This window comes from uncultured Succiniclasticum sp. (assembly GCF_902793885.1).
Classification (GTDB): Bacteria; Bacillota; Negativicutes; order Acidaminococcales; family Acidaminococcaceae; genus Succiniclasticum.
The window spans coordinates 1-57671 of record NZ_CADBFF010000021.1; the positions used below are offsets into that span (position 1 = coordinate 1).

The window sequence follows — 57671 nt, forward strand, 5'->3', positions numbered from 1 at the left end:
TTGCGGTAGGAGACTGAACCAATCCACAGCATCCTCTACAGTGTAGCATATGACCTTGGAGAGGGTCACTAAAAACTACTACTCTATAATACAAGGAGAGTTCCCTATGAAAAAAATTCTTTTACTTGTACTGACAATGGTTTTTGCGTTTACCTGCGCCCTGTCGGCGTCCGCCAACCCCTATGGCGGCGTGCCCATCGCCCACACGTTCCCTGCGGGCATGACGCCGGCCGAAACCCTGGAGTATTTCCACCATAAAATTACCGACGGCGAGCCGGGGCTGGCCTGGGACATACTTACCGAAGATTATAAGAACGCGTTCCGAAGCTATGGTAATTTTACAGAAGGTTACCGGACAACCCTCTCCAGCCGGCCCAGCAATATCCGTCAATTGCAGCGGGATGCCGATACCATGGAAGTATTCTACCTGCTGAAGGCGGAAGACCGCGAAAACGACAGGCAGATCGTTGTACAGACCTTTGAATGCTCTGCCGTTATGAAACGGGTGTACGGTTCCTGGAAGATCGACAGCGGAACCGGAAAACGGTTAAGCCGCGTTGTACTGAATTCCCGTGAAACGGCCCGGGCCGTCCTGATGGATTACCATGAATGTATCACCAACAAAGAATTTCGACGGGCCTGGAGTTTTTTAGGTGATGGCTACAAAAAATCCTTTGGCAGTTTTTCCGCATTCTGTAACGGATTCACCACAACGGTAAGCAGCGTGATCAGCGATACGGTGAACGTGGCCGACGGTCCTGATATGCTCTCCATCCAATACACGCTGACGGCAAAAGACGCAACGCCGGAATCCAATGTTGTCCAGATTTTTAAAGGTACGGCGAATCTGGAAGTCGTGCCGGGCCGCGGCTGGATCATCTTCTCTGCCGAAAACAAACTGGAAAGCCGTTATTTCCCGCCTAAGTGGTGATCCGGCGGCGCCATCATCCGTTCCGGATCGTGCTTCGCCAAATACCCAAAGTACAGGAAGAAACCGAGGCACACCAGCATGAACCCGGCGCTGGTAGCCTGGGCGCTGGTAAATCCGAAGAGCCAGGGTTCCGCGTAATCGCCCCGCAGAAATTCCAGACAGAAACGTTCCAGCGAATACAGGAAACCGTAGAGACATAACGCCTGCCCTTTGGCATGGGGAAACGCGCGGAACACCAGCAGCAGCGCAAACACTACCACATCAAGCTGGCCCTCCCACACTTCCGCAGGCCATAAAGGCTGGGTTCCGTACGTGGCACGGGCCAGGGTCCCCTCGGGGTAAATAATACCAAAGTCGTCGCCGGTAGGCGCGCCGAAGGCATCCCCGTTCAGCAGATTGGCCATACGGCCTACCGCCTGTCCCAAGATCATGGCCGGACAGACGATATCCGCCAGCGCCAGCCAGTCGATCTTATGCAGCTTGCAATACACAATACCGGTAAGCAAACCGCCAAGCATGCCCCCCTGGACCGCCATCCCCCCCTGCCACACAAAGGGAATCTCCAGCAGGTGATTCTGGTAATAACTCCAGTCAAAGAAAAAAACATCCCAGAGGCGGGCGCCGATCAGCCCGGCAAAGCCGCCGTAAATGCCGATATCCAGCACGTGCTCGTGCCAGCGGCCGTCCTGCCGCGCCAGAAAATACGCCGTGCCGGTGGCCAGAAAAATTGCAAGGGTGAGCATTAGCCCGTACATGCGTATGGGGAAATCGCCTATATGAAATAAATACTGGTGCATCGTGTTATCTCCGTTCTATAGGTTACTATGCATAAGATTTGAATTAAGGAGAAGCTGATTCATTCCTCTCCGTAACCCATTCCTATTATATCATTCCGCCGGATCATTTTACAGTGAATTATAAAGGAAACACTGATTCATTCGTCTGTACGCTGACCGGTGCTTTTGTAACTGACTGCGTCAATGTCCCGCAACGCAGTTACGCCAGCTTCCCTGCCTGTCAGAACCGGAAAACGGCGAAACCCTCCTACAGTTTTATCGCAATCAGATACAGAACCGCGCAATATGCTATGACAAAAAGGCACTCCCCCACCGAGCCCACTTTGAACAGGCGGGGCAGCACCGTCATCCGTTTGGTGGGATACAGCACCGGTACCGGTCCGCAGACGGCGTCTTCCAGTATATGGAGCAGTCCCCCGGCGGCAAACCAGAAAAGGAACCGCCGCATCATCGGTATGAGGCCCGCCTGCCACATCTGTACCCCGGTCACAGACAACACGTCCGGCGTCCAGAAAAAGGCCAGCGCTGCCACATACAGTACAAACCAGTGGGAACAGGAACGATGCGCGGACTGCCAGAACAAGCCTTCCGACTTGTCCGGAAACAGACTGCCAAGCATGGCGCTGCCGGCGATGAATACGTTATGGGTCGCCACATACAGTGTGGCAAAGGTAACAATGCTGTGTGATACTCCGGTCACTGTGCTTTCCTTTCCGTTCTTTCCGGTTAATCCGTTCAGAGCCCTACTCCAACGGCAAAGTTTGTCGTTTTGAAACCAGCGCTTATCATTTTGAAACAGTTGTTCGTTTTTATTATAGCACGTTTTTTATAAATGAAAAGCGAACAGAACAAAAAACTTTCCATTCGTTCCCGCCTCATTCAAGTTCCCGAACGAAAAACAGAACCATACCGCCGTGCGTAAGGAGACGCTGATTAAAAAACTTTTAAGAAAATGTTAAAAAAACTATTGACATTTTCTTACTATTGCGCTATCATAAACAAGTACTCACTCCGGGATGGTGTAATGGTAGCACAGGAGATTCTGGATCTTCTTGTCTGGGTTCGAGCCCTAGTCCCGGAGCCATTTTTTTATCTGAAAAAATTTGCCGATATGGTTTTCACTTTTGGCAGATTTGTAGTATAATAGTTACGTAATCTCACGGCGCCATGGTCAAGAGGTCAAGACGTCGCCCTCTCAAGGCGAAATCATGGGTTCAATTCCCATTGGCGCTGCCACATAAAAATAACTCCGTTATCTGAAAAGGTAACGGAGTTTTTTATTTTATGACCTTACCAAAACCCGGATTCATTCCCCCGCACGCCGGCCGACGCCTGCGCGACTGACGGCGTTACTGTCCCTTTAGCAGTTCTGCTGCGGTTTCGGCAGCCCTGCATCCATGCTGCCGCTGCGGAATCCTGCCAGGTCCAGCGTAATGTAATTGTAGCCCAGTTCCTTAAAACGGGCAACAATTTTGTTGCGGGTATTCACCTGCGCCATCAGGGTGATTTGGGACGGTTCCACTTCAATGCGCACCAGAGTTCCGTAACTGCGCACCCGGATATGGGTAAAGCCCAGCTTCGCCAGGAAATCTTCTGCCTGTTCGACCCGGGCCAGCTTTTCCGGCGTAATGGGCTCTCCGTACTGGATACGGGTCGCAAGACAGGCATATGACGGTTTGGACGCCGTAAAGAGCCCCATGTCCCGGCTCAGTTTACGAATCTCGTCTTTACTGAGGCCTGCCTCCCTCAACGGGCTCCGGATGCCTAATTCAGCCAGCGCCTTTGACCCCGGACGGTATTCTTTCACGTCATCCGCATTGCTGCCGTCCACCACATTGGTAAATCCGTCTTCTGCCACATACGCCTGAATCGCGCTGAAGATAGCCTTTTTACAATAATAGCAACGTTCCGGCCCGTTAGCCACAAATTCAGGAATGCTCATCTGGTCAAAATCCAGATAGCGGTGCTTCACGCCCATACGCTGGGCAAAGCGCTGGGCATCGTCCTTTTCATGCTCTGCATAGCTTATGGAGGTCGCCGTCACCGCAATCAGCTTTACGTGATACATCCGCGCCGCCACGGCCAGCAGCAGGGCGGAATCGACGCCGCCGCTGAAAGCAACGGCCACGTTGCCCATCTCTTCTAATATATTTTCCAGTTTTTTTCGTTTGTTTTCCAGTTCATTCATCAGGAAACCTCCCGAATTACAACAGCATATTTTTTACCGAGTCATAACAAATTGTTTGATTCGGAAACCACATCATGGTAATTTATCTGCCACTCATTTCAAGATACTCTTCAGGAAACTCTTGAGCCGTTCATTTTTCGGATGTCCGAATATTTCTTCCGGCGCCCCCTGCTCCTGGATGTATCCGTCGGCCATAAAGAGCACTTTTGTCGCCACTTCCCGGGCAAACCCCATCTCGTGGGTCACCACAACCATGGTCATATGCTCTTCTGCCAGGCTGCGCATGGTTCGCAGCACTTCCCCCGTCAACTCCGGATCCAGGGAAGATGTGGGTTCGTCAAAGAGCATGATATCCGGATTCATGCAAAGGGCCCGGGCAATGGCCACACGCTGCTGCTGCCCGCCGGACAGGCGCAGGGGATACTGGTCCCGTTTATCCAGCAGGCCAACCTTTTCCAGCAGGGCTTCCGCTTCTTTCTGCACCTCCGCCGGATTCCGTTTCTGTACATGCACCGGCGCTTCCATCAGGTTTTCCAGCACCGTCATGTGGGGAAACAGGTTAAACTGCTGGAACACCATGCCCATTTTGCAGGCAATCTGAGAGGAATTTCCGGCATAATTCACATTTCCCTTTTCGTCCGTGCTCACCAGCGTTTCCCCATCGACTAAAATGGTTCCCCCGTTGATGGTTTCCAGTTTGTTCAGACAGCGGAGAAAGGTGCTCTTGCCGCCGCCGGAAGGCCCGATGATGGCAACGACTTCCCCTTCGTCCACGGTCATGTCAATGCCTTTCAGCACTTCCAGCTCATCAAATTTTTTACAAACGTTCCTTGCTTCTATCTTACGCATAATCTCTCAGTCCCATCTTGCGAAATGCTTTTCCAGTTTGTTGAACCCAAAAGTAAGAATTAACGTCATCACCAGATAAAACACGGCGGCCACCACGAACGGCATAATGTTAAAATCGCGCTGCACCAGGTTCCGGGTGGTGCGCAGCAGGTCGTTCATGGCCAGCACGTAGATTAATGACGTATCTTTTACCAGGGTAATGGTTTCGTTGCTGACCGGAGGCAGAATAATTTTAAAGACCTGGGGCAGGATGATCCGCTTCATGGTCTGCACATAATTCATGCCCAGGGTTTTGGCCGCTTCATACTGTCCTTTGGGGATCGCCTGGATACCGGCGCGGAAAATTTCACAGAAATAAGCGCCGTAGTTCAGCACAAAGGCCAGCACCGCCGCCGGGAAATCATCCAGGCGGACGCCGATGACCGGGATAAAGGGCAGGCCGAAATACACAAACAGAAGCTGCAGCATCAGGGGCGTGCCACGCAGCACATACACATAGGCCGCCACCGCGTTGCGCAGTATCTTAAAAGACGAAACCCTGCAGAACGCAAGAAGGATGCCCAGGGGAATCGCCAGCACAATTGTAATAAAGAAAAGCCGTAAGGTGTCTACGGTCCCCAGCAGCATCTGGGGAATAATTGAAATGATATAGTCCATAAAATGCTCCGTTATTTCAGGAACGGCTGCTGCTTCAGCCTGCATAACAGCAGAAGAGAAAATCAGCGGCTCCTTAACGCACGCAAAGGCCGGTGGTACAAACCATCGGCCTTGCTGTTATTTTCTTTAAGATAGATGTAACAACAACGTCAGTTGCCTGCAAGAACCGGTCCGATTCACAGGTTTGCGCAGCCTTCCGTTGCCGAAGGATTATTTTTTATCCTCGTAGCGGGTGATGTCCGTACCGAACCACTGCATGGAGATCTTCTTGCAGGTACCGTCTTTCTTCATTTCGTCCAGAATCTTGTCGATGCGGGCCGCAAATTCCTTGTCGTCCTTGCGGAAACCAACGCCCACAACTTCTTTGCCCAAGTCTTCTTTCAGCACTTTGTACTTGCCGGGAGCCTTCTTCATGTAGTAACGGACCAAGATTTCGTCCACAACAACCGCATCCAGACGTTTGGAGTCGATGTCCAGGAATGCTGCAGCGAAGTCAGGATATTTTTTGTATTCTTTCAGGCCTTTGCGCAGATCAGCATACTTGCCGTCCAGCAGATAGCTGCCGGTGGAATCGTCCTGCACGCCGACGGTTTTGCCTTTCAAATCAGCCAGCGTCTCGACTTTGGAATCGACGGGCACGGCCACAACCTGGCAGTTGTTGATGTAGGGTTTGGAGAACTGGATCACTTTCTCACGTTCCGGGTTGATGGTGAAGCAGTTCCAGATAGCGTCGATACGCTTGCCGTTCAGCTCGGCTTCCTTGGCGCTCCAGTCAATGGGTTTGAAAGTAACTTCCATGCCCGCGCGTTTGCAGGCTTCCCTTGCCAGATCGATGTCGAAGCCGACAATTTCATTTTTCTCGTTGCGGAACCCCATAGGAGCAAAGTTATCGTCCAGGCCGATAACCATCTTTTTCGGACCGCTGTTGCCGCAGCCCACAACCATAAGCATCATCATTATGGAAAATAATACCAGACAAATCTTTTTCACGATGGAAAACCCCTTCCTCATATTTATGGTATATTTATTATACTTTATCTTGCTAAATTTGTAAAGGGCTAAAACAGGATCTGCAAGCATAAGATTATGCCGCAAGGGCAAGGCATAAGCAAACCATCGGCAACGATTGCGTCATTCCATGAGATGAAATGAGCCGTCGTGGCGAGGCTGTTTGAGGGACGAAGTCCCGAGTTCCGAAGCCACAGGCGAATAAATCCATGGAATAGCAGTCATTGACGGGTTTGTGTTGCCTTGTCCTTGCCGGAATATTTTATAGCTTGCTAAATTCCTTTTTATATATCTTATCTATCCTTCTTTATCACTGAGTTCCAGCCAGCGTTCCGTCAGCGTTTCCAGTTCCTTTTCCACCCGGTTTAAGTCGTCTGATAATTGCGCTATTTTTTCATAGTCATTCCCGGCCAGGGTTATTTCCCGGGAAATCATTTTGCTTTCCGCTTCTTTTCCCGCTATGGTTTCTTCCAGCTTTTCCAGTTCAATTTTTTCACTGAACGTAAGGCCGGCAGATTTGTTTTCGGTTTCTTTTTCACCCATTCCATCCGCTTCAGCCTGTTCTCTTTTTGCACCGTCACCGGAACCTGCAGTCCGGTTCTTCTCTGCCGGTTTCTTTTTGTTTTGCGAATTTTTCTGCAGCACTTCGCCGGTGCCTTTCAGTTCTTCCTGCTCCAGCGCCTCCAGCTGCCTGCTTCTTTCGTAATCGCTGTAGCCACCGGGGTACTGCCGCAGCACACCGCCTGCCTCAACGGCAAAGATTCGTCTGGCAAAACGGTCCAGGAAATATCGGTCATGGGACACAGCAATCACAGCCCCCGCAAAGGTATCCAGATACTCTTCCAGTACCGACAGCGTAGGGATATCCAGGTCATTGGTAGGTTCGTCCAGCAGCAGCACGTTCGGCGCTTCCATCAGAATGCGCAGCAGGTACAGCCTCCGCTGTTCCCCTCCGCTGAGTTTGCTGATGGGCACCCACTGCAGTTCCGGCGGGAACAGGAACCGTTCCAGCATCATGGCCGCGCTGATATAGGTCCCGTCTGCCGCCAGCACATAATTGCCCGCGTCCCGTATGTATTCCAGCACACGCTCCCTGGTGTCGGGAAACTCACTGTGCTGGGAAAAATAACCAATCTTCACCGTCTGCCCGATGGTTACCTTACCGCTGTCAGGCTGCAGGCGTCCGGCAATGATATCCATCAGGGTGGTCTTCCCCACACCGTTGGAGCCGATGATTCCCACCCGGTCATCCCGCAGCAGGATATAACTGAAATCGTGGATGTATTCAATCCCTTCATAAAAACAGGATACGTGTTCCAGTTCCACCACCGTCTTGCCAAGGCGGGTCGCCGCGGAAGTGATTTCCAGTTCCTGCCGGTTCACCTTTTCTTTGGCAGCCGCTTCGATTTCCGCAAATCGTTCTACCCGGTCCTTCTTTTTAGTACGGCGGGCTTCCGCACCCCGGCTGATCCAGGCAAGCTCCCGCCGGTAAATATTCTGCAGCTTACGGGCCGCCGCGCTTTCCAGTTCCCTCCGCTCCGCTCTTTTTTTCAGGAAGCCGCTGTAGTTAGCGGTGTACAGATAGGCAGTGCCGTTATCCAGTTCCAGCGTGCGGTTGATGACGCGGTCGAAGAAATACCGGTCGTGGGTCACCATCAGCAGCGCGCCTTTACGTTTCTGTAGCTGTCCCTCCAGCCAGGCAACGGTTTCATTGTCCATGTGGTTCGTCGGCTCATCCAGGATCAGCAAATCGGAGGGACGCACCAGCACGCCGGCCAGGGCTACCCGCTTGCGCTGCCCGCCGGACAGGGTCTTCATCTTCTGATTGAAATTCGAAATCCCCAAACGGTTTAATACAGCCTTTGCCTCGCTTTCCAGCTGCCAGGCAAAATGCTGGTCCATCTGCTGTTGCACTTCCAGTAGTCTCCGCTGCACCGCTGCATCATTCGGATGCAGCGCCGTTTCATCTAACACGGTTTCATAGCTCCGCAGCAGTTTCATCATGGGGGAATCGCCCCGGAAAATCTGCTCGATCACCGTGGCATCCGGGGCAAAAGGAGGGTCCTGCGGCAGATATTCAATGACGCAGGTACCGTTCGGGATAATCTTTCCCGGTTCACCCGTTTCCGGGTCCTTGCCCCCGTCCAGTTCCGCAATATGCCGCAGCAATGTGGATTTCCCTGTACCGTTGATACCGATGAGGCCGATTTTATCTCCGGTTTCAATATTGAAATTTACATTTTTAAAAAGCGTCCGTTCCCCATAACTGTGGGCCAGATTCTCAATCGAAAGAAGTAACATAAATCCACCTTTTATAAAAGAAGCCTGCTGTATTGCAAGCAGGCTTTAGCTCGGTTATGATCAGACAGTATAATATAAAGTTTCTGACATAAACCAGTTTGTTTTTTATTTTTTCCCGTAACAATACCAGAAGATAAAACTGATGGCAAGTCCGCCTAATATATTGCCCAGCGTCACGGGCAGGAGATTTCCCATAACGAAACTTCCCCAGCTGACGTTGGCAAGATTGACTCCGGCTTTCACAGCCAGCGCCTGATAGGTCGGGTTCGAAGCGGCAAAAATACCGGCGGGCACATAATACATGTTGGCAATGCTGTGCTCAAAGCCGCAGATGACGAAGAAAGCTACCGGCATATAGGCTCCGATGAAACGTCCGATGGTATCTTTAGAGCCCAGACTGATCAGTACGCCAATGGTTACCAGCACATTACAGAAAAAGCCCAGTCCCACCGCCGTCAGAAACGGAATCGAATTTTTGGCCGCCGCCACCTTGATAGCCGACACGGCAAAGCCGCCGCCGGACAAATTCAGGCATCCTAAAAACGCCATTCCCGCTGCTACCAGAATAGCGCCGCAGAAATTACCGATATACACCCACACCCAGTTGCGCAGCATGGAACCGAATCCTGTTTTTCCTTCAAAAACGGAAATATTGATTAACACGTTTCCGGTAAATAATTCTGCGCCGGTAAGAATGACCATGGCCAGACCAAAGGGGAACAGCAGACCGCTGACCATCTTCGCAAGCCCCGCATTGGGGATAGCATGGGACGCGGTACTGGCCGTGGCGCCGCCCATAGCAATCAGGAAACCGGCCAGCATACCCAGCAAAAGCATTTTACCGACTGGCAATGACGCTTTTTTCACGCCAGCCTGGGCATAATTCTCCGTAAATTCAGCAGGGGTAAAGAGATTCATAAACAAGTTCCTCTACGTTTACAACATAACCTTGGAACCGCCGGTCCGTTCGCCGGAATGTTTGTCATCGACCATGCGAACGGCACAGGTTCAACAGTTCCTTATAATTTATCAAAGGTATCCGTTACGATTTTCCAGACTTTCTTGCGGTCAATCTTCTGTACGATGTGAGCCTTTTGGGAACCTTCCGGTCCCGGCCCCGCAAAGGCCAGCGTCTCACCGTAAGACAGGGAGTAGGTATCGTTTACGTCAACCGGCATGAACACTTCTTCGGTAACGATGGACGGATCAAGCACATAAGACGCGGCCAGTACATCCCAGATATAGTTCTCGAATTTTTGATTATTCCGGAACAGCGGGGTCTGGTAATGATTTTCCCACATATGTTTAAAGACGGGATTTTTTACCCGCTTTTCCAGATCCAGGAAATTCTTGTAATTGATTCTTTCGTTTTCACATACATCCAGCGGGAAGAAGGTCTGTTTGGGCCAGGCTCCGCGATATTCCTTCTTTGCGGATTCCGGATCCAGCCACACATTAAACTCCGCGGTAGGCATTACATTACCCGCGTGCAGGAACGCGCCTGCCATGTATACGATTTCCTTAGCCAGCGGGGCGATGGACGGATCTTTTTCCAACGCTTTGGCAATATTGCCGCCGGTGCCGATCCCTACAATCGTCACTTTATGAGGATTTTCTTTAATGGTACGGATGATAAAATCGCTGGCGTCTTCCGCCTTCGGCCCAACGGTAGGCTCGCTCTTATACCGTTCCCGGTACGTTTCCTGCCAGGAAGCAGGCTTAGGATACCCCGCTGCGCCCAAGTGGGAGTCGTGGCCGCGGCCCCACAGTTTCTTTTCTGCCTTAATATTTTCGATACGGCCGGGCCGGGTCGGTTTGTTATTGCCGGCAAAAACCGGTATATCGGTCCTGCCGATGCCTTCCAGATGACGAATCGTGCTGGCTACGCCGTCTTCAACCCAGCTGTTGCCAATCACCACCGTTACGCCCTTTAAGTCTACTTTGGGAGACTGGGCCAATATCAGTAAGGCTACGCCGTCATCAAACAAATCCACCATGTCCGCGTCCAGAATGACGGGGATTTTTTCCGGTGCTTTCGCTACAGGTGCCTTTGCGGCAGAAGCCGTCACGGTCATCGCCGTGGCGCCCACCAGAGCCGCAACACAAGTCGTCTGCAACAAACGTTTCCAGGTTTTCATCGGATCTCCTCCCTCCAGGTGTCAAGAATATATTTTCAGACTTTTAAAAAAAGCTAGTCTTTCTAAAAACATTATACACTAAAATTGAGTATGGTGCATTACCATTTTATAAAAAAGGGGAAGCAGCGGTAACGTGATGCTGGCAGGGAAAAGGCATGAGCAAAACTTCAAACGGGTTGCGTCATTCCATGAGATGAAATATGCCGTCGTGGCGAGGCTGTCTGAGGGACGAAGTCCCGAGTTCCGAAGCCACAGGCAAATGAGTCCATGGAATAGCAAGCCGTGAGCGTTTTGCAATGTCTTTTCCCTGCCGCTTCACGCCGTCATACAAACTCTTAATCGTTTACCAATGATACTTTTCCCCCTTACTGATCTTAAACGCTCTGTAAATCTGTTCCGCCAGCAGCACGCGGATCATCTGGTGCGTAAAGGTCAGTTTGGAAAAGGACCAGCGGAAGTCCGCTTTTTTCCGCAACGCATCCGTATAGCCGAAAGCGCCGCCGATGACATACGTAATATGGCTGACGCCCTGTACTGCCAGCGCATCCATTTTTTCCGCCAGTTCCGGACTGGTAATCTGCTTTCCCTGTAAGTCCAGCAGAATTACATAGGAATGCTCAGGAATTATGGACAGCAGCCGTTGTGTTTCCTTTTCCAGCACCTGCATCCGTTCAGCTTCCGAAGGCTCCTGCGGCATTTTTTCTTCATTGATGCTTATAATCTCCAGTTTGCAGAAAGGCTGCAGCCGTTTCACATATTCATCCATGGCTGCCGTCAGATATTTTTCTTTCAGTTTGCCTACGCAGGCAATGGTAATTTTCATAGGTGTTCACCGTTAAATTTTTTGAACCATAAATCAAATTCGTGTTCCGGCAATGAAACATGCATTGCAACTTTTTGTTGCAAACAATTAACAATCTGACTGGTGTTGAAAAAAGCCGCCCAGGTACGGGCGGCTCTTCAATTTTTAACAGCCACATAGGCCTGAAACTTCTTCATTGCAAAAGCAGGTTTCTGATGCAAAACTTCACATTCGGGCCAATCAGCTTCTCGGATATTCCTGCAGGGTTACGGCCAGCGTCATCTGGGTCTCGTTTCGCAGAATGGTGATATTCACCTGGTCGCCCACCTGGTGTTTCGCAATTTCATCCCGCAATGCGGCAACGGTATGAACTTTCACCCCGTTAAACTCGGTGATGATATCGCCGGTGCGTGCGCCGGAGCGGGCCAGCGGGCCGCCCTTGGACAGCTTCATGATAAACAGGCCGTCATGCAGGTCCATATCGAAGCCGTAATGTTTGGCAATGTCTTTGTCAATAAGGGACGCGCCTACATACGGGTGAGCTACCCGGCCTTTGGCCGCCAGTTCTTTGATGATGGGTTTTACATTATTGATAGGAATGGCAAAGCCCATGCCCTCTACATTGGATACGCCAATCTTGGCGCTGTTGATACCGATGATTTCACCGTCCGCGTTCACCAGGGCGCCGCCGGAGTTACCCGGGTTGATGGCTGCGTCTGTCTGGAACAGGGTGAACTTCTTTTCCCCGATTTCCACGGAACGGTTCAGGGCGGAGATAATGCCCACAGTTACGCTGCCCCGGAATTCCATACCCAGCGGGTTGCCGATGGCAATGGCCGGTTCGCCCACCTGCACCGTAGAGGAGTCACCGAACTCGGCAACCGGCAGATTGTCCAGATCAATCTTTACTACAGCCAGGTCCGTGGCTGCGTCTGTTCCCAGCACTTTACCCTGGGCACTGCGTCCGTCCGCCAGGCTCACGATGATTTCGGACGCTCCGTCCACCACGTGGTTATTGGTCACGATCAGACCGGATTTATCATAGATAACACCGGAACCGTAGCCACGTTCCGCCAGCTGCACCCGGTTGAAAAAGTCCCGTACATACGCCTTGTTGGTAATACCCACGACCGTAGGCCCAACCTTTTTAGCAGCCTGTACGATAGGCGTATTCCGTGCGCCGGACATCTTCTTGTCAATTTCTTCCGCTTTCTTTTCAGCGTTCTTCTGCGCCGCCTGTTCCGTTGCCGGAGCCGCCGGTTTCTTGTTGGCATCCGGAGCCGCAGCCTTGCCGCTGTCGCCGCCGCAGCCACTAAACAGCATACTCATTGCCAGCAATAAGCTGAAGGTTAATTTACCTGCCTTATTCAAAAATGTTTTGCTCATGGTAATCCTCCCATTCTCTATTTTTAACTACTTCGTCCTGCGAAGTGACATAGAACTGAATCATTGCGTTCGGGCATTGCTGTGTAACAATACCCTGGACTGTGGACAAGGCCAGATCCGGCGTATTGTTCTCCTGGCTCAGGTGTGCCAGAAAAACCTGCCGTGGCAATGCTTTCATCGTTGTCAGCAGTCGGCCGGCCGTCTCGTTGGCCAGGTGTCCCCGGGTTCCTAAAATACGCTTCTGAAGCACCGGCGGATAGCTTCCGTTTTTCAGCAGGATGGGGTCGTGATTGGTTTCAATTACCAGCACTTCGGCTCCGTCCAACTCGCGTTTTACAATATCGCTGACATACCCGGTATCCGTTACGTAACTGAAGGTATGGCCCTTGCACCGGAACGAATACCCGGCCGGTTCCTGCGCATCGTGCGATACAGAAAAGCTGCGCACCTGCAGACCGCCCAGCGTGAGTTCCGTCTGGGGTGCAAAGATATGCCGGTTGCATAACTGCAGGTCAATCCGTGGCAAGGTCTGCTTAATGCCCCGCCAGGTTCCGGCACTAGCATAGATGGGAACAGGGTACTTTTTGGTAAACGTCTCCAGCCCTTTCACATGGTCGATGTGTTCATGGGTGATAAACACCCCGTCCAGATTTTCGGGATGAAGCCCCAGCTTCTGCATTCCCTGCACGATACGGCGGCAGGATATGCCCGCGTCTACCAGCACCATTCCGGCTTCGCAGCGCATCACGGTCGCATTGCCTTTGCTGCCGCTGGCCAGTACTGCTACCTGGAAACAGCTCATGCCCGGGCCTCTTCTTCCGCCAGCCTGACTCCGGCGCTGCAGCCTAACCGTTCCGCTCCGGCTTTCAGCATGGCCTTTGCCGTTGCGTAATCCCGGATTCCTCCCGCAGCTTTTACCCGCAGTCCGAGATTTTTTGCTTCCCCGGACAACAGAGCCACATCTTCCACCGTCGCGCCGCCTTTGTTAAACCCGGTGCTCGTTTTTACAAACGCAGCCCCAGCCTGGGCAATCATCCGGCAGGCACGGATTTTTTCTTCTTCATTTAACAGGCACGCCTCAATAATAACTTTAACAGGGGCTTTCCCTGCCGCAGCGACCACCTGGCGGATATCTTCCACCACATAGGCGTTGTCCCGGCCCTTCAACGCGCCCACGTTGATGACCATATCGATTTCGTCTGCGCCGTTCTGCACCGCGCGACGGGTCGCTTCTGCTTTCACTTCCGGCTCATCGCAGCCTAAAGGGAACCCTACGACGGTCACGACTTTCACCGCCGTTCCCGCCAGCAGATGTTTCGCCAGCGGTACGAAACAGGGATTGATACAAACACCCAGGAAGTTATGTTCACGGGCTTCCTGGCACAGTTTGATTATATCTGCCGTGGTCGCTTCCGGTTTCAATAATGTGTGTTCAATATATTTTTCAATCATAACAGTCTGATATCTCCTGAAAATTGTCAAAATGGCACGTCAACAACTGTAAAATACTGCTTTCAAAGACGCGCTCTACTAATATATAAATTATAAAATTATTTTATCGTATCTTTTTCCCTTTGACAAGTGATATAATGGTGAAGAAAGAGCAAATTCGCAAACCTCTTTTATCCCTTCATTTTTTAAGAAAGGTATGTTTACTAATGGAGAAAATTGTATTATTACTGGCAAAAGAATTAAACATTAAACCGGCGCAGGCGGAAGCCGCGCTGCAATTACTGGACGACGGCAACACGGTTCCCTTTATCGCCCGGTATCGTAAAGAAGCCACCGGCTCATTAGATGAAGAACAGATCCGCAATGTGGAAACCCGGGCCCAGTACCTGCGCAATCTGGACGCACGCCGGGAGGAAATTTTAAACTCTATCCGGGAACAGGAAAAGCTGACGCCGGAACTGGAACAGCAGATCATGGCCGCGGAAAAAATGCAGGTTCTGGAAGATCTGTACCTGCCCTACCGACCCAAAAAGAGGACCCGGGCGCAGATTGCCCGGGAAAAAGGACTGGAACCGCTGGCCAGTTTTATTGTACTGCAGGCAGATACGCCGAAAAGCTTAGCCGAACTGGCAGCGCCTTTTATCAATGCGGAAAAAGGCGTGGAAACGGAAAGCGATGCCTGGAAGGGCGCCCAGGATATTGTAGCGGAAAATATTTCCGACCGGGCCGATGTCCGGGCCCTGATCCGCCGCATTTTATGGCAGAACGCACAGATTTCCTCTGTTCTTGCAACCGATGAGGTCACCGGCAAGGATTTCCTTATGTACAAAGAGTACAGCGAACCTGTGAAACAACTGCCGCCTCACCGCACGCTGGCCCTAAACCGGGGCGAAAAGCTGAAATACCTGAAGCTGGCGCTGAATTATCCGGAAGAAAGCATGCTGGCAGAACTGCACCGCTTCCTGAAGATCAAAGAGGGCACCGCCTTTTCCGCCATGTATGCGGAAGCCTGTGCCGATGCGTATAAACGCCTGATTTTCCCTTCCATTGAGCGCGAAATCCGCAATGAGCTGACTGAAAAAGCGGAAAAGCAGGCCATCAACGTATTCTCTGTCAACCTGCGGCAGCTGCTGTTGCAACAGCCTATCGCAGGCCATACCGTCATCGGTCTGGATCCCGGGTACCGTACCGGCTGCAAGACTGCGGTCATCGATCCCCAGGGCAAAGTGCTGGCCACCGACACCCTGTACATCATCGGAAGCCAGCGCCAGCAGGATGAAGCGGAAGCTCATTTTGTCAAACTGGTGAGAGAGTTTGGCGTTACCCTGGTTACCATCGGCAACGGAACCGCTTCGTTCGAGACGGAAGAGTTCACCGCCAAAATGATTGAAAAGCATAAACTGAATTTGTCGTATTTAATCGTCAGCGAAGCGGGGGCATCGGTGTACTCTGCCTCCCCGCTGGCCAAAGAAGAACTTCCGGATCTGAACGTTTCTCTCCGGGGCGCCGTTTCCATCGCCCGGCGCATCCAGGATCCCCTGGCCGAGCTGGTCAAAATCGAGCCGAAAGCCATTGGCGTAGGCCAGTACCAGCACGATGTCAACCAGAAAGAACTGGGCAACGCGTTAGGCGACGTGGTAGAAAGCTGCGTAAACCATGTGGGTGTGGAACTGAACACCGCCTCCCCTGCATTATTAAGCTATGTTGCAGGCGTCAGCAGCGCCGTAGCCAAAAATATTATAGCCTACCGTAACGAAAACGGGCGCTTCCGCAACCGCAAAGAACTACTGAAAGTGCCCCGTTTAGGTCCGGCCGCCTTTACCCAGTGCGCCGGCTTTCTGCGCATTGCCAACGGAACCAATCCGCTGGACAATACGCCGGTCCATCCGGAGAGCTATGAACTGACGGAAAAAATTCTGGCAGAATTAGGCTGCAAAAAAGAAAACAGCGGCAGCCCTGCCGTTCAATTAGCTGCCGCCAAAGCCGATCCGAAACGAATTGCGGAACACCTGCAGGCCGGTCTGCCTACCGTTACCGATATCCTGCAGGCCCTGGCAAAACCGGGCCGGGATCCCCGGGAAGATTCGCCGGCTCCCCTGAGCCGTAAAAATGTTACAAAGCTCAGCGAGCTGCAGATTGGTTCCATCGTGAAAGGAACGATCCGCAATGTTGTGGACTTCGGCTGCTTCGTGGATATCGGCCTGAAAGTCAACGGACTGATCCACCGCTCCGAACTGTCCAACCGGCGTTTCAAACACCCGCTGGATATTGTTTCCACCGGGGACATCGTGGACGTGATGATTATCAGCATTGATGAGGCCCGGGGGCGGATCGGACTCTCGTTAAAACGGGTTCCGGAAGCAAAAAACCGATAGAAAAAGTATAAAAATAGTATAAAAAAAAGCCCTTGCTAGAAGGGCCAAATGAGGGGCTGTTTTATTGTATTTATAATATATCATAAATCATTGAAAACTTCAATACTGTTTTCTTATTTTTTAGCGGATTTTTTGTAATCCTCTTCCAACTTTTTTGTATTCTCTCTGAATTTTTCTGACATTTTGACTCCCTGCATTTCCGCCATCTGCTGGCGCATTTTGGGAATGTCAGGAATCCAGTAACTGATGCCGTCGATATATTTCGGAGTCCCCGGCACCATGGCCATTTTCAGCCCGTCCGTTTCCATCATATCGTGCATCGCTTTCCCCAGCTCAACCATTTCTTTTAACGAAAGGTCTGTCTTGATCATGGACATGATCTGTTTGGAAACACCGGGCATTTTGGCCAGGATGTTCTTCGATGCAATCTGTTTGTATAATGCCATAATAAATTTCTGCTGCCTGCGGATCCGCCCGATATCCCCTTCTTCATCGCGGTAACGGACGTACTGCATGGCAGTTTTTCCGTCCATGTGCTGGTTGCCGGGCCGCAGGTCTATTTCGAAATCGGCATACGGATCGTAATAATACATACGCTTTTCCACGTTGATATCCACGCCGCCTACCGCGTCTACAAGACCTTTAAACCCCTGGAAATCCACAACTACATAATTATGGAGTTTGATGCCCAGAAAATCCTGCACGGTTTCCTGCGTCAGTTTATGTCCTCCATAGGCGAAGGCCGAATTAATTTTATCCCAGCCATGTCCTTTGATATTCACCCGGGTGTCCCGGGGAACAGAGAGCAGGGCTGCTTTTTTATCGCTTTTATCCATCATCACGACAAACAGGGTATCGCTGCGCCCTGCGTCGTCTTTGCGGATATCGCAGCCCATCACGACAATATTTCTCTTTCCGGATAAAAATTCCAGCTCCGAAATTTTGTCAAGTGAAAAATCGCCCCACATAAAAGCGGCAATCGCTGCCACAATCAGAAAAAATATCTTACGCAAAGTCTGCTAACCCCTTTCCGAAGCGTTCAAGAAAACTGTGTAAAATTGCGGCAGTCATGCCCCAGATCACTTTATCCCCGTACTGATAAAAGTAAATCGGATACTCCTGATGGAAATCTTTATGGGGGTCCAGATGTGGCACCAGTTCAAACGGAAAATCGTCTTTCCGGGTAACCTGTATGTGGGCCGTACCGATCCGGGGCTCATGCTGTAAAAACCAGGAGAGCGGAACGCTAAACAGTTCCGCAACTTCATCCCGGTTATAATCCCATTGCCTGTAAACCGCATCCGGCGTTTCCGAAACCGTCTCCGGGTCCCAGATTCCGACAAACGGGTAGACCATAAACCCGTTATGAGCCGCAAAAAAATCAAGGGTACCGCAAAGCTGTATATCTTTGTACGGAACCCCCAGTTCCTCGGAAGCTTCCCGTACCGCCGCTGCCGCATAATTACGATCGCTGCTTTCCCTGCGACCGCCCGGGAAACAGATATCCCCGGGCTGCCAGCCCAATTTGCCGGAACGGACTTCAAACAACAGCTCCGGTCCGTTTTTCCCCGGAAGCAACAACAGGAGAACCGAGGCTGTCCGCATCACCACGCCTGTCTGATCCAGACCGGGACGGCGGGCACTGGTCTCCTGTTGAATCCATGCAGCCATTGCATGTAAACCGCTCATGACTCATCCTCCATTCCGCTCTTCTTTCCTTTGCGGAATAATCAGAATCGATAAACCTGTTTTTTATTTAACAAACAAATCCCATAAAATTACTGCCGCAGCACCGGGTATTCCAAAGAAACCGGCTATCAGCGCCTTGATAATGGTAATATGGATCGTCACGTTAAAGAGCGCACCGCCCAGCAGATTTGCCAGCCACAGCATAACAGCGCCGATGATTCCGTTCCAGACCAGCTTGAACGGCAATGCCAGCAGTTTAACGATGATATACAGTATCACTACACCAATAGCCAGTGAACCGATCGAAGCTATAATTTCCATGACTGCCTCCTTTTCTTCCGGGCCAAACCTCTTGACCAACAGGCTTGGCAATTCATACTCATAAAACTGTCGTTTCCCAGGACAAATTGAATTTCCCTTATTCTTTGATTGGGGTACGGTTTTCCAGTGCTTTGGCCAGCGTGACCTCGTCTGCATACTCCAGGTCTCCGCCCATGGGCAGTCCCCGGGCAATACGGCTGACCATCACGGGCTGATGCCGCAGAAGCTGCGCCAGATAGGATGCGGTTGCTTCTCCTTCCACATTGCTGTTGGTAGCAAGGATGACTTCTTTCACGTCCTCTTTTTCAAGCCGGAACAACAGCTCTTTGATCCGCAGATTTTCCGGTCCTATACCGTCCAGCGGCGACAGACATCCGTGCAGTACGTGATAAACGCCTGTATAACCATGGCTGCGTTCCATGGCCATGGCATCCTGCGGCTGTTCCACCACACAGATCGTGCTGTGATCGCGTTCCGTATCCGCACAAATCTCACATATATCGCCGTCAGTCAGGTTAAAACATTCTTTGCAGAACCGGATTTCCCGTTTCGCCTGCAACAGTGTTTCAGCCAGCCGCCGCACCTCATCTTCCGGCATATCAATAATATGATAGGCCAGTCGCAGCGCTGATTTGTTTCCCACTCCCGGCAGACGCCGGAACTGATCATACACACTGTTCAGCGGTTTTATCAGTCCTGCCATTTTACATTCCCGGAATCTTGAGGCCGCCGGTCACCTTGTTCATTTCTTCTTCCGAAACAGTATCTACCTGATGCATGGCTTCATTTACCGCAGCCAGAATTAAATCCTGTAACATCTCCACATCTTCCGGATCTACCACCTGGGGATCCAATACAACGCTTGTCAGTTCTTTTTTGCCCGTTACGGTAACCTTTACCGCACCGCCGCCTGCCGTACTTTCAAAGGTACGGGCCTGCAGATCTGCCTGCACCTTCTGCATATCAGCCTGCATCTTCTGTACTCTCTGCAACATGCCCTGCATATTACCCATACCGCCCATACCGGGGAATTTCATACCTTTCATCTTGTCGTCCTCCTGTCAATTTACTATAAATCGTATTTATGTTTTTTCTATGATAATGCACAGCGCCATAAAACTTTTTTCATTTTTCCGCGCTTCTCTAAAATCTGTAACTATACCTTATGCAATGTTGCATTGAACATTTCCATAGCTTTTTTTGTACTATCGAATACGTTCGGTTGCGCTTCTCCTTTTGCCGGGGTGTTGCTTTTTCCGGGAGCCGCTGCCGAGCTTTTTTTTGCAGAGCTCTTTGCGACAGGTTTTCCGCCCGTATCCTCCACACACTGCAGCCGTACAGGCACCCGCGCCACCCGCAGCAAAACATCTTCGACTACTTCCCGGTAATCGGGTTTCTGCAGACGTTCGCATAAATATTTCATCTTAAAGCCAACGATAAGCGTTTGATTCTCATAGGCCATCACATACCCGTGGGAAGCACAGGCTGCAATGGATTGCTTTCGTTCCGCTTTCAATATTTCCATGGTCCGGGTCCAATATTCATCTCCCGTAGCCCAATCGCCAGCGTAAGGAGTATAACCTTGGTCAGAAGAGCCGTTACCGGCGCCCGGCACATCTGTATTCCCCGGAACAACCGGAGGTATTGCCGATGGATTATTGCCGGCAGGAGATGCCGCGACTTTCGTTTCTTCGGTAACCGTCGTTTTGGCTTTTTCTTTTTTAGCTTCAGTTGCAACAGGCTGCGGTTGCGGTGTTTTTACCGGAACAACCGGCGCCTCTTCTTTCGGTTTTTGCTGAACCGGTTTCTCAACCGGCTCCGCCGGTTGTGCATTTGAAGCTTCTGCTTGTTTTGCTTTCGTAACTTCTACAGATTTCGTTTTTGAAGCCTCTGCCGGTTTTACGTTTGCAACTACTGCCGGCGCAGTAATGCCGGCCGGTTCCTGCGGAACCGCCGCCGTAAGTCCGCCGGCTTTCAGGGCCGCCATCTCCCGTTCCAGCTGATTGACCCGGGCCGCCAGTGTTTTCAGCGTCCGGTTATCCTCACGGCATAAATCATACAGGCACATCTCGGCAGTAACCCTGCCACGGGCTGTAAAACGCAGCTCATTCATAGCCTGATGAATAATCTCCTGGGCTGCCAGGATCCGTTCCCCGGTATACAGCTCTGCCAGCTTCGCCAGTTCTTCCGCCGTATCGGTCACGTAAATGGGCTGATATTCCGGTGTTGCCCTGTACAACAGCAACGCCCGCATATAGCCGGAGAGTTCGATCAGGATCTGGCTGATGTCCTTGCCCTGCATCAGCAGCCGGTCAAAAATCGTCAGGGCAGAAGCAACCTCACGCTGCCCCACCGCACCAACCAGCTCCCGCAAAATTTCCCGGCCAATGATACCGCGGACGGAACGGACCGTTTCCGCCGTAACCGTTTCCGCCATGACGCCGCACTGCTCCAGCAGGCTCAACGCGTCGCGCATGCCGCCTTCAGAAGCCGCCGCAATTAGCTCCAGCGCTTCCTTTTCCGCTTTAATGTCGCTGCCTTCCGCCACTTTTTGCAGATGAGCCACGATTTCTTCCTGAGTGATCGGATGGAAATCAAACCGCTGGCAGCGGGAATGAATGGTCGGTAAAATCTTCTGGGGCTCCGTCGTAGCCAGAATAAATACCACATGTTCGGGAGGCTCTTCCAGGGTTTTCAGCAGCGCGTTGCAGGCCTCCGTGGTCAGCATGTGGGCTTCGTCGATGATATACACTTTATACCGGCAATTGACCGGTGCAAAGTCTGCGTTCTTGTTCAGATTTTTAATATCGTCCACGCCACGGTTGGAAGCGGCATCCAACTCCTGTACGTCCAGTGCGCTGCCATCAGTAATCTGCCGACAGTTCAGGCATTCGCCGCAGGGATGGTTGGTAGGTCCGTTCTGGCAGTTCAGCGCTTTCGCGAAAATACGCGCCGTAGTAGTTTTTCCCGTACCGCGGGGTCCGGTAAACAGATAAGCATGCGCAATACGGCCGCTGGACAATGCATTCATCAGCGCCTGTTTGACAGGAGCCTGTCCCACCAGCGTATCAAAGCTGGACGGACGCCAGCGCAGATATAGGGTTTGGTAAGCCATGTCGCACATCCTTTCTTCTTACGGAATCGGTTTCACATTCTATTCTAATATTATAGTAAAAAACAGCGCAAATAACAATGAATTTATCGTGAAATACAAAAAGCAGCCCTTCACGGACTGCTTTCTGCCGGTTTTCCTGTAAGACCGCAGGGCAGGCACCCCCGCGGCGCATGAAGGGATCCGCTTAGTGCTGCTTCCTTCCGGACCTGACACGGTTCACAGGCCTCCATCGCGCAGGACCTGCCACTACAGTCGTACAGAAAAACCTTTTCCTGATATCTATACGTTAGAAGAAAAAAGCCGCTGTGCGGCACTTGTTTTCTAATGGCGGAGAGAGAGGGATTCGAACCCTCGGTACGGTTTCCCGTACACACGCTTTCCAGGCGTGCACCTTCAACCGCTCGGTCATCTCTCCGGTTGTAGGGCTTTTAAATTATAAATACGTGGCTGAATGTCAGCCACGTAAAATATTATACGGATATTTCCCTGTTCTGTCAAGCGTTTTTTACAACCACCGTCCAAGAAGCCGGTTCCAAAGGAAAAGATAATCGGTTGTTTTCCTGTGTGCGCAGCCACACTGCTTACTCGTCACTCTCTTCGTCCGGCATTACCCAGAGAGTACGCCCGGAATTCAGCAAAATATTCTGGGCTGTGCTTCCCATCAGCAGTCCCTTAATGGGACCTGCCCCGGTTTTCCCGGTGATGACAAGGCTGCAGTTTTCCTCTTCGGCCAGTTTGCAGATTTCCTTGGAAGCGGCGCCGCCGTCGGCAATGACATAGCGGGATTTTATACCGAAGTTCTGCATTTCATTGCAAAGCTCCACCAGCATATCCTCTGCCATTTCTTTGTTTTCAAGCAGTTCGTCGTCGCCCCGGACTCCTTCAATCACATGCACGAAGATAACTTCCCCCACATTTTCCCGCAGGTTGCGGATAAAATTCAGGGCAATCAGGGATTTCCGGGAGAAATCCGTTGGTAACAGGATACGCTGCAGATAATCGCTGCACTTGTAATCACCTTTTACTACAAGAGTGGGGATATCAATGGCACGCACTGCGTTGAAGGTGCTGCTGCCCCGGAACGTACTGGCCCAGAGGCCCTTGCCATGGGACGCCATGATCAGCAGGTTGATATCGTACTGGTCAACTGCTTTTTGAATGCCGTTCAGCACATCCGGATTGCTCTCCCACAATATTTCTACCTTATCATATCCGGCGTTCTTTATATCCTGCGCCAGACCGTTTAAACGACTGTATGTCTTTTTGTAATAGGGAGAGGTTTTGGCATAATCTTCAGGTCTTTTGACAACGTGAAGCAGATGCACTTCCGTTTCCGGACTGAGGCAGATGCTGTAAAACACATCCAGCATACGGGGGGTAAGTTCCGAAAGGTCCAAGGCCAGCATTACTCTGGAAAACATTTGCAGATTCTCCTTTAAAATCACTCACTGCTTCTCTGTTTAAGCAGGGGCAGCACCGTCTTGCAGTTATCTGTCCCTGCAATTATGATGATTGCAACACTAATCAATATACATTCATCACTTTGCCCGGATTCAGGATATCCAGCGGATCCAGGGCTTTTTTTATGGCTTTCATCATCGCCAGCTCCACGGGGTCGGTGTATTTTTCCATCGCGTAAACTTTCTTCGCGCCGATGCCGTGCTCGCCGGAGATACGGCCGCCCAGGCTGTACACGTAGGAATAAGCGGTTTCATGGAAGGCGTGCTGCTGTTGTTCCCAGGCTTCGTCGCTCATATCGCCCTTCATATGCTGGAAGTGCAGGTTTCCGTCGCCGGCGTGAGCCAGACAGAACATGGTAAAATCGTATTTCTTTGCTTCTTCCGTCAGGCGTTTGATGCAATTGGCAATCTGGTCAACAGGCACTACCAGATCATCGGACTGGGCAATCTTGCTTAAGGAACGGGTAGATTCCAGGCAGTTGCGGCGAACGGTCCAGACACGCTCATCTGCTTCCAGCACATCAATGGCGCCGGATTCTTCACAGATTTCCGCCAGTTTTTCCATTTTGGCATCTACCTCGTCTTCATTGAAGGTTTCCATGCTGACGATAAGATAGCACACGCCCTCATCACAATGAGGCAGCTTGATCTCACTGTATTCACAGGAGCTCTTCAGGAAGTTACTGTCCATGAATTCCACACTGGTAGGCTCCAGTCCGGCCTTTACCAGATTCGGTACCAGGGTTACGGCCTTATCCAGATCGTCATATACCGCGGCTACGTCCACTTTGTACGGAGGCAGCGGCAACAGCTTCAGGGTCGCCTTGCAAATAATGCCCAACGTGCCTTCCGAACCCATGATCAGCTGTTCCAGGCAGTACCCGGTGCTGCACTTTTTCAGACGGGAACCCAGGGTCGTAATCTCTCCGGTAGGCGTTACCACTTCTACGGAATACACCTGGTGCCGGGTGGTGCCGTAGCGTACCGCCTTGTTGCCGCCGGCGTTGGTTGCGATGTTGCCGCCGATGAGGCAGCTTTCCGCGCTGCAGGGGTCGCCCGCGTACAGCAGACCTTTTGCTTTGGCGGCCATCTGGATATCGATGGTACGCGCACCGGCTTCGGCTACAGCATACATGGCGTCTTCGTTGATTTCAATAATCTTATTCATTTTTTCCATGTTCAGCACGATACCGCCCAATACGGGAATCGCGCCGTCGGAAACGCTGGTGCCTGCGCTGCGGGGCGTTACCGGAACCACAAATTGGTTGGCCAGTTTCATGACTGCCGCAACTTCTTCCGTGCTGTTGACCCAGACCACAACTTCAGGCAGGTGCATCAGGCGGGGATCCGTCTCTTCGTCCGTTTTAAAACGGTCCAGGGTTTCTGCATCCGTTTTTACATTTGCCCCGCCTACAACCTTTTTCAGTTCTTCCAGCAATTCCGGGGTAACGGGATTATACTTTGCCATACAAACGCTCCTTTACCGGCGTTCTGTTTTTCTGCTTGTATCACAAGCAGGACGCCAAAAAATACAACAATTTCCTTTATAATAAACTTTTAATTTATACGTTAAAAATTTTCCCGGGATTCAGGATATTTTTCGGGTCCACCGCCCGCTTGATCATACGCATATATTCCAGTTCAGACGGTTCGGTGTACTCTTCCATATAATGAAGTTTCTTGGCGCCGATTCCGTGTTCACCGGATAAACGGCCTCCTAAACTGTAAACGTATGGATATGCTTCTTTATGGAATTTTTCCACATTCTCATTCCACTCTTCTTCTGTCAGATCCTTACGGCACATGCAGACGTGCAGATTGCCGTCCCCGGCGTGGCCCAGCACCATGACTTCAAAAGGATAATGATCCCCCATCGCTTTCACATGTTCAATCGTCTCCGCCACTTTATGGACCGGAACCACGAAATCGTCTGTAATGGTCACGTCAGACAGGATCCGCAGGGATTCCTGGCAGCTGCGGCGCAGGGTCCACAGACGGTCGTCTGCTTCCAGCACTTCCAGCGCGCCGGCCTCTTCGCACAGCTCGCTTAATTTTTCCAGTCCGGTGTCAAGCTGGTTTTCATCAAAGGTTTCCACCGTTACATAAACAAAGTTGGCAATGTCCCGGTGCGGAACGTCCGTTTCGCAGAAAGTCGTAGTACTGCGCACAAAACTGTTGTCCATAAACTCAATGCTGGTGGGATTCAATCCCGCTTTAATTACAGTGGGAACCAGACGGGCAGCCTTTTCCACAGTGTCAAACATGGCCAGCACGTCAAACCGGTACGGAGGCAGGGGCTGCAGTTTCAGGGTAACTTCCGTAATGATGCCCAGTGTACCTTCCGAACCCATGATCAACTGTTCCAGTGCATAGCCCGTAGTTTTCTTTTTCAGGCAGGCGCCCACATGCAGAATTTCACCCATGGGGGATACAACGGTCATACCGTACACCTGATCCCGGGTAACACCGTAGCGGATCGCCTTGATACCGCCGGCATTGGTGGCCAGGTTCCCGCCGATCTGGCAGGTCTCCGCACTGCTGGGATCACCGGCATACACAAGGTCATGTTTTTTTGCGGCAGTCTGGCAATCCTTCACCAGGGCGCCGGCTTCCGCAACCATATACAACCCTTCCGTGTTCACTTCCAGAATCCGGTTCATCCGTCCCATCAGCAGAATGATGCCGCCGCAGACCGCAATTGCCCCGTCCGACAGGCTGGTGCCGGCACTGCGCACGGTAATCGGGATATTGGCTTCATTGGCCAGCTTTACAATGGCCGCCACTTCCTCTGTAGAACCGGGAGCCACTACCGCTTCCGGCGTATGGAACTTGGACGGATCTGTCTCTTCATCTGTTTTGTACTGATCCAGCGTGTCCGGATCCGCATACACGTGTTCTTTTCCCACAATAGCCTGCAGGCCTGCAAGAAATTTTTCATCAACTTTGTTATACATCGGTTTCCCCCTCAAAATTTTTCTATATCATAAATTATAACACTTTTTTATTTTGTTAGGAACTGCAAAGAACTAAATTGCGTAATATGGCACAGGAAAATTCAGACCAGCAAGAGGCCCAATTATTTTTGCACAATGACTACCATACGCAATGCAGCAGTTTCCGCAAAACCGCAGGATATTCCTCCGTCAGGCTGTATCGGTTGACCCGTTCCCCGGCCTGGTGCAGATCCCTGCCCCAGGGGCCGAACAAAAAGAACGGTATCTGCAGCCGTGCCAGCGCATCCACGGCAAAATGATACTCATTTCCCCATAAGGGCGTATTGACCTGATACACCGGATTCTGTGTTCCCTCCGGAATTCCGCAGTAGCTGCAGTCGGACACACCCGGGAAATACGTTTTCATCCTAACTTCCTGTAAGGCAGACAATGATTTTTTATATACTGCAAACCTGGCGTCGTCTTTCATTTCCTCGCTACGCACCGCCGGATAATAGGGCGGTGCAAAGCCAAAGACCACTGCCGGTTGATCAAAATTCAGAAAATCCAACGTGCGTTGCATCAGCCACAGGGTAACTTCCGGAAATGTTTTGTGTTCCGCCTGCAGCAGTTCCCTTTTCTTCCGTTCTGTCTCCTGCCAGAATTGTTCAAACCCGCTGCGCTGTTTTGCCTGTTGCCATAAGGTCACCCATGTCATCACCGTAACCGGATGGCTTACCTCTTCCAATACCCCTTTGATTTTTCCCAAAAAGTAGGCCATCACCTGGGCCGGTGTCTTCTGAAACGTGAGCACATTACAATAGCCTGCCGCACGCTTCGGCAGGGAAAAATCATAGCCCTCTTTCAAATCCCGGAGGTACATCCACACCGGAGGAACGGAGACTTCCTCCCCGTACCTTTCCGTAAACGTTTCATCTCCTTCGGTGGCTGCCACAACTCGTGACAGAATGCCAAGCGGGTTGACCCCTTCCCGGTAACTGCCCACCTGCACCAGTTTACCCTGCACCAGCAAAACCGGCAGCAGTTTGCCAATACTGCCGGAATAAACCACCTGCGTCTTTCCGTCGGCCAGCCGCTGATTAGGTTCCGCACAGATGGCCAGACGGTAGTCCAAATTAAATTTTTCTTTCAGACCTTCCAGCAAGGAAAGCGAGCCCCGCATGCCAGCGGAAAAAGATTCTTCATCCGGAACAGAGAGAAACAAAAGGGCGCCACATGTGTCTGCTTTACCCGGGCCATACACCTCTTCTTCATCCCCGTCGTCCACAACGGTTTCGTCCGGGTTGGGCCGCAACGTTTTCACCGGTTTATCCGCCATCACGTTCTTTTCATTTTGCGTCTTTTTGCTTTTGTCAGTCTTTTGCAATACTTTTTCTGCCTGCTCTGCAAGCAATGCCATCTGGACAGCCGTGCCCCCCAGCATATCGCAGCAGCCCCTGCCGAACAGCCACTCCCCGGACAGAAGGTCCGTATAGGCTTCCGCAGAAAGGTTTTCTTTATTCAAATGCGCTGCAATGTTATCCAGGTCAAAAGCCCAGGGAGCAGCATCACCGTACACATCTGCCGGTACAACGTCATGGTGCCCCATAAAAATTACCGTAGGCGCCTGTACTGCGGTCAGCGCTGCATTTTTATCTTCCGCTGCTGTTACATCATTCTCCGGCGCTTTGCCATCTTGCTCTTCATTATCCAATCCATCACACTTTACCAGCGCCCATACGGTATTCCGGTGCAACGGGTCGCCCGGTATGGGGAACAGCCCGCACCGTTCCGGATACGTTTGAAAGTATGACTGTTTTCTAAAAAAATCCAGCATCCATGTTTCCGCAACGGTTTCCTTTTCCGTATTGGTCACACTGGCGCAGGCTATCAGATTCCGCAGGATATCGGTAATTTGTTTTTCCATAATTGCAATCCCTGTTTCTCTATCTCTGATAAACTTCTTCACAACGGGACCCGGTTTAAATAAAACAGCAACAAATCACTGTTTCAGTCTCTCAGGCTAACAACCGGCTGTTTTTCCCAGGGCAGATACTGATAGGTCGTACAGAAGATCCAGGCCTTATACTGCTCATCCCAGTCTTTCGTTTCCATCGCCTTGGTTACGTCCCTGACACCTGCTGCCGACAAAGGGAAATACCGGTAGGCTTCCGCAAATATCATACAGGCTTTCGCGGTTTCACCCTTCTTGTGTTTCTGTTCCGCCAAAAAGCGCAGGCTGTAAAAAATATACGGGTTCACCTTTTCATATAAGGGGTCGGGAATAATGGGCTTTGGCGTATGAGATTCCTGTTTTTCATTTGTCACCATCTCTTCCGCCTCGGCAACAGCCTGTTCCAGTCTGCCGCTTTCTGCCAGAATGTTCAGCCGCCGGTACCAGATATCTCCCCGGGCTTCCGTGTGAAACCGGTAGGGAAATTTCCGGCAGATTTTAAACGCTCTGTCCAGATACTGCAACGCCGCGTCTCCGTTTTTTGTCAGCTTCCAGATGATTTCCGAAATATCCCGCAGGCTCAGCACAAAATGCTCCGCTTCACACATTCCCTGGTCCGGATGATCGTCCATGTCCGGTTCCACATCGTTGATGAAGGTGCTTAACACCGTCAGAGCGCCTTCCACATCCTTAATGAAGTACAGCACCCGACCTACAATGGCGCGGCACAGCCAGTTGTTCTTGTCACTGACAAAGCCCGGGGGAACAGGCCATTCCCCGGTTGTGCATTTCGTTACATATGCTTTCCATTCCTGATCGTCAATATCTCTCATATTCATTCCCCTTTGCTATAATGTATTATTGCTGTCCGCTTTCTGGTCATCCCATTTCCGAAAAGTCCGCGAAACCGATGCTCCCATCCCCAGCCAGCACGATAGCTTTCGCACCGTTAAAGACCTGAGGGATTGCCGGGACAGCAGTTCCGTCCTCCCTGACAAATTCCAGCGGTTCCGTGTCTTCAATCTGACCTCCGTTGATCTTGCTCACATAGAATGAATCCGGGTCATCATACCCACCGTCCATGATCAGAAACCTGCCCTGTCCTGCCACTGCGAAACAGCTTGCGCCTTCCACCATCGGGTCATACTCTGTTTCGGTTCTGAAATCTGTTCGGACAAGCTGAAAATCAGTGTAGTAGTAATACCACAGATTTCCGTCCGCATCGATATTCATAGCATAGCAGTCCAATATATCTCTTTCGCAACGCCAGATGTTCCTTCCGTCCGTTGTCCACCCACACAGGCCGCAGCTGCCGATGGGGTCGTCCCAGCCGTAGTTTCCAAGCACGCCCTCATCGAAATAACTTGTGATAATGAGCCCGTCATCCCTGACAATACAGTCTGCGATACCGTCTCCAAAGGTGAATGTACGTAATACATTTCCCTCCCTGTCAAGAAATACTGCGTTTTTTTCGGGACCGTTTTTCTTCGAATACATACATCTTGAGCCCAACAGAAGGAAAGAACCGTCGGGAACGGGACGGAGGAAACGGAAGTTCATCACATGCCTCCCGAAATTGATCCTTTCCACCTTTTTCAGTTCGCCGCTCTCCCAGGACGGGGTAACGACCAATGCTGTGTATTCCGCATTTGCTACAGTGTTTACGAACATCCCGTCAATGCGGTCCGGAATTTTGGATGAGAAAAGGAAATACGCCTTCCCGTCATAACCGATACTCATGCTGAGGTAATCAAGCCCAGCCATTCCCTGTTCTGTGATCAGTTCTTCCAGATTCCGCAGACCTTTCAGTGTTTTTTTCATGCTGATACCCTCTTCCCAAAAGGATTTTTTCTATCATCAACAAGGATATTATCCCGAAATGTTTAATCTTAATTATAATTATAACAAATTCATGCATGGAAATGAAGCAAAGATTATTCTGTGCCAAACACACACGGACCCAATAAAAAAACTGCTGACAAAAACTGCCAGCAGCTTCTTTATGTTTGCTAAATCTTATTGCAATTTTTCCATTAACATCTTGTTGACCATGCCCGGATTTGCTTTTCCATGGGTAGCTTTCATAATCTGCCCCACCAGGAAACCGAGGGCCTTCTTCTTTCCGGCCTTGAAGTCCGCAATGGACTGAGGATTGGCAGCAATTACTTCGTCTACCAGTTTACCCAGTTCGCCCACGTCGCTGACCTGTTCCAGACCCAGCTTCTTCACCAGTGCTTCCGGCGCCTCATTATCTTTCAGCATCTCCGCAAAGACCTGCTTGGCCAGTTTGCTGGAAAGTACGCCTTTATCAATCAGGTTCACCAGCTCACCCAGATGATCCGGTGTAATCTTGAATTCCGGATCGTCGATTTCAATGCCTTCCGCGTTCAGGTAGCCGGCGACATCTCCGATCAGCCAGTTGGACAGGGCTTTCAGATTCTTCGTGGCTTTGGTACCTTCATCAAAATAATCCGCCACCTTTTTGCTGGCCACAATGATATCCGCATTGTCCTCCGGAACATCTTCTGCCAGCAGCCGTTCCTTGCGGGCTGAAGGCAGTTCCGGCAGAGTCGCTTTGATTTCGTCGATCCAGGCCTGGTCCAGATTAATCGGTACCAGGTCAGGTTCCGGGAAGTAACGGTAATCGTGGGCTTCTTCCTTGGAACGCATGGACAGAGTCACGCCGTTGGCATCGTCCCAGGTGCGGGTCTCCTGCACTACATGGCCGCCGTCTTCCACGATTTCAATCTGGCGTTCCACTTCATACTCGATGGCCCGTTCCAGCGCACGGAAAGAGTTCAGGTTTTTGATTTCGGCGCGGGTACCGAATTCCGTTGCGCCTTCCGGCATAACGGAAATATTGGCATCGCAGCGGAGACTGCCTTCCTGCATTTTGCAGTCGCAGACGTCCGTGTATTCCAGAATCGCCTTCAGCTGCTCCATATACGCGCGGGCTTCCGCGGCGCTGCGCATATCCGGTTCGGATACAATCTCAATCAGGGGTACGCCGGCGCGGTTATAGTCAACTGCAGAAGAATCGGAAGTGCTGATGGTAAGGCCGCTGTGCACCAGCTTGCCGGCATCTTCTTCCATATGGATGCGGGTGATGCCGATGCGTTTTTTCTCACCGTTGACCCGGATATCAATATGCCCGCCCAGGCAGATGGGTTCATCCCACTGGGAAATCTGATAATTCTTCGCCAGGTCGGGATAGAAGTAATTCTTACGGTCCATCTTATTGAACTTCTGAATGTCACAGTTCAGGGCCAGACCGGCACGGATTGCGAATTCAACCACCCGCTTGTTCAGCACAGGCAGAGCGCCGGGCATGCCCAGGCAGACCGGGCACACATGGGTGTTTGGTTCCGCACCGAATTCCGTGGAGCAGGAGCAGAACGCTTTGGTTTTTGTTTTTAATTCGGCATGGACTTCCAGACCGATGACAGTAATATAATTTTTCATTATTTGTTACCTCCCAACGGCGCTACCGCTTTATGAAATTCCGTCGCCTGCTCAAAGGTGTAAGCAGCCCGCAGCAGGGTTTCTTCATCCAGCGCCTTGCCGATCAGCTGCAGGCCTACCGGCATACCGTCCGCAAAGCCGCAGGGAATGGAGATACCGGGCAGACCTGCCATGTTAACAGGAATGGTGGTTACGTCCAGCATGTAAATTGCCAGGGGATCCATCTTACCATCCAGCGGATAAGCGGTAACAGGCGAAGTAGGAGTCAGCAGCACATCCACGTTCCGGAACACTTCGTCAAAGTCTTTGCGAATCAGGGTGCGAACCTGCATCGCTTTCTTATAATATGCATCGTAATAACCGGAACTCAATACATAAGTACCCAGCATGATGCGGCGTTTTACCTCGCTGCCAAAGCCTTCCGTACGGCTCAGTTTCGTCATTTCCGGCGCGCTCTTGGCCTCTTTGTTGCGATAGCCGTAACGTACGCCGTCATAGCGTGCCAGGTTGGCAGACGCTTCTGCCGGGGCAATGATGTAATACGTGATGACAGCATATTCCGTATGGGGCAGAGAAACTTCCACGATTTCCGCGCCCAGCTCTTTGTATTTTTCCACCGCCAGCATAATCTGCTCTTTGACTTTGGCATTAATGCCTTCGCCAAAGTATTCTTTCGGCAGGCCGATGCGCAGGCCTTTTACATCCTGCCGCAGGGCTTTTGTGAAATCAGGCACATCCACCGGCAGTGAAGTGGAGTCATGGGCATCCACGCCGCAAATGGTGTTCAGTACGATGGCCGCGTCGGTTACGTCACGGGTGATAGGCCCGATCTGATCCAGAGAAGACGCAAACGCAACACAGCCGTAACGGGACACACGGCCGTAGGTCGGTTTAATGCCAACCACGCCGTTGAAAGAAGCCGGCTGGCGAATGGATCCGCCGGTATCGGAACCCAGGGACCAGATGGCTTCGCCGGCCGCAATAGCTGCCGCGCTGCCACCGGAAGAACCGCCGGGAACACAGTCCAGATTCCATGCGTTATGGGTCTTTTTCATATACGAGGTTTCCGTGGTGGAACCCATGGCGAATTCGTCCATGTTGGTCTTGCCCAGAAAAATAGTTTCATCTTTACGCAGGTTAGCGATAACATGAGCATCATACACCGGGATAAAATTATCCAGAATATGAGACGAGCAGGTAGTGCGCAGTCCTTTGGTACTGATGTTGTCTTTGATGGCGCCCGGAATGCCTGCCAACGGTTTGATGGTTTCGCCGGTGGCAATCATGGCGTCCACTTTGGCTGCCTGGGTCAGTGAGTTTTCTTTGTCCAGCGTCACATAGGCGCCGACTTTGTCTTCCACTTCCTCGATGCGGTCATAAACCGCTTTGGTCAGCTCTACCGAGCTGAGCTGTTTATTCTGCAATTGTTCATGCAACTCATGAACGGTGCTTTCGTATAACTTCACAGTCCTTGCCTCCCTTACTCGATCACACGCGGAACTTTAAATCCGTCATTATGTACCGCCGGCGCATTCTTCAGCGCATCCTCGTGGGCCACGCCTTCCTGCGGCACATCTTCCCGAAGCACATTGTACAGGGGCAGGATACTGAAGGTCGGTTCGATACCGGTTGTATCAACTTTTTCCAAAATATCAGCATAGTTCAGAATCTGATTGAACTGTTCTGTAAACTTGGGCATTTCCTCATCTGAAATTTCCAGTCGGGAAAGAGCAGCGATGTATTTCACATCTTTTTCCGTTACTTTCATGTTTTCACCATCCTACTATTCATTAAGTGTTACGCCTGAAAAAACATACATGTTATTATATCACAATTTGTCTATAAGAGGAAAGATAAGTCTTCTTTTTCACAGATTTATTTCAGATGTTATCTTTTACCTGTTCATAAACCGGCAGACTCATTCTTTCTTTTGCTCTTCAAAGCTGGCATCCGGATATTTTTCCTGCATCAGCTTTCGCAGTTCTTCTTTCATGACCGGATATTCTTTTCCCGTATCCCTGCTGATTTCTGTTCCGTCCGGGAAATGCAAGCGACCGGTCGCTTTGCTCAGTATAAGGCTCAGCTGCATCATCCGGTTCAGCTGCAGTGTATCGTTTTCCAGCTGTCCCGTGAAGCTCATTTCCGCTCCCCTCTGCCAAACGAATACCTTCTCTTTGGGAACCGGCTTCCCTTTTTCTTTTTTCAATTGGAAATTTTCAGCCGTAGCATGAACGCGGTATCTTTCGTTATCTGCCGGCTCAATATTGACCCGCAGCAGTGCTTTTCCCATACCGGGCACCTTTACAAGGCCGATCCAGTTACCGATAAACGGATCTTCGACAACAGTCTTAAAGAAGCCGCAGCCGGTAACTCCCATAACAAGGAGCAAACACACAACCAGCCAATTCATAATTTTCTTCACGAGTTCTCTCCCTCCAAGTCGGCAAACAGATTTCCTTCTTCCACTTCCGGGGGATCCTCTTTTTGCCCGGCAAGATTCGTTTTCTCAAGACCTACATTCTTTTGTTTTGTTCCGACGGAAACTTCTGTAACTGTTTCCTGCACAGCAGCGGTTTCCGCAACTGCTCCGCCAGACGCTTCAGAAATACCGTGCAACAATCGCAGAAACTCCGCTTCATCAATCACTGTAACACCTAAAGAGCGGGCTTTTTCCAACTTGCTTCCCGCTTCAGCGCCAGCAATCACAAAATCCGTTTTTTTGCTCACGCTGCCGCTGACCCTGGCGCCCGCATCCTGGGCCATAGTCTGGGCCGTAGCCCTGTCCAGCGTGGGCATCGTACCTGTAAATACCAGTGTTTTTCCGTAAAAGGGGTGGCTTTCATTGACATTCTGGGCCTGCATTTCCATATTCAGGCCGGCCATTTTCAGACGGTCAACCAATTCCCGGTTCAGAGGATTGGCAAACCATGTCACCACGCTTTCCGCAATGACGGAGCCAATATCCTTGATTGCAGCCAGTTCTTCTGCAGAAGCTTCCATCAATGCATCCATGGTTTTATACTGCAGGGCCAAAAGCCGACCGCCTTTTGCGCCAATGTGACGGATTCCCAGTGCGAAAAGGAGTTTGTCCAGTCCCTGCTGCTTGCTTTTTTCAATAGCTTTCAATAAATTGTCCGCCGATTTTTTCCCCATCCGGTCCAGCGTCAGGAGCTGCTCTTCTTTCAGTTCATACAAATCTGCCGGCGTTTTCACCAGTCCTGCATCCAAAAGCTGGTTGATTACCGCAGGGCCGCAGCCTTCAATATCCATGGCGTCCCGGGATGCAAAATGAATCAGGCCTTCCCGGCCCAGCGCAGGGCAATGGGGATTGGTACAGCGATAAGCCGCTTCTCCTTCTTTGCGGGTCACCGCCCAACCGCATTCTGGACACTCCCCGGGCATGACAAACGGCACCGCAGATTCCGGTCGCAGTTCTTTTACAACGGAAAGTACCTCGGGGATGATTTCCGCCGCTTTGTTGATGATGACCGTATCGCCGATTCGGATATCTTTCTCCAGAATAAAATCTTCATTGTGGAGAGTAGCGCGGCTTACGGTACTGCCGGATAATTTCACAGGAGTCAGCACCGCAGCCGGCGTCAGCACTCCCGTGCGCCCCACCTGGATCACGATATCTTCTAATTTTGTGCGGGCCTGCTCCGGCGGATATTTATAGGCTATGGCCCAGCGGGGATCTTTTCCCGTAGCACCCAGCAGTTTCTGCTGCCACACCGCGTTGACCTTCGCCACTGCGCCGTCCGTATCATACGCCAGTTCACGGCGGCGTTTGTCATGTTCTTCAATGAACTGTAATATTTCTTCTTTTGTATGTGCCACGCACCAGTGTTCCGGTGTGGTAAAACCGTATTTCTCCAGATTACGCAGACACTCTTCCTGGGTTTCCGGTTCCTCCGGCCCTTTCAGGTAATAGGCAAAAAAGCTGAGGGAACGCCTGGCCGTAACGGCAGGATCCAACTGCCGCAGACTGCCCGCCGCGGCATTCCGCGGATTGGCGAATTCCGCTTCCCCGGCTTCTACCCGTTCTTCATTCAGACGCAGGAATGCTTCCCGGGACATATACACCTCGCCCCGTACATCCAGCAATTCCGGCACTTCTTCCCCGGCAGGGACACGCAGGCGCTGGGGAATACTTTTTATGGTACGAACATTTGTCGTTACGTTTTCGCCTACTTCCCCGTCACCCCGGGTCGCAGCCCGTACCAGCCAGCCGTTTTCATAGATGAGGCTGCAGGCCAGCCCGTCGATTTTCGGTTCCAGCACATAACTGACTTCGGTTCCGGCTGGCAGGGCATTCCGTACCCGTTGGTCGAAATCCCCCATTTCCTCCGCGTTATACACATTGCCAAGGCTCAGCATGGGCACCATGTGCTTTACCTGGGTGAAGCCCGGCGCTACGTATCCGCCGGGGCGCCGCGTGGGAGAATCCGGCGGTACTTCGTCCGGGTACAGTGCTTCAATGGAACGGAGCCGGTTGGTCAGCGCATCATATTCTGCGTCACTGATTTCCGGCGCGTCCAGCACATAGTACTGGTATTCATGGTGCCGAATCTGCATGCGCAGCCCATCCGCCTCCCGCAGCAACGATTCTTTTGTTTCTCCGTCTTTCAATTCTGCTGCTTTATACTGTACTGTATCTTTTTCTTCCATAAAAAATCCTCTCGATGTCTGTTACAGCTTTTTCAGCATAGCATATTTTGTCAGCAGGCTTCGAACGCCCGCGCCGACGAACGCAACCTTCACTTCCTGCCCGTCCGGCGAGTTTTTCACGCTGACGATGGTTCCCTCGCCCCATTTCTTATGACTGACTCTGTCACCAATCGCAAAGTCTGCTGCAGCATCCGCCGGTTTTTCCGGCACAAAATCCGTATGGATTTTACTGAACAGACCACTTGTCTTTTTGCTTTCTTCTTTAAAACGTTCACTAAGGGAGGCACTCACCCTGCTGTCGGGAACTGTACGCTTGCCATGGCCTCCGCCAATGATGGAGCCGCCTTCATCATCATAGGAATAGCTATTGCTATTATAACCAGACTGCCTGTAACCGCTTCGCCCACCCTGACGGGGACCGCCAAAACCACTGTCCGAATAGCCGCCCTGTCCGTAACCCCGGTTTTTATAACCGTCCGTATTGCGATAACCCGTACTTACCAGCGATGGCCGGTGATACTCACGCACCAGCTTTTCCGGGATTTCTTCCAAAAACCGGGAGGGAACGGAATAATTCGTGCGCCCGTAGATAGTGCGGGTCTTCGCTCCGGTCAGGTACAGAATCTGCTTGGCACGGGTAATGCCCACATAACACAGCCGCCGTTCCTCTTCCATCTGTTCATCGTCCATGAGGCTGCGGGAATGGGGGAACAGTCCTTCTTCCATCCCGGCCAGAAACACCACCGGGAACTCCAGGCCTTTGGCAGAATGAAGCGTCATCAAGGTAAATTTGTCATTATCTAATTGTGCATCGTCAATGTCGGAAACCAGCGCTACATGTTCCAGGAAACGAGCCAGTGTTTTCTCTTCCCCTGCATCCTTCAGAAAATCCTGTGCCACGCTGATCAGTTCCTGCAGATTCTCCGCCCGGCTCTCAGACTGGGGCGTACGCTCTGCCTGCAGTTCTTCCAGGTACCCCGTCTTGTGCATCACATCATCAATCAGCTGCTCCACCGGAACCGTGTCCACCTCTGCAATCAAGTCAAAGATAAGGCTGCTCATTTCTTCCAGCCTGGCTATAAAACGCGGACTTAAGCCCGGCACCGCCGCTGCGTTAGTGATGACTTCAAACAATGATATCCCCCGGGCATTGGCATAATCCTGCAATTTATTAATCGTAGTCTGCCCGATGCCCCGTTTGGGCACATTGATGATCCGCTGCAGACTCAGCGCGTCATAGGGATTGTACAACAATTTCAGGTAGGCCATCACGTCCCGGATTTCTTTCCGGTCGTAAAATTTCACCCCGCCTACCATACTGTAACTGATGCCGCTTTTGATCAGCATCTCTTCAAACACACGGGACTGGGTGTTGGTGCGGTACAGGACCGCCATATCCCCGTAAGAAAATTTCCCGCTGCGAATCAGCATCTGGGCCTGCTCCACCACGAATCGGGCTTCGTCCCGCTCGTCCATGGCATTGTAATAGGTGATGGCTGCACCCGCTTCGTTTTTGGTCCACAACTTTTTCGGCTTGCGTCCCGTATTGTTTTCAATCACCGCATTGGCCGCATCCAGTATGACCGTAGTGGAACGGTAATTCTGTTCCAGCTTCAGCAGTTTCGCTTTGGGGTAATCCTTTTCAAAATCCAAAATGTTACGGATATCTGCGCCGCGCCAGCCGTAGATACTCTGGTCCGCATCGCCCACTACGCACAGGTTGCCCTCATCCCCCGCCAGATAGCGGGTCAGCAGGTACTGGGTCCGGTTGGTATCCTGATACTCGTCGATCATAATGTAACTGAAACGCTGCTGATATTTTTCCCGCACCTCAGGACATTCCGCCAGAATTTTTACCGTCAGCATCAGAAGATCGTCAAAGTCCATGGCATTGTTGGCCAGCAGCCGTTTTTCGTATAATTCGTAAACCTCTGCTGCCTTCTGTTCAAAAAAGTCGCCTGCCAGTTTGGCAAAAGCCGATGCATTCTGCATCTGGTTCTTGGCATTGGAAATCGCATTCTGCAACGCTGCCGGCGGAAACCGTTTTTCATCCAGATTCATATCCTTCAGAATGGATTTCAATAAGTTCTTCTGATCCGCCGCGTCATAAATAGCGAAATTACTTTTGTGGGTTCCCAGCACTTCTATCTCCCGGCGCAGAAACCGGGCGCAGAAAGCGTGGAAGGTGTACAGCCAGACATCTTTCGCCGCCGGGCCTACCATGGCGTCTACCCGGTCACGCATCTCTTTGGCCGCTTTGTTGGTAAAGGTGATCGCCAGGATTTTATAGGGCGACACACCCAGTTCCAGCAGGTGAGCAATGCGGCAGGTCAGCACTTTGGTTTTTCCGCTGCCGGCCCCTGCCAGAATCAGCATAGGCCCGTTAATATGTTCCACCGCAGCCTGTTGCTGCGGATTCAGGTTTGCAAGAGTATCCATCAGTCCTCCAAAATCTATGTAAAAATCAAACGTTTGTAAAATGATTTCTTTTTACAGTGAACCGCTTCATTATTTTACCACAAACTTACCGTAAACAGAATACGAAACCGTCGATTTATTACGTTTCTTTTGGGCAAGAAACCAACAAAACGGCGCTGACAACACCAGTCGCCAGCGCCTCAAAACTTTATTTTATTGTTCTCTTAACGGGGAATATTTCCGTTTCAATCTTCCCGGCATTCTTTATCATTTATGCAAAGGAATTTTAGAAAAATTATTTCCTCATCTTATTAACGGTCGCTTCTACTTTGTTCATCTTCTTTTCCAGATTATCTACTCTCTTCTGTGTCTTTTCAATCTTCTCTTCCATGGCAAGCGTCATATCACGCAGTTCCTCTACTTCGCCTTTCGTAGCATGCTGTACGCCGACGCCGGCTTTTTCAGCTTCCAGAATCGGTTGATACCGTTCCGTTTCCTCTTTGATTATATCTGCCAGTACCAGCAGGGAAATCAGGTTCGGAATCGCCATCAGCGCGTTGAAAATATCCGCCAGGTTCCAAACCAGTTCCAGTGCCTGGGTAGCGCCGATGTAGGTGATGAGACAGAAGATCACACGGTACACTACATTGAATTTTGCGCTGCCGAACAGGTACTCAAAGCACTTTTCGCCCTGATACTCCCAGCCTAAAATGGTGGAATAGGCAAACAGGACGATACCGATGGATACGATGTATCTGCCTACCGGACCTACAAATTTTTCAAAGGCCGCGATAGTCAGGGTCAGACCGGAAAGAGCTACGCCTTTTTCATCCACAGTACCCAGCATGCCGGAAGATGCAATGACCAGACCGGTGATGGAGCAGATGACGATGGTATCAAAGAACGTACCGGTGGAGTTGATGTACCCCTGACGAACCGGGTCGTCCGTATGGGCAGAAGCCGCTACGATAGCCGCAGAACCTAAACCGGCTTCGTTGGAGAAGCAACCGCGGGCTACGCCGTACCGCATTGCATTCATTACGCTTACGGTAATTGCGCCCAGTACGCCGCCACCAACCGCCTGCGGATTAAACGCCATGGTGAAGATCAGATACAGACCGTGGGGGATTTCACTCGCATTGGCCAGAATACCGGCCAGACCGCATACCACATAGAATACGGCCATTACAGGAACCACAATTGCAGCGACCTTGGAAATGGACTGGATACCGCCAAGGATAATAATCATGCACAGGATCACCAAGGCTGCACCGGTCGCTGCCACCGGAACCGCAAACGTCTTTTCCAACGCCGTGGAAATGGAATTAGCCTGCGTCATGTTACCGATGCCGAAAGAAGCCAGTACCGTAAACAGCGCAAACAGGAAACCTAAAATCGCACCCAGCTGTTTGTTTTTAAAAGCGTTCTTCATGGTGAACATAGGGCCGCCCTTCATTTCGCCCTTTTCGTTCACTTCGCGGTATTTGCTGGCCAGCATACATTCCGCGTACTTTGTAGTGATGCCGAATGCTGCAGAGAGCCACATCCACACCAGTGCCCCGGGACCGCCTGCAAACATGGCCGTGGCCACGCCGACGATGTTACCGGTACCGATGGTCGCCGAAAGAGCCGTCATCAACGCGTTAAACGAAGAAACGTCGCCTTCACCGCCGGCTTTTTTCTGACGGGCGTCTTTACCGATTACGCTCTTAATCGAATAGGGCAGGTTCCGCCAGGTGCGGAAATTTAATTTAAAGGTCAGATAAATACCGGTACCTACCAACAGGACCAGCATGGCAGGACCCCACACGAAGCTGTCTATCGCTCCAACAATGTCATTAATCGCTTTCCAATCCATAATTGATCAAATCCTTTCCCTTCATTTTTTGCGACAGCGTTTTACGCAGCACACCCTTACGGGCAGATATCCTTTGTTATCCGCCGTCATCCCGTTCATGAAAGCCTTTCATCCCGGACACCCCTCATTTGTAATCTGGACCCTTCATAAAATAACCGGCCTCCGGGAAATTCCCAGGGCCGGCAATGCTATCAAGCTTTTGCTTCAACAAGATGGAGTTACCACCTTAACCGACCCTGTCCTTTTGCCTGAGAGATTGGGATTTTCACCCTTGCACCTTCGGCTCCCAACTGAATGGGTATCTCCAGAGTTGTGTCCGCATGCGGTTTCGTGTTCACCAGAACGCCTGATAGTGTTACTCCTTCGGCATACCGGACGGCGCCGCCCGGTCATTTTTCCGCATACATCATGCACCCGTTATTTTATTCTAATATTTCTTAATATGAGACAATTTTAAACAATTGTCTCAAAAAAATCAATAGGTTTTCTTCATGTATACAAGTATACATTACCAGGATAACACTTCCGCGCCGGTCTCCGTCACCAGTACCGTGTATTCCCACTGGGCGGAAAGGCCGCCGTCTTCCGTGTACACCGTCCAGTCATCCGCTTCATCAATGAAAACATTTTTTCTTCCGGTATTGATCATTGGCTCGATGGTAAAAATCATACCGGGGACCAGCAGCATACCGGTTCCTTTTTTGCCCACATGGGCCACAAACGGATCCTCATGGAATTCCACGCCAACCCCGTGACCGCCGAATTCTTCCACCACACTGTACCCATGCTTATGGGCCAGCTGGGAAACGGCCGCGCCGATATCCCCCAGGTGTCCCCAGGGCTTTACCGCTGCCAGACCCCGTTTCAGGCATTCTTTGGTTATGGCCACCAGATCTTTAGCTCTTTTATCCACACGGCCGATTTCAAACATACGGGAAGCATCTCCGTAATAATTGTTCAAAATCGTTGATGCATCAATATTCACGATATCTCCGGAACGCAGCACCACCTTTTCCGAAGGAATACCGTGACACACCACGTCGTTAATGGACGTGCAGACGCTTTTAGGAAAGCCGCAAAAATTCAACGGCGCCGGAATGCCCCCGTGAGCCACCGTAAAATCATACACGATCCGGTCAATCTCCTCCGTCGTTATTCCTTTTCTGATATATTTTGCCACTTCATCCAGCACGGCGGTATTCAATTTGCAAGCTTCCCGGATCCCGGCAATCTGTTCCGGCGTTTTGATCATCTGGCGTGTGGGTACTTCCTCCCCTGCCAGCTGATGCAGCCGGATCTCGTCTTCTATTTCTTTGTGGCAATCTTCATACGGTTTGCCGCTGCCGCACCAGCATACTGTTTCACTCATTGCTACCTCCAAAATTTTAACGTTTGTTTTCTTCAGTCATTTTTAGAAAACCAGCAAAACCCAAAATTTAACAGAGCACACTATTATAAATAATAAATAATTATATCATTCTTTTCAAAAATATGATACAATACATTGGCGTTGTACAAAAAATAAATTAAAAATGCGGGCCGGAGGCCCACGCATTTGTCAAATTTCCAGACGGATACATTATTTTGCATCCCTTATAATTATGAATACCGGAGGTTTTTCTTTTTATGGACATCAGCCAAATTCCCTTTTATTTCAGCGAATACATCATGCATTTTGACAAATACATTCCCGTGGTGATGGCTTCGTACGGTTCCCTGATTTATTTCATCCTGTTCATGATCATCTTCTGCGAGACCGGATTGGTCGTCACGCCTTTCCTGCCGGGAGACTCCCTGCTGTTCGCCTGCGGCGCCCTGTCCGCTACTGCCAACAGCCTGCATTTCGGAACCCTGTTTGCCATATGCCTGACAGCCGCGATTTTAGGTGATACCAGTAACTACTGGATTGGGGAAAAGTTCGGCCAGAAACTGCTGGAAAGCCACAACCGCCTGATTAAACCGGACCATGTGGAAAAGGCACAGAAGTTTTATGAGAAGCACGGCCCCAAAGCTATTTTCCTCTGCCGCTTCGTGCCCATCGTCCGTACCTTCGCCCCCTTTGTGGCCGGTATCGGCACCATGCATTACAGCACGTTCCTCCACTATAATGTAATCGGAGGCCTGACCTGGGTAGGTCTGTTCACCGGAGCCGGTTATTTCTTCGGCAATATTCCTTTTGTGAAAGAAAATTTCTCCCATGTAGCGTTAGGCATCATCATTGTTTCCGTGCTTCCCATCGTGTACGAATTTATCAAAGCGAAAACGGGAAAAGAATAAACAACATATAAAAGCCTGACCGACAGTTCTTTTACATCGCGGCCTAAACGCGTTGTGCAGGTACGATCGGCCAGGCTTATTTTTTTGTGTTTACTTTTTCAAAAACGCAATCAGTTGTTCTGCTTTTTCTTTCCAGTCATCCGCATAAGGCGCCCCGCCCTGTGCAGATTCTTTTTTGCCGCCGCCTCTTCCGCCGAATAGTTCATTAGCTTTGGCAATAATGGTCTTGCAGTCACCGTCCGCGCCTGCACCCAGGCCAAACATATAATTGACCCGCTCCCCGCTGTGATAAATCACAACTGCAACCACATTGGGAACATCCGTCAGCTTCCCGAACAAGGTTTTGGCGTCTTTCGGCTCATACTCGTCCTTGACTGCCGCCGCGATTTTGCAGCCGGCGGAATTGACCGGTGCTCCTTCCAGAATTTTTACGACTTCCGTTTCCTGAATCTGCTTTACGGCAGCCCGCAGCTTTTCCTTCAGTTCCGCAATCTCATCTTCCAGCCGTTCAATTCCTTCACAGACGTTTTCTTCTTTCGTGCTCAGCATGTTCCCGGCTTCCTGGATGTACCGCATCTTCTTCCTGGCATCTTCCAAAGCCCAGCGACCGCAGAGAAATTCTACCCGGGTACCACCCTTGTGCTTTTCAATTTTCGTAATTTTTACCAGCCCTACCACACCGGTTGACGTCGGGTGCGTCCCGCAGCAGGTGCAGACATCTCCGTCCTGCACCGCCACCACCCGCAAGATGCCGGTCAGTTTCTCATTTTTCTTCCGCATGGGAAGTTTGTTCACTTCGGTATGAGGCAGATAAGAAACCGTAACCGGACGGTCTTCCCAGATATGCTGGTTAGCCATATCTTCTGCCTGAAAGGCTTCCTCCAGCGTGACTTCTTTGTCCAGATCAATGGTCACAAAGCGCTCGTTCATGTGGAAGCCCACATTGTTCGCACCAAACAGTTTAAAGAACGCATAGGAAAGGATGTGTTCCCCGCAATGCTGCTGCATGTGGTCCAGCCGGTCGGTCCAGTTCACCTGCATCGTGACTTTGCTGCCCACGGGAAAATCCGCCGCGCACTCGTGGATAATCTTTCCTTTCGTTTCCCGCACATGTTTTACCGCGGCACCGTTAATCGTCCCCGTATCACTGAGTTGCCCGCCCCCTTCCGGGAACAGCACCGTCCGATCCAGCACAACGGCAAATCCCTGGGGTGCCTGCTCGCATTCCAGCACCGTTGCCTCACAGGTTTTTAAGTTTGAATCCCGTTCAAATAATTTTTCAGTCATGTAGCTCACGTCTTTCTGATTTAACTTTTTTGTGCAAAAAGGCAGCCGATACACTGTACCGACTGCCCTGTCGTGAAATTATTATAACACAGAAAACTATTTCAGGCAAAACTCACTTCACGTCCGGCTCAAAAAGTCCGTCGTTGTCATCCCACAGCACCACTTCATCAGAAGCCAGCGATTTCTTTACATCAATGACGCGCTGGTTGCTGCTGCCCCGGAAGCGCAGTTTCAGATCTTTTTCTTCCAGATGGAATTCGCCGTCCACCAGAATATCTATCAGATCCAGCAACTGTTTCGTGGTTTCCCAAGGGCCTAACTTGCCGGCCAGAATATCTTTTTCGAAATCGTAGCCGGTGTAGCACCACACGGTTTTGCGGGGATAAATTTCCTTAAACTTCTGTACCACGTGCAATACTTCCGGCTGGTTCTCCGGTTCGAAGGGTTCGCCGCCCAGCAGGGACAGGCCTTCGATAAAATCATGATTGCAGGCTCTTAATAAAGTATCAAGCACTTCTCCCGTAAAGGGTTTTCCATAATTGAAATCCCAGGTTTCCGGGTTGAAGCAGCCCCGGCAGTGATGGCGGCAACCGCTGACAAACAGCGATACCCGCACGCCGGGCCCGTTAGCAATATCATGGCGTTTCAGCGCAGCATATTTCATACGTTCACTTCCTTACAGATGCAGTACGCGGGCTTTGATTTCCTTTGTCTTGCCCACGTTCCAGAAATTTTCACCCAGGTAACCGCAGGTACGGCGGGTCACGTTCATCTTGGCATGATCTTTGTTATGGCACTGGGGGCATTCCCACTCGTTGTCATCGTTGATCATGATTTCTCCATCATAGCCACAGACCATGCAGTAATCGGATTTCGTATTGAATTCCGCATACTGGATGTGATCGTAAATGAACTGCACGGCAGCTTCCATGGCTTTCGGGTTGCGCTGCATATCCGGAATTTCCACATAGCTGATAGCGCCGCCGGAAGACAGCTTCTGGAATTCACTTTCAAATTCAAATTTGGAGAAGGCATCAATATGCTCCCGCACGTCCACATGGTAGGAGTTGGTGTAGTACCCTTTGTCAGTGATATCTTTAATGGTGCCAAAACGTTCCTTGTCAATGCGGGCAAAGCGATAGCAGAGGGATTCAGCCGGAGTGCCGTACAGGGCAAAGCCGATATTGGTTTCTGCACGCCAGCGGTTACAGGTCTCCCGCAGATGCTTCATGACACGAAGAGCGAAGTCTTTTCCTTCCGGCGTGGTGTGGCTGCAGCCTTTTACCGCTTTCGTCATTTCATACAGGCCGATATAACCCAGGGAAATGGAAGAGTAACCGCCAAACAGATACTTGTCGATGGTCTCACCTTTGGCCAGACGAGCAATAGCGCCGTACTGCCAGTGGATAGGACTTACATCGGAATGGATACCTTTCAGCGCGTTATGGCGGCACATGATGGCTTCAAAGCACAAGGCCAGACGCTCATCCAGCAATTTCCAGAATTTGTCTTCGTCCCCTTCGGACAGAATTCCGATTTGGGGCAGATTGATGGAAACCACGCCCTGGTTGAAACGGCCTTCAAATTTATACTTACCGTTTTCATCTTTCCAGGGAGCCAGGAAACTGCGGCAGCCCATGGGGCTGAACACGTTTCCTTCATAATTTTCCCGCATCTTTTTCGCGGAAATATAATCGGGATACATCCGCTTGGCACTGCATTTGACCGCCAGATGGGTCAGGTAATCGTACTTGCCGCCCTTCAGGCAGTTATTCTCATCCAGCACATACACCAGCTTAGGGAAAGCCGGCGTTACATACACGCCTTTTTCGTTCTTGATCCCCTGCAGACGCTGCCGGAGGATTTCTTCGATAATCATGGCGTTTTCTGCAATATACGGATCGTCTTCCCGCAAATACAGGAACAGGGTCACGAAAGGTGACTGGCCGTTGGTGGTCATCAGGGTATTGATCTGGTACTGGATAGTCTGAACACCGGCGTTCAGTTCTTCCCGCAGACGTTCATCCACAACCGCTTCAACCATTTTCGGGTCTGCATTTTTCCCCATGGTGCGTTTGGCCCGTTCCATGAATTTTTCCCGGCTGCGCCGCAGATATTTGCCCAAATGCCGCACGTCAACCGACTGACCGCCGTACTGGCAGGAAGCAACGGAAGCGATGATCTGGGTCATTACGTTACAGGCTACCTGGAAGCTCTTGGGCGATTCAATCATCTTGCCGTTCATTACCGTACCGTTGTCCAGCATGTCGCCGATATTAATCAGGCAGCAGTTAAAAATCGGCTGGATAAAATAATCCATATCGTGAAAATGGATTACGCCTTCATCATGGGCTTTGGCAATTTTTTCCGGCAAAATCACCCGGCGGGTCAGATCCTTGGAAACCTCACCGGCGATCAGGTCCCGCTGGGTAGAAGCCATAATTGCATTTTTATTGCTGTTTTCTTCCATAACATCTTTGTTGCTGTTACGGATCAGCGTAAGGATGGATTCATCCGTCGTATTGGATTTACGCACCAGCGCCCGGCGGTAACGGTAAATAATGTAGGCTTTTGCCAGATCAAACTTGCCGGCTTCCTGCAGCTGGCGTTCCACAATATCCTGAATATCCTCCACCAGCAGGCGGGGACGGTTCTTCCCTTGTACATATGCTGCAATTTCTCTAATCTTGCTTTCGGAAATACGGCATTGCTCTTCTACAGCCGCATTGGCTTTCTCAATGGCCACTACTATTTTTTGGGGATCAAAATCAACCGTCGTGCCGTCGCGCTTAATTACTTTCATGCAAAAATCCTCCTACATAAATTATGCCGCAGTAAAAACGGCATTTTTTTAGGACGCGCCGATTCGCAACTTTTGCACGGTTGACGGATAATCAACGGGTCCCTTGTACTTATATATCTGTCTATTGTCTTAACCGGGTCTCACAGAACAGGCGCCCGGCCCAAATATTCAGAAGTATTGTAACATGTTCTTTTCATCTTGTAAACTACATATTGTTGTTTTTGCCAAAATTTTTCTTTTTTTATTTCAATATCTTGTGGTTTGTAAACACCCGCCTGTGAATAACATGTGGATAAATCTGTTTTTTTGTGGATAAAGTGAGTCTTCTTGTGTATAAGCAGAAGTCTGGCATTTTTTTACAATTATAAGAGCAGCGGCGGAAAAGAACTGCAGCAAAACGTAGTGAGCGTTTACGAAATTTTATGAGACGATATGAGCCGTTCGCGTCGAGACTGTTTGAGGAGCGAAGCTCCGAGTTTCGAAGACGCAGGCGAATGAGTCCATAAAATAGCAAACGGAAACGTTTTTGCGCAGTCTTTTCCGCCGCTGTTTTTTATTATGAATGTTCTAAGCCAACAAGAATTTTTTCCAGAACGGATACGTGCTCAGTACCACCACAATAACCAGCACGATAAAATCTACCATTGTCAACGGTTCCTTGGGCATATTTTTATAGGTGTTGGCACCAAAGCCCCGCAGTTCCATGGAAAGGGCCAGGGTTTCCGATTTGGCCACGGCGCGCATGACCAGCGGACGAATCACCACCACATAGGACAGCAGGCGTTTCAGCGCGTTACCCCGGTTGGAATAGCCCCGGCAGGACTGAGCGTCCAGCGTAATGGAACTGTCTTCCAGAAAGTTCGGGACAAAACGCAGGGCCGCTGTCAGCATGAACGCATATTCCACCGGAAGATGGAAACGATCCACCAGCGCTTTGGCAATGCTCTGGATCCGAGTGGTCGCCAGCATGCACAAAAAGGCAAGGGTCATGACCAGCATGCGCAGACCGCCAAACAGGGAAACGTTCAACGGCGAACCGAACAGCAGCTGCAACAGCACCATCATGCCGGTAAACACACCTAACCCGCCAATGGCTGCCAGCATGGTTTTACTGCGTTTGATGTACAAAAGCAGCACAAGCTGCAATACTAAAATCGTCGCCACCGCCTGCAGCGGCAGGATAAATACCCAGGCGGTAACCGCCAGCGTTACGATAATCCAGGTAAAGGCGTTCAGTTTCATAAGGCAACGCCTCCTTTCCGGACTGCCTCGCAGAAATCTTCACAGGTTGCAGCGGAAATACCCAGACGGGAAGCCAGTTCGGAAACGACAGGACGGCGCAGGCCCCAGCGTTCCACAGGCTGATTTCCTTCAAACAGTTCCTGGGGCGTGCCGCTGAAGACCAGATGTCCGTCTGTCAGAACGATAGCCCTTCGGGCATACTTCCGAACGACATTCATGTCGTGAGTGATCAGGATGATGGTCGTTCCCTTTTCTTCATTCAATGCTTTCAGATATTCCATCATGGCAGTCTGTTCCGCCGCGTCCTGCCCATTGGTAATCTCGTCCAGAATCAGCATGCGGGGATTCAGCGCCAGCGCCGCCGCCACACCCAGCCGCCGTTTCTGTCCGAAGGATAGAATACGGGGATATTTTGCTTCCAGTCCTTTCAGACCCATGACCTGCAACGCTGCTTTCACATTGGTTTTGATATTTTCTTCCGGCAATTTTTTCACATGGGGTCCGTAGGCAACTTCTTCATATACCGTATCCGCAAGAATCTGTAAATCCGGATTCTGGAACACATAGCCCACTTTGTCCGCTAAATCGGCAGGTTCATAATTGACAATGTCTTCCCCGTCTACCAGAATCTGCCCGCTGCGGGGATGGTCCAGCGCCATGAACAGACGGGACAGGGTCGTTTTGCCGCTGCCGTTGTGACCCAGCAGTGCTACAAATTCCCCGTCTTCGATTTTGCAGTTGATATCGAACAAAACCGGAATGCCGCGGCGATAGGCAAAGTTGATCTCTTTTGCTTCAATCATGCCCTCACCCCTTTTCCAAATCCTTTGGCCTGTAGCTCTTTCACTGCTTCGTCGGCAGATCGCCACAGATTAAACCGTTGCAACGTCTTCTTTTCCAGATTGCATTTGACTTGCCACAAATCCGGCAGCAACGGACGCAGCTCTTCATCTTCGTAAATGTGAGGCACTACGTCCTCACAGTGTCCCTGGGCTGCAATTTCCCCATTCTTAACTGCAATCAGGTCCGTCATATACGGCAGCACAAATTCAAGCCGGTGTTCCACCACAATGAATGTAGTGCCGTGCTCTTTATGGATTTTGTCCAACAATTTATACAGGCTCTCGCCTCCGTCCGGGTCCATAGCACTGACCGGTTCGTCCAATACGATAATTTCCGGATGCACTGCCAGCAGCGACGCCAGTGCCAGGCGCTGCCGCTGCCCGCCGGACAGTTCGTCCAGCTGATAGCTTTCCCGCCCCGGCAGACCAACGTCTTCCAAGGCCAGTCGCGTACGCTCTTCCGCTTCTTCCGGAGGGAAGCCGTGATTCAGCAGGCTGAACGCCACTTCTTCCCCTGCCGTCAGCGAAACCAACTGGCTTTCATAATCTTCCAGCATCAGGCCTACCTTCATGGCCAGGTCAGAAACCTTTTTTCCTTTTGTCGATTCGCCCAACACTTTGATTTCACCGGCATAATCACCGCCGGAATAAAAAGGAACGATACCCGTCATGGCCTTACACAACGTAGTTTTCCCTGCGCCGCTGGGGCCGATGATTACGGTAAAAGAGCCTTTTTCAATTTCAATATTCACATTTTTCAGCACCAGGTCAGAGCGGAGATAATTAAAATAGAAACCGGAAACGGAAATCACGGAATTCACTTATCTTCGCCCCCTTCCTGCGCATAAAACAGTTTTTTCACAGGACGGAACAGACCAAACGTAATCAGGCCGTTAAGCACGCCGACTACCGCCACCACAGGCAGCATGGCAAAGATCCATACTTTCAGCGGCAGGCCCAGCACCAGCTTCAAAATGAACGTGAACACGCCGCCGGATACAAAGGTGGACGCAAAGCCGGTGATAAACGGGGTAACACGCCAATCTCCCATATGACAGGCAACAAACGCTTTCACCAAAAGGCAGCAGGTAGTAGCCCCGCTCAGCTCGCTGGCAATGTTCCCCAGTGGAAACGCCGACTTGGATGAAGGGATCAGCGTCAGTCCCGCCACAAAGCCGATACCGATGGCCCGTTTCAGGGGCGGGCGGGTCAGGTTGATGACGATTGCATACATGGCGATGGTCCAGTTAGGTGTAACACCGCCCACGTTGGGACTTACCGTATGTAAAATGATGCCGATAGCGAACAGCATGGCCGTGATCGCTACCCAGCGGTACCCTTCCTGATTCGCTTCCACATGCGTCAGGGGCGGGACCGGTTCCTGCATTTTTTCATGCTCCGGTACCTTCAGCATTTCTTCCATAAAAATTCTCCATCCTCTCATTTACAACAGAAAGCACGCCGTCTTTGGCATATTGTAAACGATATTTTCTCTAAGTATTATTGTGACGATTAACGAAACAGTTAACACATTGCTCTGACAAATAATCCCAAATCATTCGGTATCGTCAGCAAATATGGTTACATTATATAACAGATTATCCATGAAGTCTATCTTTAAATTAGTTGGAAAAGTTATTTTTCTGTAGTATAATTTAAAAAATGTTCTGTGTTGAACGGATATAGTAAAGAAATAAGGAGTACGCATGTTGTATAATCTGTTTCGTGATATCGTCGTCCTCAGCCTGACATTCATTGTCAATTTCCTGATTGTATCTACCTTTTGGGGACTGGTGGAAATCTTCCGGCCTATTCGCTGGCAATGGCTGCTGAAAGGGATGAATTATTTTACGATTCCCCTTACGGAAACAAACATCATCATCGTCCTGTCCGCTCTTACCCTGCTGATTCCCTGCCTGTTATACCGGACCTGGATCATGCAACGTTATCTGTGCTGGTCCCTGAACTGCCAGCGCCCTGCGGGAGCCGCCGGAGAACAGTTGAAACAGGCCATGTCCATTGTCTGCCGGAAAGCGGGACTGGATATGGACGATTATAATTTATATGTATGTAATGTTAAAGATTTAAATGCGTTTGCCGTTGGTAGCAACAACATTGCCGTCACGCTTCCTCTGCTGACCAACTTGCGGACGAATGAAATCGCCGGCATTCTGGCCCATGAAATGGGACACATCCAGAACCGGGACACCAACACCGCTTTACTGACCAGTACGATGGGTTCATTCGGGAACCTGGTCATACGCATTTACAGTTACATCACCCTGATTCTCCAGCTTATCAGTTTTATCCCCATCATCGGCTGGTTTACCTCCATTATTTCCTGGTTCTTCGTCATCCAGATCTGGCTGTTCCAGTTCCTGATGCAGCTGCCGCTGCATCTTATCACCATGTTCAGTTCCCGGCAGGACGAGCTTGAAGCAGACCAGTATGCCTGCAAAATCGGATTAGGCGCAGAACTGTACAATGGTCTCCTCTATATCACCCAGGGGGAAGCCCAGATGGGCTTTGCCGCCCGGATCCTTTCCAGCCATCCGGCTACCAAACAACGGTTGGAACGAATCGAAAAATATGTAAATGCGAATTATCTGGCATAACGGTTTTCAAACATTTTAAACCTTTTTTCATTTATAAATCAAAACGCGAACGTAAGCTCTTCCGGAGTTCACATTCGCGTTTTTTCATTTTCTTTTTCACACACAACGGCAAGGAATTTCAGGAACGTTTTGCATATTTAGCAGCCGCAAGTCCGGCCACAGCGCCTTCATAGGCAGCCTTCACCACCTGCAGCAGGCCGCCGGTGCAGTCGCCGGCCGCGTACAAGCCGGGCACATTGGTCGCCATGTCTCCGTCCACCACCACCCGGTTGTTTTCCGTGCCGGCCCCGATTTTGCGGGCCAGGTCCACACTGCCAGCGGTACCCAGAGCTACAAACAGTCCGTTCACCGGAGTAAGGGCGCCGTCTTCGGCGCGAAGTCCGCATACCCGTTCCATACCGTTTTCATTTTCCGCTTCCACCGCAATGATTTTTTCTTTATGTACTTCAATGGTATCCGGAATTTCTACCACCGGCTCTTTTCCATTGGTAAACAACATAACCTTACTGGCATGAGGCAGCAATATTTCCGCTTCATGCAAGGCGTATTCCCCTTCGCCCAAAACTGCCACGGTTTTCTGGCGATAGAAAAATGCATCGCAGATAGCACAATAGCTTACACCTTTTCCTTCCAGTTCTTTCAGCCCCGGAATCTTCGGCGCCAGCCGTGTGCTTCCTGCAGCCAGCACCACCGCTTTTGCTTCACAGGTCCGGTTCGGCGTCTGCACCACAAGACCGGTAAAATCATCATTCATGGCAACGCCGACCACTTCGTCCTCAACAAAGTTCACGCCAAGCCGTTTTGCCCCGGCTATCCCGCTTGCTTCCAGCTCCGCGCCTGTCACAGGCCCGGCCAGACCATAATAGTTTTCAATTTTTTCCGCTTTTGCCAGCGCCCCGCTGCCTCGGGAGATTACCGTCACATCCGCGCCGGCACGTTTCGCGTACAACGCAGCGGAAATACCTGCCGGACCGCTGCCGATAATAATAATATCCATCGTGTTTTCTCCTCTGCCACATCACTCCGGATGTACGGCAGGCTGTCAATTACTGTACGAAAAGTCAGCTCTGAAACGCCTGTACCAGCATCACGCAAACAGCCTCATCACATTTTCTTTCGGCTGATAACCTACCGCCGTACCAGTCAGCTGCCCGTCCTTAAACGCCGCCAGGGTCGGAATGCTCATCACATTGAACATCTGCGCCAGTTCTGGATTCTCGTCAATGTCCACCTTGCAGACTTTTATCTCCGGATGTTCTTCCGCAATCTTTTCCACTACGGGAGCCATCATACGGCAGGGACCGCACCAGGTTGCCCAAAAATCAACCAGCACCGGTTTATCCGCTTTTAACACTTCGTTTTTAAAATTATCTTTGTTAAGTACTGTTACTGCCATTTTTATTCCCTCTTTTCTTTACACTGACAAACTGTTTTTGCTCACAAAATTCTTTTACTTTTAACCGGCCTTTTATTCCTTTTCCGGTTCCGGAAGGAAAAAGGCCGCAATTAATCCAATCAACCCGGCAATCCAGAAAATCTGCAACGCCGGTACCAGCCCCCACCGGTCTGCCGCCCCGCCTACCAGAGGTGCAAAGATTCCCCCCAGCGTTGTGGTCAGACCCAGCGTAACGCCGGAAGCAAAACCGGCATTTTTGGCCAGATACGTCTGCCCCAGCACAACGATGGGACTGTAAGGCATAAAGATCGACACCGCCGCCGGAACCAGCAGCGCCGTCGCAACCCATATATCGGTTGTATGGGTCAGAAACAGATACGTCGGCACCATACAGAAAAATGCTGCCCGGATTACTTTTACATATCCGAGCCGGTCAGCCAGCAAACCGCCGCCAAAGGTTATACAGGCTCCGATTGTAAACAGGATGGAAAGCGCGGTCGTTCCCTGCGTGGCCGAAGCGTGCAGCACTGTCATCCAGTAAATCGGAATAAACGTATTGCTTAACGTAAATCCGACGGAACGCGCAAATATCGGCATGGACAGAATCGCAAATGATTTCCAGTCATTCTCCCGGACTTTCGTTTCCTGCTTCCCGGTTTGCTGCCTGTCAAGCACAGCTGCCTGACGTAATATGCAAGTCATCCTGGTCCAAAGCGCTGCAGCCAGAACAGCATTTACGATAAAAAATATGAGCAGGGAATGAATCCCCGCTTTATAAGCACAAAAGCCGGCTACAATCGGTCCAACCGCAAACCCTGCGTTGCCGCCCACCGAAAATGTTCCCAACGCCTGCCCCTTAGCCTGTGCCGCTATGCGATTGACCATCAGCGCCGCTTCCGGATGAAATATCGCGCTGCCCACACCGCTCAGCATGGCTGCCGCAAAAATAGCAGAATAGGATGTACAAAGCCCCATCAACGCAACGGAAATCCCGCAAAACAAAGTCCCCAAGGGTATGAACCAGGGGCGGGAAATGCGGTCCGAATAATACCCGAACAGCGGCTGCAATACGGAAGCAACCAGCACATTGGCAAAAATCAGCGTTCCTGCAGCCTGATAGGATAAATCATAATTGCGGATAAAATAGGGCAGCAACGCCGGAATCGCTCCCTGACACCAGTCTACGGATAGATGTCCCAACGAGAACAGGTACACGGCGGGATCTATCTTTTTCAATTTACTTCATTCCCCACAACACCATACCACGCAATCATTTTTGCTTTATATTTCTATTAAAGCACCTATAACTGCGATTCCACAAAAACGTTATTCTTCAATTACAACTTTTGTCCCGACACGCACGTACTGTTTCAGTTCGTTTACATTCTGATTCTGCAGACGAATACAGCCCTCCGAATCCCGGGCGCGCATCACATGGGGCTTGTGCGTTCCATGGATACCGATTCCACCCCAGGCCCCTTTGCTCATTTCATCGGTATTGATACTGATGAACCAGGGACCATAGGCTCCTTTGATTTCGCCCTTGCCATCGCCGAAATCGTGTGTCCAGGCGGACGCATCATCAATTTCATCTACGTAGAAGGTGCCGGTAGGCGTCTTCATGTCGCCACGTTTCTGTTTCTGCCCCGGATTTTTTCCCAGGGTACAGTCATAGGCTTTGATCACAGTATTTTTATCATCCAGCAAATACAAGGTAAAAGCGCTCTTTTTAATATGCACCCAATACTTTTTCTGATCTGCATTCCGTTTGATCAGTTCTTTCTCTTGTTTGGCTTTTTCTTCTTCTTCCTTTTTCTTCTGTTCCGCCGCTTCTTTAGCCTTCTTTCCCGCTTCTTCCTTCGCTTTATTCTCTGCTTCTTCTTTGGCTTTCTTTTCCGCGGCAATCTGTTCCTGTGATTTTTGCGTCCCTGTAACGCTCGGTTTTTCTTTCCCCGTACCTTCTTCCTTGCAACCCGCTATGAGTACAGTAGAAAACAGCATCAATAACGCCATCAGTACCACGGTAAGTTTAGCCAGTTTCTGATTCTGTTTCACAGCAATCTCTCTTTCCGGGTCCCCTGCAAATCCTGCGGTTACCCTAAACATAAAACGCAGCGCTATAAAAAGAAAGAGTTACTCCGCAAGTGTCTCTTTGTGGAATAACTCTTTGCCTGCTTATCACTCTTTGATCGTAACGACCGTGCCGACCTTCACGAACTTTTTGATTTCTTCAATATCGCTGTTCCGTACCCGGATACTGCCAGCTGAAGAAGCCCTTCCCAGTCCTTCCGGTTTGTTCGTGCCGGAAATGCCAATACCGTTCCACTCGCCCTTGCTCAGCTCACGGGTATCAAGGGTAATGAACCAAGGTCCATAAGCCCCCTTGCCGTCTTCATCAGACACCCAGTCGGAAGAAGGATTGATTGATTCTACTTTAAAGGTCCCCACGGGAGTCCTTGAGTCACCCGTTTTAGTCTTCTGTCCCGGATTACGGCCTACCGCACAGTTATATTCCTTAATCGGAGTCCCGTTATCCAACAGGGAAATCCGGTATGCGCTTTTCGTGATAACCAAACTGTAAGTGTGGCTCGTCACAGGCTGGGCCAACGCCTTGGCCTCTTCCACTTTCAGTTTCTGCACTTCTGCCTTTTTGGCAATCTCTTCCTGCCCCTTTTGCTCAATCTTCTCTGTCTCTGTCAGTTTGGGCTGGGCATTATCCGCAAAAAAAGGAGCCGCACTCAAATGATTGTATGTACCGCTGACGAGCACAATCAAAAGGCCCGCCGTCACCACTTTGCCCAGCGTGCTCTGGCGCATCCAGCGCATCAGAATCGCAAGATAGGCTAACATATATACAAAAATACCAGGCTTTGATTTTTTCATGAAATCACACCTTCGCAGTCAAAATTGTTATTTTTCAAAACCATTTTACAGAATCCCCGCAAACCGGAAAACGCTTGTCCGGATTTGCAGAATCAATCTACAAATTATAAAAAGACCGAAAACAAAATCAGACAAAACGCCACTACTAATATATTATAACACAAATCTACAATATATTGTATAGATAAATTGCATAATTCACAAAAAACACATTGTCATTACCAGCCAAAGAATGCAATGATGGCAAGCAACACAATTACAAACGCAAGCAACTTCATGTTGTCTTCTTTTGTACAGGAAATAAAAGTTTTAAACTTTTCGCCCATGGCGCCCGTCCTTTCTAACATCGTCGAAGCCAGTCAGAGAAAAAATGTTGACGAAAGAGTCTCTGCCATCAATTATTATCACAGAGAGTTACACAAGTCCAAAAACTCTACTATTTACTTTGTTAAATAAATTATAGTAAAAATCTATGTAAAAGTCAATTTCCTAATTAAACAACAGTATCAATAAAGGTACCGTTCCCACCGCCGTTGCCAGATACAGAATCAGATTCAGCAAAAAATGCAGTACACGGTGCTCTTCTGTCCGAAGTTTACGGAAGATGCAAAAAAGTGAAACACAAAGATAGAGGATAAAACAGACGATACCAATCAGAAACAGGGGCAGGATAAATTCCATCACGCTCATGTGACCCTTGCGCATAATTCCGTCTACAGTAGAAGAACTGCTAATATACGTTACAAACGCCAGAGCGCCGCCCACAGAAAACATAAGTGTCAATAATCCGCTTACACATGACAGGAGATAATATTTCCACAGTTTCATATCGCTTACCTCCAAAACTGACATACCATCTTTACAGGCGGTAATTCCCGGGAGCTTATGCTATAATATTATGATATAATGAGAGTAATTGCAATATATTTGGAGAGCAGGTATGTAATAATGAAAAAGAAATTTTCAGCAGTAAACATATTGTTACTTGTTTTATTTCTGATTTGCGGCTGCAGCGCCGCAGAAAAAGGAAACATTCAGTCAAACGATACGCAACCGTCTGTTGAAACCTGGGCCACGGAGCATGGTCTCAGGCAGATGGCTTCTGCCGTCACAGACAAACTCACGCTGGAAGAAAAAATCGGCCAGATGATGTTTGTGGGGATTCATGGAACCACACTTACGGAAACCACAAAAAACACACTTTCCTCTATGCATGCAGGCGGCGTCATCCTGTTTGACCGGAACATGGAAAACAGGGAACAGGTAAAAGCATTAAACGCCTCTCTGCGTAATCTCGTTCTGAACAAATACGCCCTTCCCCTCTTCCTTTCGGTAGATCAGGAAGGAGGCCTCGTCACCCGCATGAAGCAGCATGCCTATACGGCGCCTGCCGCTGCTGAAATCGGTGCAGCAGGCAAACCGGAAGACGCATACAACCATGCAAACAATACCGGAAAAGATATTCACGAACTGGGTTTCAATCTTGATTTTGCTCCGGTGTTAGACATCAGCAGCCGCATGCACGGACGTTCCTACGGAACTACACCGCAGCAGGTTACAGCTT

At 50.4% G+C, this 57671-nt stretch carries 52 protein-coding genes, 3 tRNA genes, 1 other RNA gene and 1 riboswitch (1 of these 57 running past the window's edge); of the genes, 7 read left to right on the plus strand and 49 right to left on the minus strand.

Features of this window, described 5'->3' with window-relative positions:
• Nucleotides 1-106: 106 nt before the first annotated feature.
• Nucleotides 107-931, plus strand: coding sequence for a hypothetical protein (locus QZV31_RS09965; RefSeq protein WP_295360106.1), 825 nt, complete (start codon nucleotides 107-109; stop codon nucleotides 929-931).
• Here the strand turns inward: QZV31_RS09965 and lgt are convergent.
• Together lgt and QZV31_RS09975 are read right to left on the minus strand one after the other, a co-directional pair.
• A complete protein-coding gene (gene lgt, locus QZV31_RS09970) occupies nucleotides 910-1728 on the minus strand; it encodes a prolipoprotein diacylglyceryl transferase (RefSeq protein ID WP_295360109.1) in 819 nt (272 codons plus the stop codon). The two genes, QZV31_RS09965 and lgt, sit on opposite strands and share 22 nt — an antisense overlap.
• Nucleotides 1729-1975: 247 nt before the next feature.
• Nucleotides 1976-2428, minus strand: a complete 453-nt coding sequence (locus QZV31_RS09975) for a hypothetical protein (RefSeq protein WP_295360111.1) — start codon at nucleotides 2426-2428, stop codon at nucleotides 1976-1978.
• 310 nt (nucleotides 2429-2738) lie between these two features.
• On the opposite strand from QZV31_RS09975, the gene QZV31_RS09980 reads away from it, so the two are divergent.
• Nucleotides 2739-2812: transfer RNA gene (locus tag QZV31_RS09980), tRNA-Gln, on the plus strand.
• Between the two features lie 77 nt (nucleotides 2813-2889).
• Nucleotides 2890-2964 (plus strand) — tRNA-Glu (locus QZV31_RS09985).
• 124 nt (nucleotides 2965-3088) lie between these two features.
• Here QZV31_RS09985 and larE read toward each other — a convergent pair.
• The 11 genes from larE to deoC form a co-directional block, all read right to left on the minus strand.
• Nucleotides 3089-3916, minus strand: coding sequence for an ATP-dependent sacrificial sulfur transferase LarE (gene larE / locus QZV31_RS09990; protein ID WP_295360114.1), 828 nt, complete (start codon nucleotides 3914-3916; stop codon nucleotides 3089-3091).
• Nucleotides 3917-4009: 93 nt separating this feature from the next.
• Nucleotides 4010-4765 (minus strand): amino acid ABC transporter ATP-binding protein, encoded by a 756-nt coding sequence (locus tag QZV31_RS09995; protein WP_295360117.1) that lies wholly within the window; start codon nucleotides 4763-4765, stop codon nucleotides 4010-4012.
• Between the two features lie 6 nt (nucleotides 4766-4771).
• On the minus strand, nucleotides 4772-5422 hold the full coding sequence (locus QZV31_RS10000) for an amino acid ABC transporter permease (protein WP_295360120.1): 651 nt from the start codon (nucleotides 5420-5422) through the stop codon (nucleotides 4772-4774).
• 210 nt (nucleotides 5423-5632) lie between these two features.
• On the minus strand, nucleotides 5633-6415 hold the full coding sequence (locus tag QZV31_RS10005) for an amino acid ABC transporter substrate-binding protein (protein ID WP_093729944.1): 783 nt from the start codon (nucleotides 6413-6415) through the stop codon (nucleotides 5633-5635).
• A 312-nt stretch (nucleotides 6416-6727) separates the two neighbouring features.
• Nucleotides 6728-8731, minus strand: a complete 2004-nt coding sequence (locus QZV31_RS10010) for an ABC-F family ATP-binding cassette domain-containing protein (RefSeq protein ID WP_295360125.1) — start codon at nucleotides 8729-8731, stop codon at nucleotides 6728-6730.
• A 105-nt stretch (nucleotides 8732-8836) separates the two neighbouring features.
• Complete coding sequence (locus tag QZV31_RS10015) at nucleotides 8837-9649, minus strand: formate/nitrite transporter family protein (RefSeq protein ID WP_295360128.1); 813 nt, start codon at nucleotides 9647-9649, stop codon at nucleotides 8837-8839.
• 101 nt (nucleotides 9650-9750) lie between these two features.
• Nucleotides 9751-10869, minus strand: coding sequence for a nucleoside hydrolase (locus QZV31_RS10020; RefSeq protein ID WP_295360130.1), 1119 nt, complete (start codon nucleotides 10867-10869; stop codon nucleotides 9751-9753).
• Nucleotides 10870-11212: 343 nt separating this feature from the next.
• Nucleotides 11213-11692, minus strand: a complete 480-nt coding sequence (gene rlmH / locus QZV31_RS10025; RefSeq protein WP_295360133.1) for a 23S rRNA (pseudouridine(1915)-N(3))-methyltransferase RlmH — start codon at nucleotides 11690-11692, stop codon at nucleotides 11213-11215.
• Nucleotides 11693-11911: 219 nt separating this feature from the next.
• Nucleotides 11912-13057 carry a trypsin-like peptidase domain-containing protein gene (locus QZV31_RS10030; protein ID WP_295360136.1) on the minus strand — a complete coding sequence of 382 codons (1146 nt, stop codon included), beginning with the start codon at nucleotides 13055-13057 and terminating at the stop codon, nucleotides 11912-11914.
• On the minus strand, nucleotides 13035-13859 hold the full coding sequence (locus QZV31_RS10035; protein WP_295360138.1) for an MBL fold metallo-hydrolase: 825 nt from the start codon (nucleotides 13857-13859) through the stop codon (nucleotides 13035-13037). Before QZV31_RS10035 ends, QZV31_RS10030 begins: the two co-directional genes overlap by 23 nt.
• Nucleotides 13856-14509, minus strand: a complete 654-nt coding sequence (gene deoC, locus QZV31_RS10040) for a deoxyribose-phosphate aldolase (RefSeq protein WP_295360141.1) — start codon at nucleotides 14507-14509, stop codon at nucleotides 13856-13858. The genes QZV31_RS10035 and deoC overlap by 4 nt, the downstream gene beginning before the upstream one ends.
• Nucleotides 14510-14715: 206 nt before the next feature.
• Between deoC and QZV31_RS10045 the strand changes: the two genes are divergently transcribed.
• Nucleotides 14716-16884 carry a Tex family protein gene (locus QZV31_RS10045; RefSeq protein ID WP_093729889.1) on the plus strand — a complete coding sequence of 723 codons (2169 nt, stop codon included), beginning with the start codon at nucleotides 14716-14718 and terminating at the stop codon, nucleotides 16882-16884.
• Between the two features lie 113 nt (nucleotides 16885-16997).
• Here QZV31_RS10045 and QZV31_RS10050 read toward each other — a convergent pair whose 3' ends face one another.
• The 22 genes from QZV31_RS10050 to QZV31_RS10155 all read right to left on the minus strand — a co-directional run bounded on the left by QZV31_RS10050 (nucleotide 16998) and on the right by QZV31_RS10155 (nucleotide 42131).
• Nucleotides 16998-17897 carry an LCP family protein gene (locus QZV31_RS10050; protein ID WP_295360145.1) on the minus strand — a complete coding sequence of 300 codons (900 nt, stop codon included), beginning with the start codon at nucleotides 17895-17897 and terminating at the stop codon, nucleotides 16998-17000.
• Nucleotides 17890-18573 (minus strand): CoA pyrophosphatase, encoded by a 684-nt coding sequence (locus QZV31_RS10055; protein WP_295360148.1) that lies wholly within the window; start codon nucleotides 18571-18573, stop codon nucleotides 17890-17892. Before QZV31_RS10055 ends, QZV31_RS10050 begins: the two co-directional genes overlap by 8 nt.
• Before the next feature lie 63 nt (nucleotides 18574-18636).
• Complete coding sequence (locus QZV31_RS10060; RefSeq protein ID WP_295360151.1) at nucleotides 18637-18894, minus strand: pro-sigmaK processing inhibitor BofA family protein; 258 nt, start codon at nucleotides 18892-18894, stop codon at nucleotides 18637-18639.
• Between the two features lie 97 nt (nucleotides 18895-18991).
• A complete protein-coding gene (recR, locus tag QZV31_RS10065; protein ID WP_295360154.1) occupies nucleotides 18992-19597 on the minus strand; it encodes a recombination mediator RecR in 606 nt (201 codons plus the stop codon).
• Between the two features lies 1 nt (nucleotide 19598).
• The gene (locus QZV31_RS10070; RefSeq protein ID WP_366508713.1) at nucleotides 19599-19940 is read right to left on the minus strand and encodes a YbaB/EbfC family nucleoid-associated protein; all 342 of its coding nucleotides are present in this window, start codon (nucleotides 19938-19940) and stop codon (nucleotides 19599-19601) included.
• A 110-nt stretch (nucleotides 19941-20050) separates the two neighbouring features.
• Nucleotides 20051-22009: a DNA polymerase III subunit gamma/tau gene (gene dnaX / locus QZV31_RS10075; protein WP_295360156.1), complete on the minus strand. Its 1959-nt coding sequence runs from the start codon at nucleotides 22007-22009 to the stop codon at nucleotides 20051-20053.
• A 146-nt stretch (nucleotides 22010-22155) separates the two neighbouring features.
• Nucleotides 22156-22255, minus strand: an RNA gene (ffs, locus tag QZV31_RS10080) — signal recognition particle sRNA small type.
• Between the two features lie 79 nt (nucleotides 22256-22334).
• Nucleotides 22335-22424 (minus strand) — tRNA-Ser (locus tag QZV31_RS10085).
• Between the two features lie 166 nt (nucleotides 22425-22590).
• Entirely contained in the window at nucleotides 22591-23430 is an 840-nt protein-coding gene (locus QZV31_RS10090) for a universal stress protein (RefSeq protein ID WP_295360159.1), read from the minus strand.
• 103 nt (nucleotides 23431-23533) lie between these two features.
• The gene (locus QZV31_RS10095; RefSeq protein WP_295360162.1) at nucleotides 23534-24937 is read right to left on the minus strand and encodes an FAD-binding oxidoreductase; all 1404 of its coding nucleotides are present in this window, start codon (nucleotides 24935-24937) and stop codon (nucleotides 23534-23536) included.
• A gap of 94 nt (nucleotides 24938-25031) precedes the next feature.
• Nucleotides 25032-26423: an FAD-binding oxidoreductase gene (locus tag QZV31_RS10100; RefSeq protein ID WP_295360165.1), complete on the minus strand. Its 1392-nt coding sequence runs from the start codon at nucleotides 26421-26423 to the stop codon at nucleotides 25032-25034.
• 139 nt (nucleotides 26424-26562) lie between these two features.
• The gene (locus QZV31_RS10105; protein WP_295360168.1) at nucleotides 26563-28329 is read right to left on the minus strand and encodes a hypothetical protein; all 1767 of its coding nucleotides are present in this window, start codon (nucleotides 28327-28329) and stop codon (nucleotides 26563-26565) included.
• 83 nt (nucleotides 28330-28412) lie between these two features.
• A complete protein-coding gene (locus QZV31_RS10110; protein WP_093729879.1) occupies nucleotides 28413-29189 on the minus strand; it encodes a hypothetical protein in 777 nt (258 codons plus the stop codon).
• A 46-nt stretch (nucleotides 29190-29235) separates the two neighbouring features.
• The gene (locus QZV31_RS10115; protein WP_295360172.1) at nucleotides 29236-30177 is read right to left on the minus strand and encodes a hypothetical protein; all 942 of its coding nucleotides are present in this window, start codon (nucleotides 30175-30177) and stop codon (nucleotides 29236-29238) included.
• A 195-nt stretch (nucleotides 30178-30372) separates the two neighbouring features.
• On the minus strand, nucleotides 30373-31818 hold the full coding sequence (gene gatB, locus QZV31_RS10120; protein WP_295360175.1) for an Asp-tRNA(Asn)/Glu-tRNA(Gln) amidotransferase subunit GatB: 1446 nt from the start codon (nucleotides 31816-31818) through the stop codon (nucleotides 30373-30375).
• Entirely contained in the window at nucleotides 31818-33284 is a 1467-nt protein-coding gene (gene gatA, locus QZV31_RS10125) for an Asp-tRNA(Asn)/Glu-tRNA(Gln) amidotransferase subunit GatA (protein WP_295360178.1), read from the minus strand. The genes gatB and gatA overlap by 1 nt, the downstream gene beginning before the upstream one ends.
• 14 nt (nucleotides 33285-33298) lie before the next feature.
• Entirely contained in the window at nucleotides 33299-33586 is a 288-nt protein-coding gene (gene gatC, locus QZV31_RS10130; protein ID WP_093729875.1) for an Asp-tRNA(Asn)/Glu-tRNA(Gln) amidotransferase subunit GatC, read from the minus strand.
• 150 nt (nucleotides 33587-33736) lie between these two features.
• A complete protein-coding gene (locus tag QZV31_RS10135; protein WP_295360182.1) occupies nucleotides 33737-34240 on the minus strand; it encodes a hypothetical protein in 504 nt (167 codons plus the stop codon).
• A complete protein-coding gene (ligA, locus tag QZV31_RS10140) occupies nucleotides 34237-36486 on the minus strand; it encodes an NAD-dependent DNA ligase LigA (protein WP_295360184.1) in 2250 nt (749 codons plus the stop codon). The genes QZV31_RS10135 and ligA overlap by 4 nt, the downstream gene beginning before the upstream one ends.
• A gap of 21 nt (nucleotides 36487-36507) precedes the next feature.
• On the minus strand, nucleotides 36508-38928 hold the full coding sequence (gene pcrA, locus QZV31_RS10145) for a DNA helicase PcrA (protein ID WP_366508715.1): 2421 nt from the start codon (nucleotides 38926-38928) through the stop codon (nucleotides 36508-36510).
• A gap of 271 nt (nucleotides 38929-39199) precedes the next feature.
• Nucleotides 39200-40762: a sodium:alanine symporter family protein gene (locus QZV31_RS10150; protein WP_295360191.1), complete on the minus strand. Its 1563-nt coding sequence runs from the start codon at nucleotides 40760-40762 to the stop codon at nucleotides 39200-39202.
• Between the two features lie 226 nt (nucleotides 40763-40988).
• Nucleotides 40989-41080, minus strand: a riboswitch (glycine riboswitch).
• A gap of 190 nt (nucleotides 41081-41270) precedes the next feature.
• Nucleotides 41271-42131, minus strand: a complete 861-nt coding sequence (locus QZV31_RS10155) for a methionyl aminopeptidase (protein WP_295360194.1) — start codon at nucleotides 42129-42131, stop codon at nucleotides 41271-41273.
• A 257-nt stretch (nucleotides 42132-42388) separates the two neighbouring features.
• Between QZV31_RS10155 and QZV31_RS10160 the strand changes: the two genes are divergently transcribed.
• Nucleotides 42389-43039: a DedA family protein gene (locus QZV31_RS10160; protein ID WP_295360196.1), complete on the plus strand. Its 651-nt coding sequence runs from the start codon at nucleotides 42389-42391 to the stop codon at nucleotides 43037-43039.
• 90 nt (nucleotides 43040-43129) lie between these two features.
• On the opposite strand, the gene QZV31_RS10165 is transcribed toward QZV31_RS10160, so the two are convergent.
• The 7 genes from QZV31_RS10165 to QZV31_RS10195 form a co-directional block, all read right to left on the minus strand.
• On the minus strand, nucleotides 43130-44326 hold the full coding sequence (locus QZV31_RS10165; RefSeq protein ID WP_295360198.1) for a DHHA1 domain-containing protein: 1197 nt from the start codon (nucleotides 44324-44326) through the stop codon (nucleotides 43130-43132).
• Nucleotides 44327-44438: 112 nt separating this feature from the next.
• Nucleotides 44439-44990: an anaerobic ribonucleoside-triphosphate reductase activating protein gene (gene nrdG, locus QZV31_RS10170; RefSeq protein ID WP_093729867.1), complete on the minus strand. Its 552-nt coding sequence runs from the start codon at nucleotides 44988-44990 to the stop codon at nucleotides 44439-44441.
• 12 nt (nucleotides 44991-45002) lie between these two features.
• The gene (gene nrdD, locus QZV31_RS10175; RefSeq protein ID WP_295360203.1) at nucleotides 45003-47129 is read right to left on the minus strand and encodes an anaerobic ribonucleoside-triphosphate reductase; all 2127 of its coding nucleotides are present in this window, start codon (nucleotides 47127-47129) and stop codon (nucleotides 45003-45005) included.
• 567 nt (nucleotides 47130-47696) lie between these two features.
• Nucleotides 47697-48371, minus strand: a complete 675-nt coding sequence (locus QZV31_RS10180) for an energy-coupling factor transporter transmembrane component T (RefSeq protein WP_295360206.1) — start codon at nucleotides 48369-48371, stop codon at nucleotides 47697-47699.
• The gene (locus QZV31_RS10185; protein ID WP_295360209.1) at nucleotides 48368-49174 is read right to left on the minus strand and encodes an energy-coupling factor ABC transporter ATP-binding protein; all 807 of its coding nucleotides are present in this window, start codon (nucleotides 49172-49174) and stop codon (nucleotides 48368-48370) included. The genes QZV31_RS10180 and QZV31_RS10185 overlap by 4 nt, the downstream gene beginning before the upstream one ends.
• Nucleotides 49171-50034 carry an ABC transporter ATP-binding protein gene (locus QZV31_RS10190; RefSeq protein WP_295360212.1) on the minus strand — a complete coding sequence of 288 codons (864 nt, stop codon included), beginning with the start codon at nucleotides 50032-50034 and terminating at the stop codon, nucleotides 49171-49173. The genes QZV31_RS10185 and QZV31_RS10190 overlap by 4 nt, the downstream gene beginning before the upstream one ends.
• Nucleotides 50031-50600 carry a tryptophan transporter gene (locus QZV31_RS10195; protein WP_366508716.1) on the minus strand — a complete coding sequence of 190 codons (570 nt, stop codon included), beginning with the start codon at nucleotides 50598-50600 and terminating at the stop codon, nucleotides 50031-50033. The genes QZV31_RS10190 and QZV31_RS10195 overlap by 4 nt, the downstream gene beginning before the upstream one ends.
• Before the next feature lie 319 nt (nucleotides 50601-50919).
• On the opposite strand from QZV31_RS10195, the gene QZV31_RS10200 reads away from it, so the two are divergent.
• Complete coding sequence (locus QZV31_RS10200) at nucleotides 50920-51828, plus strand: M48 family metalloprotease (protein WP_295360218.1); 909 nt, start codon at nucleotides 50920-50922, stop codon at nucleotides 51826-51828.
• A gap of 118 nt (nucleotides 51829-51946) precedes the next feature.
• Here QZV31_RS10200 and QZV31_RS10205 read toward each other — a convergent pair whose 3' ends face one another.
• The 7 genes from QZV31_RS10205 to QZV31_RS10235 form a co-directional block, all read right to left on the minus strand.
• Nucleotides 51947-52825, minus strand: a complete 879-nt coding sequence (locus QZV31_RS10205; RefSeq protein ID WP_295360221.1) for an NAD(P)/FAD-dependent oxidoreductase — start codon at nucleotides 52823-52825, stop codon at nucleotides 51947-51949.
• Nucleotides 52826-52915: 90 nt separating this feature from the next.
• A complete protein-coding gene (gene trxA / locus QZV31_RS10210) occupies nucleotides 52916-53224 on the minus strand; it encodes a thioredoxin (protein ID WP_093729860.1) in 309 nt (102 codons plus the stop codon).
• Between the two features lie 72 nt (nucleotides 53225-53296).
• Nucleotides 53297-54460, minus strand: coding sequence for an MFS transporter (locus QZV31_RS10215; protein WP_295360225.1), 1164 nt, complete (start codon nucleotides 54458-54460; stop codon nucleotides 53297-53299).
• A 90-nt stretch (nucleotides 54461-54550) separates the two neighbouring features.
• The gene (locus QZV31_RS10220) at nucleotides 54551-55279 is read right to left on the minus strand and encodes a L,D-transpeptidase (protein ID WP_295360227.1); all 729 of its coding nucleotides are present in this window, start codon (nucleotides 55277-55279) and stop codon (nucleotides 54551-54553) included.
• A gap of 123 nt (nucleotides 55280-55402) precedes the next feature.
• Nucleotides 55403-56107, minus strand: a complete 705-nt coding sequence (locus tag QZV31_RS10225) for a L,D-transpeptidase (RefSeq protein ID WP_295360230.1) — start codon at nucleotides 56105-56107, stop codon at nucleotides 55403-55405.
• Nucleotides 56108-56325: 218 nt separating this feature from the next.
• On the minus strand, nucleotides 56326-56454 hold the full coding sequence (locus QZV31_RS10230) for a hypothetical protein (RefSeq protein WP_295360233.1): 129 nt from the start codon (nucleotides 56452-56454) through the stop codon (nucleotides 56326-56328).
• A 142-nt stretch (nucleotides 56455-56596) separates the two neighbouring features.
• Nucleotides 56597-56935: a hypothetical protein gene (locus QZV31_RS10235; RefSeq protein ID WP_295360235.1), complete on the minus strand. Its 339-nt coding sequence runs from the start codon at nucleotides 56933-56935 to the stop codon at nucleotides 56597-56599.
• Between the two features lie 120 nt (nucleotides 56936-57055).
• Between QZV31_RS10235 and nagZ the strand changes: the two genes are divergently transcribed.
• Nucleotides 57056-57671, plus strand: partial view of a beta-N-acetylhexosaminidase gene (gene nagZ / locus QZV31_RS10240; RefSeq protein WP_295360239.1) — the 5' portion only. 596 nt of this gene lie beyond the right edge of the window; only the first 616 of its 1212 coding nucleotides appear in the window; its start codon is at nucleotides 57056-57058; its stop codon lies beyond the right edge, outside the window.

Excerpts from the sequence above, each read along its gene's own strand:
- QZV31_RS10010 (WP_295360125.1), bottom strand. The coding sequence starts at position 8,731 with ATGTTACTTCTTTCGATTGAGAATCTGGCCCACAGTTATGGGGAACGG.
- deoC (WP_295360141.1), bottom strand. The coding sequence starts at position 14,509 with ATGATTGAAAAATATATTGAACACACATTATTGAAACCGGAAGCGACC.
- QZV31_RS10235 (WP_295360235.1), bottom strand. The coding sequence starts at position 56,935 with ATGAAACTGTGGAAATATTATCTCCTGTCATGTGTAAGCGGATTATTG.
- QZV31_RS10185 (WP_295360209.1), bottom strand. The coding sequence starts at position 49,174 with ATGATTGAAGCAAAAGAGATCAACTTTGCCTATCGCCGCGGCATTCCG.
- QZV31_RS10055 (WP_295360148.1), bottom strand. The coding sequence starts at position 18,573 with ATGAGCGGTTTACATGCAATGGCTGCATGGATTCAACAGGAGACCAGT.
- QZV31_RS10165 (WP_295360198.1), bottom strand. The coding sequence starts at position 44,326 with ATGACTGAAAAATTATTTGAACGGGATTCAAACTTAAAAACCTGTGAG.
- recR (WP_295360154.1), bottom strand. The coding sequence starts at position 19,597 with ATGGCAGGACTGATAAAACCGCTGAACAGTGTGTATGATCAGTTCCGG.
- nrdG (WP_093729867.1), bottom strand. The coding sequence starts at position 44,990 with ATGAAATATGCTGCGCTGAAACGCCATGATATTGCTAACGGGCCCGGC.
- QZV31_RS10030 (WP_295360136.1), bottom strand. The coding sequence starts at position 13,057 with ATGAGCAAAACATTTTTGAATAAGGCAGGTAAATTAACCTTCAGCTTA.
- QZV31_RS10205 (WP_295360221.1), bottom strand. The coding sequence starts at position 52,825 with ATGGATATTATTATTATCGGCAGCGGTCCGGCAGGTATTTCCGCTGCG.
- larE (WP_295360114.1), bottom strand. The coding sequence starts at position 3,916 with ATGAATGAACTGGAAAACAAACGAAAAAAACTGGAAAATATATTAGAA.
- trxA (WP_093729860.1), bottom strand. The coding sequence starts at position 53,224 with ATGGCAGTAACAGTACTTAACAAAGATAATTTTAAAAACGAAGTGTTA.
- lgt (WP_295360109.1), bottom strand. The coding sequence starts at position 1,728 with ATGCACCAGTATTTATTTCATATAGGCGATTTCCCCATACGCATGTAC.
- gatC (WP_093729875.1), bottom strand. The coding sequence starts at position 33,586 with ATGAAAGTAACGGAAAAAGATGTGAAATACATCGCTGCTCTTTCCCGA.
- ligA (WP_295360184.1), bottom strand. The coding sequence starts at position 36,486 with ATGGAAGAAAAAGATACAGTACAGTATAAAGCAGCAGAATTGAAAGAC.
- dnaX (WP_295360156.1), bottom strand. The coding sequence starts at position 22,009 with ATGGCTTACCAAACCCTATATCTGCGCTGGCGTCCGTCCAGCTTTGAT.
- QZV31_RS10105 (WP_295360168.1), bottom strand. The coding sequence starts at position 28,329 with ATGGAAAAACAAATTACCGATATCCTGCGGAATCTGATAGCCTGCGCC.
- QZV31_RS10070 (WP_366508713.1), bottom strand. The coding sequence starts at position 19,940 with ATGAAAGGTATGAAATTCCCCGGTATGGGCGGTATGGGTAATATGCAG.
- gatB (WP_295360175.1), bottom strand. The coding sequence starts at position 31,818 with ATGAAAAATTATATTACTGTCATCGGTCTGGAAGTCCATGCCGAATTA.
- QZV31_RS10045 (WP_093729889.1), top strand. The coding sequence starts at position 14,716 with ATGGAGAAAATTGTATTATTACTGGCAAAAGAATTAAACATTAAACCG.
- QZV31_RS10230 (WP_295360233.1), bottom strand. The coding sequence starts at position 56,454 with ATGTTAGAAAGGACGGGCGCCATGGGCGAAAAGTTTAAAACTTTTATT.
- QZV31_RS10225 (WP_295360230.1), bottom strand. The coding sequence starts at position 56,107 with ATGAAAAAATCAAAGCCTGGTATTTTTGTATATATGTTAGCCTATCTT.
- QZV31_RS10060 (WP_295360151.1), bottom strand. The coding sequence starts at position 18,894 with ATGGAAATTATAGCTTCGATCGGTTCACTGGCTATTGGTGTAGTGATA.
- QZV31_RS10110 (WP_093729879.1), bottom strand. The coding sequence starts at position 29,189 with ATGAGAGATATTGACGATCAGGAATGGAAAGCATATGTAACGAAATGC.
- QZV31_RS10090 (WP_295360159.1), bottom strand. The coding sequence starts at position 23,430 with ATGTTTTCCAGAGTAATGCTGGCCTTGGACCTTTCGGAACTTACCCCC.
- QZV31_RS10180 (WP_295360206.1), bottom strand. The coding sequence starts at position 48,371 with ATGAAACTGAACGCCTTTACCTGGATTATCGTAACGCTGGCGGTTACC.
- QZV31_RS10000 (WP_295360120.1), bottom strand. The coding sequence starts at position 5,422 with ATGGACTATATCATTTCAATTATTCCCCAGATGCTGCTGGGGACCGTA.
- QZV31_RS10150 (WP_295360191.1), bottom strand. The coding sequence starts at position 40,762 with ATGGATTGGAAAGCGATTAATGACATTGTTGGAGCGATAGACAGCTTC.
- QZV31_RS10095 (WP_295360162.1), bottom strand. The coding sequence starts at position 24,937 with ATGGCAAAGTATAATCCCGTTACCCCGGAATTGCTGGAAGAACTGAAA.
- QZV31_RS09965 (WP_295360106.1), top strand. The coding sequence starts at position 107 with ATGAAAAAAATTCTTTTACTTGTACTGACAATGGTTTTTGCGTTTACC.
- QZV31_RS10100 (WP_295360165.1), bottom strand. The coding sequence starts at position 26,423 with ATGTATAACAAAGTTGATGAAAAATTTCTTGCAGGCCTGCAGGCTATT.
- QZV31_RS10195 (WP_366508716.1), bottom strand. The coding sequence starts at position 50,600 with ATGCAGGAACCGGTCCCGCCCCTGACGCATGTGGAAGCGAATCAGGAA.
- QZV31_RS10015 (WP_295360128.1), bottom strand. The coding sequence starts at position 9,649 with ATGAATCTCTTTACCCCTGCTGAATTTACGGAGAATTATGCCCAGGCT.
- QZV31_RS10035 (WP_295360138.1), bottom strand. The coding sequence starts at position 13,859 with ATGAGCTGTTTCCAGGTAGCAGTACTGGCCAGCGGCAGCAAAGGCAAT.
- QZV31_RS10160 (WP_295360196.1), top strand. The coding sequence starts at position 42,389 with ATGGACATCAGCCAAATTCCCTTTTATTTCAGCGAATACATCATGCAT.
- nrdD (WP_295360203.1), bottom strand. The coding sequence starts at position 47,129 with ATGAAAGTAATTAAGCGCGACGGCACGACGGTTGATTTTGATCCCCAA.
- QZV31_RS10155 (WP_295360194.1), bottom strand. The coding sequence starts at position 42,131 with ATGAGTGAAACAGTATGCTGGTGCGGCAGCGGCAAACCGTATGAAGAT.
- QZV31_RS10020 (WP_295360130.1), bottom strand. The coding sequence starts at position 10,869 with ATGAAAACCTGGAAACGTTTGTTGCAGACGACTTGTGTTGCGGCTCTG.
- QZV31_RS10115 (WP_295360172.1), bottom strand. The coding sequence starts at position 30,177 with ATGAAAAAAACACTGAAAGGTCTGCGGAATCTGGAAGAACTGATCACA.
- rlmH (WP_295360133.1), bottom strand. The coding sequence starts at position 11,692 with ATGAAAATTACCATTGCCTGCGTAGGCAAACTGAAAGAAAAATATCTG.
- QZV31_RS09995 (WP_295360117.1), bottom strand. The coding sequence starts at position 4,765 with ATGCGTAAGATAGAAGCAAGGAACGTTTGTAAAAAATTTGATGAGCTG.
- QZV31_RS10200 (WP_295360218.1), top strand. The coding sequence starts at position 50,920 with ATGTTGTATAATCTGTTTCGTGATATCGTCGTCCTCAGCCTGACATTC.